This window comes from Candidatus Omnitrophota bacterium (assembly GCA_028716245.1).
Lineage (GTDB): Bacteria > Omnitrophota > Gorgyraeia > Gygaellales > Profunditerraquicolaceae > UBA6249.
Map to the genome: position 1 here is coordinate 1 of JAQUQW010000006.1, position 54,159 is coordinate 54,159.

1 protein-coding gene is annotated in these 54,159 nt (G+C 38.6%); it reads right to left on the reverse strand.

The features are described from left to right. Positions 1-54,159, reverse strand: a 54,159-nt coding sequence (locus PHG87_07270) for a GNAT family N-acetyltransferase (protein ID MDD5477974.1), incomplete at both ends; no start/stop codon positions are given.

The following is a 54,159-nucleotide window of genomic DNA, read 5'->3' on the forward strand; positions in this document are numbered from 1 at the left end:
TTAGATCAGCGGTGCCGTTATCACTAAACTTACTATCCAAATCGGCCCCCTGTGAACTCCCGCCGTCATTCATACCTTTATCTGAATTATCTTGCTTGCCTTCTTCTCGATTCAACTTCCTAAGCAGACCCTGGAGATATTCCTTAGCCGAGTCATTGGTCCAAATACTAGTTTCCTCATTCTCGCCGCCGCCTTTTGAGCTTTTATTCCCTTTTCGCGCGCGGATTAATTCTAGATCCGCCTTCCAATCCTCTTCCAGAACAAACCCGTTTACATGATGTTTGTTAAGATAAAATAATGCCTTGAAAAGTTTTGGGTGGGATTCTAAATACTTTAATTCCCAATTCCGTATCTTTTCTTCGGACAACCTAGGATTAATTAAATGCTTTATTTCGTGGCGGAAAATTACTATAAGGGCGAGGCTTAAGGCGGCGGTTTTGATATTAAGCAAGTAACGGTTAATTTTCAAGTAACCGGTATCGATATCAACCTTGCCAGCCTGCGTAAGCTTATAAGAGATAAACAAAGGTATTTCTCTTTCCGGCGGGGCGTTGGCCAAGCCGATATAAGCTTCTTTTAAACTTTCAATCAATAAATCTCTCTCGCCAGGGTTCAGTTCTCCTTTTTCACATATAATTTTCATATCTCCATTTTTAATAACCGCTTTTGCCAAAACATCGGGAATCCTCAAATAATCCGGGACATTCTCCTTAACAACAGCCATATTCATCTTCGCCGGGTAAGCATACTTAGAATGTTCTTTCTTCAAGTCCGCTTCAGTAAGATTAAATTCCTTCATTAATATCGGAGTCATTACTTCAAAAACTAATAACAACGCGTTAAGTTCAAAATTAGACCTGCTAGGCTCTAATATTTTTATATCCTTAAATTTTCTTATCATATAACGCGTTTCTTTCTTCGGAGACTCACCCTTAATAGGTATACAAAAATCCGCTAAGCCGGCTAATTCCGAATGCGGATCAGCAGTAATCAAAATAACAAATAAATTATCTCCCTTGGCAATTTTTGCCAAATTAATAAGTTCAACCGTATTGCCGCTTCCGCTGACAATCAAAAGTATATCGCGTTGCTTAGGAACCTTTGTCGGGTTGATAATCGGGCTAATATCAAACTCCCTGCCTTCCGGTTTCATCAACTCTAGCCTTATTTTAAGCATCTCCAGGTCTAAATCCGACCTGCCTATCGCTCCTAAAAATACCCTTTTCCCATAATAGTTAACCTTCTTTAATATATCCGCTAACTCCGCAATCTTTGAAGCGGGGAATTCCTGGCTAAGCAGCACGCTTTTTGATCCTTCAATTAACTCTTTCATCGTCAACAATACTTTCTGCGCGTCCTCAATAGTCGCCTCTTGGCGTTTATCCTTTACAATACCGATCAAACTTTGAGCTACCGCTTCAAAATACAGTAAAACAAGCAGCTCAAACGTGCTTCCTAAAGGAAGAATCTGGGAAAGGTGTTCGTTACCTAAATCATCCTTTGATTTCCCGGGAAGGATGACAAATGAGGCTTCCTTTAATAATTCCGAAGACGCATTAGAAGTTACGCTAAACACATCAAATCCCAGTCTTTTCGCTTCCATTGAGTTTGTATTTACCCACCCTGTTCCCATTGAACCGGAAACGGCTAATACCAAATCCCCTTTGTTAACTCCAGGAAGTAATGATTTAAAATCCAAAATATATACCTGAATACCTAAGCGTATCAGCCGGCGCGCCAGTATCTTGCCGGCTATCTGAGACCTGCCGGAAGCATTAATAAATAAATTGAATCCACCCTCTTTCAACCTGATTAAACAATTCAGGAATTCTTGTGTCTGCGCAATAGAGATAGCTGGTATCCCCTTTGCTAAAAACTCAGTTATAAATTCCGCTGAAACTACAACATCATCAGCAACTGTTTTTAAGTATTCGTTTTTGGTTTGAATGGGCTTCTTAGCCGCCTCCAAGATAAGTTCCTTTATTATCTTAACTGCCGTATAAGGTTTAGCCGCGTTAACTACAGATTCTCCAACAATAATATTATTTACGCCGTTATTGACTAAAGTATTGATAAAATCCTTATCAAACTCTTTCTCTAATACCGCGCCCAAGCCCAGGCCTTCTGTTTCTTCACAAACCATGCGCGCCTCGCGCAGGAAAATCTCTTTTCGCTTTGCCTTCTCCGGTTCACTAAGTAATAGTTCCTGCCTTTGCTCAGTCATGGATTTATGTAAATAAACCGCGTCCGCGCCAAACACTTTAGCTATAGCGGCTTTCTTTAAAGGATACTTTGTATCCATAATGTCAACGATAATCTTAATATTATGCTTCTTGGCTTCTTCTATCGCTTCTTTGATAACCTCGCCTGAACTAAACCCGTAAATAACCACCGCGTCAGCTTCTTGTTTTGCCGCCGCCGCTATTTTATCAATACAGAAATTCATTACCTCTAAATCAGCGATAATTTCCTTATCAGGGAATTTAGCTTTAAAATTACCTATAATTTCAATGCCATTATTCATAATTAAACATAACCCCAATTTTACTCCGTCGGCTCCGGCTTTAAATGCCTGTTGGGCAATATACATCGCCTTATTTTCATCCTCCATATCTAAAGCTACTATAAGCTTCGGCGCTTGCGCCATTGCTTTCTTTATATCCTGTGTTGCCTGCCGGGGATTATCCGCATTATAGATTGCACCTCCGACAATAATTACTTTGACTCCGGCCCTGACAACATTATAAGCGGTCTTCTGTTTTACTCCTCCGGCAGCGGCAATTGGCACATTTATAGCTTGAGATATTTTAAAGACATAAGACGGAGGCAATTCCTCGCCTTTTCTTTGGTCGCTTATAGGATTATGGAAACAAATAACTATCAAAGACTCAGATATATTAACCGGCTGCAATGCCGCGATTGCCTTTATCCATTTCAAATAAGTTTCCCAATCGCTATCCGGCTCATCCAATCTAAAGTGGTCTTTTAGTCCGATAAGGTCAAACATGACTATCTTTTTATATTTTCTGGCGATATTGACCGCCTTTTTCATTTCTGCATAGTCTGCTATTGCCAACATCGCGGCAACATCCGCTCCCGCTTCAAACGCCAACTCTATCTCATCCGCGTACACCGCTTTTAAGTCAGCGACTATTTTCTTTTCCGGAAATTCTTTCCTTAATCTTTTAACTATGGAAAGCCCTGCCTCTTTTATCATGTGAGAGGTTATTTTCACGAACGAAGGATTATCTTCAACAATTAATTCCTTATATTTATTAAGTACCTCTTTTAGCTTCTCCTGGGATTTTTGCGGCAATTTCTCGATCTTTCGCTTATCCATAATAATCTTAAACCCCTCTTGTTTTGCTTTAATAAAACACTCTTCCAAAGTCGCGTAAGGAGCAAAACCCGTAAGGATTATTGCTATATTAGTAGGATCGATTCCCAATTCTTTAGCCGCTGAGGCGACAATGTCTATCTCAAGGTCGCCAACATCCATAGTCAAAAACTCTACAGCGAATTTTTTGCCGGAATTGCTTTCTATTGCTTTCTTTAACGCATTCTTTACTCCTATTTTTATTAAAGGGGTTCCGGCCTCAACCCAGTCCGCCCCTCCAGCAACTGCTTCCCGGGCGATTCTTATTGCCATTTCTGGATCTATCAAATCTAAAGCTACCTGAAGCAGGGCTTTTTCATTATTCATCTCTCCGCCATCTTTACTGCCTTGAGACTTAAACACCTCAAATCCCGAAGAAGCCAAAACAATGCGCTGCGGATTACCAAGCAAGGCAAAACCTCCTTCTTTGCCCAAATCTACTAAACTATGGTTTTTAAGTAGAACCAACTTTTTACTTAACTCTTTTTTCAGTATATTCTCTCTTATTTTAATCTTATTGAGATCGGGCAGCGTATAAGAATAATCATAATTGTAATAATCTAAAATGACGGGAACTTCCCAAATTACAACTAAACCATCTGTTTTTAATATACTCTTCATAATTGCATCGATGAATCTTTTTGTCCGCTTGGCGTCTTCCTTTAAAATCCAGCCGATGCCTTTAAATATTATGTAATCTAATTTTTCTTCTTCAAGGATACCTTTTTCTTTAAGCGATCTTATTTTTCTAGCAATAGTATCTATATCCCTGACATCAACGGAAATATTAACAAATTTCTTAAAACCCTGAACATCTTTTAGCGGAATTTCTTTTTTTAATCCTAATAACTCTTTAGGAACAGGAATAATACCATGCATTTCAACCATTGCATTTTGTAGTGCTTCAACGCTTTTTTCTTCACCGGTAAATTCATCCTTATCTACATTCACTCCAATAAGCATCCCATCTTTGCTTTTCTCTTTAGACGCTTCAGCTAAAGCCGCTAGAGGAACGAAATCCGGTCCAATGACCGGGTAAAGCCCAGTCTTCTGCTGTAAATTGAATATCTCAACAGCATATTCCCATAAGATAAGGTATCTCTTCCAATAATCTGTCGAATTTTTAATTTCATCTAAAAATTTATCTTTGATTATCTTGGCCTCTTTCAAAGTCGCAATCTCCCCACCGTCATTCTTTCCTTCGTTGATAAATCCTGCAGTGGGATTATTAATATTAAATTTAGCTTCTGCTAACTGCTTTTCAACATTAGGAATATATTTTTCTATTCCTGCCGAGGAAAGCAACTCTCTCTGCGCCTGAAGCGCAAGGCTTTCAGCCAAACGGAAATTCCTGTTTTTCTGTTCAGCTATTGCTTCTTTTGTAACTCTTGAATATACCTGGGTGTAAAACCTTATTGCCTGAGAAGTCCCTGAAGGCCGTATGGTAATAAAATTCTTGCTGTTATAGAATGGCTCGCCTTCTTTTAAACTTGCATCCTCAAAGAAGAACCTGATGCCTTCGTCCGGAAATCCTGCGTAATGCTGCTCATCGTAACGGCCGGACTTAAACTCTATTGCTCCGATTACTTTTAAACCGCCCAAGACAAATGGCTTAACGCTGCCAACATTCTCATTTGCCAGTTTCATCCATTCCTGTGCTTTCTTAAGCAGGTTTATCTTCTCGGTTATTCCTTCCGCCCCTTCAAAAGAACCTACTCGCGGTAATGGTTTGTTCGCTGTTGCAAAATGGCCAATTTGCAGATAGATATCGTCTAACAATTCAAATACGGTGGTGTTATTTTCTTTCGCGTAACAGGCGATTTCAGCAGCTAATATACCGGCAAAAGTCCCGTCTTTATCGTTAACGTGCGCGTCATCCGCCAAAACCTCTCCTTCACGGATAACTCCGCCTAATATACTGAATCCATTTGATTCTTCAGCGCCTGCTTCGTTAATAAACCCTAATTTTCTTAACTTCTGGCAGAAATCGGCGATATAGGTGAACCCAACCCATGACCGTTTACCATTAAGATATTGTCCTCTTGCTTCTTTTTCATCTTTATCATACATTTCACCTAATGAAGCTACTCCAAATAATGCCGCAACCGCTTCAAGGGCATCGGTTGTTACATGGCTGAAGGTAATGTAGTGCTTTTTAGGTTCTTCTAATAAGCCTAATTGCTGTTTCTTCATCAGGCGATACCAGATAAGCACTGTCCATACATCGTTTGCGGATAATAAACGATATCTCCCAAAAAGATGTTGCTGGTTTTCCGGAACCTTTACTATCCATCCCAACCTATCGGCGTCGGGGTCTGTTCCAATTAGCATATCTAATTCATCAAAAGCTTCCTGCCCATACTCGGCAATAAATTCTTTTACTGCAATATTAGCAGATATCGGGTCGCCCGGGTCAGGCTGCTCGCCCCAGCCGAATGCCGGGAATAAACCATCAAGTACCTGAAGTTTAGTTATAGCCTTGACATCGCTAAATCCCAATTCAGCTAACAATCTCGGCACAGCCTTGTTGCCTGAACCGTTAAATGCGGAAAAACCAATCTTTAAATTTTTAGCCTGTCGCTTGACGAGTTCTCTATCTAAAATAAATTTCTTGACCTGCTCAACGTGTAAAGTGTGCATATCGATAAAGTATTTAGAATTGTTTACATCTACTGTCTTATAGTCTTTACTTTTAAGCGGTTCTCTGCCGCCAAGCCAAATTAACTGTCCTTCTTCCGCCTCCTCCAAAGATTTCAGTTTTATATCCGCGGTAGTCACTTTAGATATGGCAGCCTTGACTTCATTCTTCATCTTTTGAGGCAGCTGCGAACCGGTAAAATCTGTTATTTTATATCCGTTATATTGAGAAGGATTGTGGCTTGCGGAGATAAGAATACCCAAATCAGCGCGCACTGCTTTTGTTGTAACGCCGAACGATAATTCTGGAAATGGGCTTGCTTCATCAAAAAGATAGACAGTAAATTTATGCTCTGGGCTTGATTGAGCGATAAAACATTGCGCGATCATCTCGGCAAACTCTTCACCTGCAATACGACTATCGTACCCGATTGCAACTTTATGCAATCCTCTTTCTTTTGCGTATTTAATAACGCCTGTGGTGTAAAGTAATAAGACTATATCATTTATGGTATTTGGCCCTTTAAGTATTCTGGCTGACGGGCCCTCTTCCTTTAAACGCCGCAGTTCTTCCTCTGTCAATGCAGCCATTCCGCGAATACCGGCTGTGCCAAAGGTAATATCCTGGCGGAACACCTCCACAATATCCTTCCAGCGGCCTTGCTGAATTGCCTCAAAAATGGCTTCCTGTGTCTTTGGCGATAGCTTCTTGATGTGATCATCGGTCGCCCAGAATTCCAAGTTTTTATAGGCAACCTTCATTGCCTTATTGTAAATCTCATCGGTAATCCGCTTGGCATTGTGCTGATCGGTAAGGTATTTCTCTATCTGTTCCTTGGCGAGCCGTAAAAGACCTGCCTCATTCCCACCATCCAATTTTGTTTTGGAAAGCTTAGTTGACTTTAAACAAACAGGCTTATTATTATCGAAAATATAACCGCTTCCGTTCTCTATGATGTATTCAATTGCAATCGCCTCTCCAGTATTGATTCTGACTTTGTAGCCTAAAATACACAAGCGCTCGAGTATTATTTCTTTCAACTGCATTAAATCCATAGCCCTGACTGAACCTAATAGATTCTTAATCATTAGCATATCTCGATGTAATATAGTACCCTCTCTTAGTTCAGAAAAACTTACATTGCCATGCCCACAATGGAATGTTTCATCTTCAGAATCGAAAGCTAGACTAAAAGCGAATTCATATGGCATAACTTTACCATTGACTACCTTGTAGGTAATGTACTCTTCCGTATCTGCCCATCTAGATCTTGAACTACCTACAATAATATATCCACCTTCCTCCACATGTTCTGCGAGGTTCTCTAGTTCTTCAGAATAGGAATCTTGATAATAAGTCATAACATTGAATGCTCGTACTACTCTTGCTTTCTTGGATAATCTAAATTTTCTAAAGTCTCCTTGGATGATAGAGAGATTAGAAGTTTGTCTTACATAATGTTCTATAGGATTAAATTTGATGCAATTACCATTCATATCTTGATAATCTTTACCTTTGGATTCTCTTAATAGATAATCCCTTAAGCTTAAATATCTCTCGATTTCATACTGGGATATCTTAGAAACTTTAGGAACATATTCCATCCAAGTATAGTCTATGTTTATGATCTCACTAGAATTGTCAAAGAGAATTTCGATGTAACCTTTATTTCCCCGAATACGCACCACATATGCAGGAACATAAAGTTCAAGGCCTACAACTTCTATATCGGAATACTTTATGCATAATTTTTGGGCTAATTCAATTATAGTGTATGGCGGATAACCTGGACCAATATCTAACATCAGCATCTCAGATTTAGCTAACTCTTGCACAATATACTCATCAACATAACTCAATCTCCCTTTGGAAGTAACTATTCGGGGTTGAATTTGCCTTGCAACAGAAATATCTGTATTGCATAAATAATTAATATCAAATGCCCCTTTTAATTTCATCTCTTTATAGTTCTTCGACAAATGAACTAACTTTTTCCAATTTTCTTCGTTAATCCATTTTAGTAATTCTCCGTCTACTGCGGGAGTAATTGATACGATGGGCAACTCATTCTTTACTTCGCCAACTAACCTTGTATCTCCGTTTTTATTAAGACCGTATTTATAAATTAATTCCATAGCTGAATCGAAACTGCCAGCTTGTAATAGTAGTTGTTCTGTGTTTACACTAACAAAACCACCTTTTTGCCTAGAGGTCTCTATCTCTATTTGTTTAAATATATGTCTTGCAAACCTGATATTAGCCAACATATAATCAACTACATCTTCTCCACCCCGACTTCTTATTTGTTCCATTTTCTTATTAAATTCTTCTAAGTACTTATCTGAGACGCCTTTCTTTGTTTCATTATCTGTTTGTATAAAATTAATTGTTAGGTCTATACCGAATTCTTTCTTAGTACTTTCTTGGGTTACTTGTAAAACTACAACGTAATACGGGCCTATCTTATTTAATGCGTGTAACCTTTTAATAAACCCATTTGCAGTATAAGGATGAAGTTTTATATTAAATCCTTTGCTGCATAATTTACTTATGACATTATTTAAAATTCCCCCAAGTTTAGCCCTTAATTCCTCTTCTGCAATATCCACGTTGGCAGAAATATCAAAATCAGGGTTATTCCCTATATAAGTTAACCTCGCTGTCGAACCAAGATTTTTTACCCAAAGTAACTTTTTGTCAATGCATTGTTGAATACTAATTCTTATAACATCTATAATAGTTTTTTCGATTTCCTTTATATTAGCGACTTCATTTTTATTCAACTTAAATTTCTCTATTTCCTGTAACAACATGACTTCAAATACATCTCCAACCACTCTATCAATACAGAGTTCTTTTCCACCGTCTCTTAGGAAATTTATAACTTTTTTTGCTTCCTTATAAAAAATATTAAAATCTATATCCGGATTAGTTCTATTTAATATTAAAGATTCTTTACTAATGACTTCAGTTAAACTCCTATGCGCATACAATACAACCCATAACTTATCTATTTTAAACGGGGGCAACTTATCAATTTGTAGTTCATTGAAGAGATTATCTATTTGGGTAATCTGTTCATCGCTTAATGCACCGGTAACTCTGCCTAGACTAATATGTAAACCCTCTCCCTTTGCCTCACTGGGAATACGGGCAAAATCTCGCTTGATTTTAAGAGTTCTCTTACCGTTTTCTTCTTCATATTCACTTACTGGTTCTAAAGTAAAAGATATTTCTCCATCTTTATAATAGTAACCTAGGCCGGTTATTTTAACATCAAAAGGCTTATGGGCCGAAGACAACTGAATTAATCCTTTTGAGAGGTTAACTATAGATCGGTCACCTAGCTTAATATCAGCCATATTTTTTATCTCTTCTATCTTTTTAATATCTATAGTTCCAGATACTGGAATAAGTGTATTTAATTTTTCTTTAAATTCCCCAAATATACCCTCACCAAGATCTTTGGAAGCCGCTTCCCTCAACTTAATCGCCTGCTTGGCTATCTTCTGAGCTTCTTCCAGATTTGCTTTGATATTGTCTGCATCAGAAGACTTTGAAGCTAAATCTAAGAAATCGAATATTCCGGGTAAATGATTTTCTAAGTTTTTCTCAATGACCTCTACTACATCCTTTATTTTTTCAAACGCTTTCTGCATCGATTCCTTATTTCCTGACTCAAAATTTTTGGTACGAGTGATTGCCTGGATGCTCATATGCAGAGCAGAAACACCCTTTTCTTCGTTAAATTTAACTTCATCATTTGTAATTTGCCTAATTCTTTGCCGGATTTTTTCTATTAGTTGGCCAAATTCCTCAAAATGCTTATTACCTTCCCCAAAAGGCAACCCTGCAACCACAGTAATAGCAAGCCCCCTCTTCTCATTCTTTTTCAGATTGCTCCTAATTCTATAGTTTCTGATAATCTCTTTGAACTTAGAAACATCTATTGTTTTTGTTTTGAGATATTCAATAGTTCCATTATTTAAACTAAACTTCTGCCCATTACTCTTTGCGTCTTCAAATAATTCTATATAACCATCTTTAATAACCTTACCGCCACTTGTATTTATTTTTGCCCCATTATTTTCAGCAAATATCTTTCCTATCTCTTCAATCATCAAATATCGTCTTAATCTTAGGATTGCCGGCTTAACATCTCCCCCATTAAGCAACTTAAACATTTCTTCAATATATAACCTACCTAGGAGGGTAAAAATGCCTTTTGTCCCCCCTAACTCAACACCTAAACCATGGTCTTTGGTCCAGAACCAATCGGCTTTGATGCTTTCTTTCTCTTTAGAATTATACAGACATTTTTTATCTCCTTTTTCATTGGAAATTACAGTTATGGGTAATCTAAGAAAATCAAAACCCACTCCATTAGAGGACATTTCATCATCGATAGCCAAAACAAGACAATTTGCATCTGTCACTCCTGCCTCAACAACTAAATTTTCTGCGGCACCCTTTTTATTAGCATCCTCTCTTATGCAATCTATGCTGGTAGAACCACCAAACTTTACCTCTACAGCTACACCTTCCTTACCTTCATTATTATTCTTTATAAATTCTTTCACCTGATTCCCTATTATTTCTCTGGCAGAATCATCACTCGAAAGTAATTTTTTCTGGGCGGGGTAAATTGGTTTTAAAGTAATTTGTATGGTCCTTTCTCCCTTTAGATCTTTTCTCTGTTCAACTTTTAGGCTGATTCCTCCGAATAAATGCTTCATCAGGTCTTCTCTGTATTCAATGTCTTCATTATACGCTTCAGATAATACTTCATGCATTTGTCCAAGTATAATATCTACCTTCTCCAATATTACGGTAGCCACATCAATACCAAAAATTACCCTATCTTCATTATTCAGTTTTGTTAACTCTTCTGTAATCTTTGATTTAATATTATCTTTTTCATTTATTAATTTATTCGTATATTCATATTTATTTCCTTTAGAATTATTATCGGATTGCTTTCTTACAACCCCTGAACTCTGCAACACATTTATAACCCGCTGCCAAATTTCTTTAATCTTATTTAAATTTTCAACTATTGTTCTTTCCTGTTGATCTCTAAAACATTTAGTATATTTTTTATCTTCATAATATTCCGAATTGTTAAATTTTATTTTTAGCCCGGCGCCGTTTACATAGAGCAGAAGATGATTCATTAACTCCCCAGGTATCATCTCTGTCAAGGAGCGGCCAAATTGCTTTTTAAATTCGTTAGCAGAAACTATGGCATAAATAAACCCGAACATCAGCAAGCTATTAACCTGCCTAAGAATATCTTTATCAATATTCTCGTCTTTCTTAGCTTGGGTTAGATCCATATCCACTGCTAATGCGCCCTTAGAGAGGATTTTTATTTTTTCTCTTATTTCAGATGCTATATTCAACCTGCCTTTAATATCAATTTCGATATTCTCTATGGGCCTATTATCTTGAGTAAATATAAACTTGGCTTCTTCCTTCTTAAATTCTAGTTCTATATTTTTACCCATAAAAACTTCTGACAAGAGGAAAGAATGCACTAGAGCCCGCGACTCATCATCTCTTGCATCTAATTCTTTCATCAACAAAATAGCATTATTTAAATCTTTAAAATCCAGAAGTTCCTTATTTTTGTAAATTTGCTTAAGATTTCGCCAAGTTGTCAAAATAATTGCCTTTTGGTATAGGTTATTCGCATCGTTACGAGCCTTTTCTTGCCTTCTTTCTATAAAATCTTTGTCTTTAGATAAAAAATTGTCGATTGGTTCCTTTAACTCATCCCCTTCTCTCCAGTCTTTTCTTAATCCAATAATTTCATTAATTCCATTGTGGAGTTTAAACAGTGCCTCACTATCAATATTGGTGGTTTCCTTCCGGACTATTTCTTCCGCTAATATTGTTTTTAATCCATTATGAATTTCTCGTTTTACAATCTCTTTGTTACCTTCATCAAGGAAAAGTTGCAGTATTGTACTCGCAAAACTAACGGAATTGTTACTAATCTCATCCATTAAATCCTTAAGCGGCATTAAATTCAACCGTAAAACATCTTTTAATATGGATTTCGGGTTAAAAATTTCATTTTCTTCCTTTGGATTAAGGATGTATAAAAAAAATTTGCCCCATTCACAGTTATTAATTTCCTTTGAACTTGAATAGAAAATATCTTCTTTATATTCTGCCTTTACGCCAAAACCTTTTTTGCCTATCTTCTTCTCACCCCTGACCCCCTCTAACCGCATGATGCGATTTAGATTAGGTTTAATTCCTGTCTCATCAAAAATTATTCGTTCAGCTGCCTTGTCATAATTTTCATCAGAAAATAGATGCCCTGCGGCAGAAATGTCTTTTCTTCCATCCTTACGCACCTGAATCAAAACTTGTCCTTTCATCGTTACCATTAGTATCTGAGAATTAGCATGCCATTGACCAGTTTTATGTGCCTCATTCCATTTTATTTTTTCATCTAACAACTTGCCATTTTTTGAATCGACTTTCCGTAAATAAAGTTCAGGGAGGTTCGCTTTAACCTCAGAGATTTTGTTTGCAATATTATTATATAATTCTTCCAGCCCTTTATAATTACGCATATTTTTATAATAACTGCATATACCAAATAGTCTATAAAATAAGCTTAATGCTTCTGCTTCTCTCTTATCATTTAGCAATTTTTCTCCACTACTGAAATCTTTACGGATATTTTCTATAAGTTCGCATAAATCTTCTTTACCGTCTTCGTCAATGCCGCCATCTTTGATAAATTTACCTTTTTCTAATTTTCCTAAGATAGTATCAATAACACTCCCATCTTCTTTTCGTATTTCAATACTAGTAGCAAAAAACAAAACAAATTCCTCTAATTTCTTTAATTTTTCTTCTAAACTTTCTCTCTTATCGTTAATAATAAGAATGTCTGCTTTCTCTTTAATTTCTTCAACTACATTTAACATAGAAGTAACTCTACTATTTAATTCTGATTTACTAATTTTGCTTCGTTTCTCTATACGGCTCCCTAAAATATTCTTTATATCATCTTTCTCTGTCGCTGGTAAAATACCTACTTTTAATAAATTTATCTTACAAGAGATTTCGGATGACTCTTCTATATCTTTCACAGTCTCGTATCCTTCCAACAAAATTACTTTTTCAGAATTTACCACCCGCGCCCATTCGCTTTTTCCATATGCATATCTAAACCCATAATGTTCCTTAATAAAAAGTAGCTCTCCCTGCATAACCTCTTCATCAAACTGCTTCTCTGAAACAAAACGATGTCTCTTATGAATACTATCATCGTCTCTCGGGTTTCGGGTAGTTGTTCGGATCATAGTAATAAAAATATTGGAATATTTCACCAATAAATAATTAGCAAAAGTACTTTTCCCAGATCCGCTTGGCCCCATTATTGCTAATATTTTCACTTTTGCTTCTAACTCTGGCTTCAAAGATCTTCTCTTGATATCATCTTCTTTTAATGCTAGAGGTATTTCTCTATTTAATGAAGTAATTTCTTCTCCGCCATCAGTATCAAAATCTCTTTTTCTCTTCATTTCATATAGCTCATTGGTATCTTGTTGCCACAAGATATCCACAGAATTTAAGATGTCCTTTGCCCCCATCATTTCGAATTGCTCCTCAACAAATTCATTTACTACCTCTTCTACTGAACGGTCTTTACCGCCTTGTTCTATTGCAGAAGTCTCTATTTTTATCTTCCGTTCAAGCCTAGTTTTATCATTTTTAAGGACTATTCCTGTAAGGAAATCTATTTGGTTCCTTATTTCCTCATGCATTACTAAATCGTAAGATCCGGTTATTATTAAAACATCCAAAGGACTCATTATTTTCTTTTCAATTTCTCTCCCCTGTTTATCAAAATCACGAGTGATAATTAACCTATCATTTCTAACATCTTCTATATCTCTGGCTATATTAGACCACGCATATCTTGATGAAACGCTCAAGATATTAAATCTAGTCTTGTCTGGTTTCGTAAAGAAACTAAACCCCTCTTCCGGATAGCGATAACCTTCTGAATTTATGGAATCCGCCTTAAATCCTTTTATTCGCAAGGATTCAATGAGAAATTTAGCAAGAGTTTTCTTCCCTACATACGGAAGGCCTATTATACCTATAACAAAACATTTAGGTGAAGAATCAAAGTACTGTATCATAGATTTTTCGATTATTCTAAGCAATAATTGCGACCCCCCATCTTTATATCTTTCCCTCGCTTCTTCTATTAATCTCTCAAAGATATCAAATCCAGTTTGTGTCCTATAAAGGGTCTTATTCCTAAAACCAAATTCTCTAGCTCTTTCCTCCCCGAAAGCTTCTTCATAGAGCATATATTCTTCTTTGTGCCGTTTAACATTGCCTTCTATTCTTTCCTTAGGAGAAACTCTTACTTCATTCTCATTTAAACCTTTTTCACGCGCCTTGTCTTGAACTTTCTTAAGATCTCGCTGTAAGTCAATTTTAAGTCCTTCTTCTGATAACATCCAAAGCCTGTCTGCTTCGCGATGAAACAAAACTAACTTATCTTTTCCTGTAAAAAGCCATATACCATCATTTGAATCTTCATATTCCTGAATGGAAGGATTATCGTGGACTTCGATAACCGCTTTAATCGTACTGATATCCTCTTCTCCGAAAGCAAAAGAAGGACTGTTAAGATTAAATTCTTTAATGATTTCTTCAGCGTTTATAGCGCCTATTTGCATATGGTCTTTCCTTAATTTTATGGCTTTCTGCCGTAATTCTTCACGCTTAATCAAATCTTCTTCTTTATCAATATCAGCTTTCCTTATTTTACCCTCTGCGCCTGTATCATGAAGGAGAGCAGCAACAATACCATTTTTTAATTCATCATCGGTAGCTCCTTCGCCTAGAGCTATATCTACCATAAACTCAACAACCTGCAAACTATGCTGAACTGGATTCCCTTTCCTTGATTCAATTAAATACGGCAAGGCAAGTTTATAGATTACCTCTAAGATATCGGCAGCCTGCGTTTTATGAGCATCCCTTAATTTCTTCAATGTCCAAGTCAAAATCTGTTCGGATATCAATAGTTCCCCATCTAATCCTCCGTCTTTACTTTCCGCAATAGTTTTCGGGAATTTAATATTATTATCTTCACAGACTTTACGAATAATTTCGTTTACGATATCAAGCGTTATTACTTGGCCAGCCATGGCATACACTCTTAACCAAGAGAATACATCATCAATATTATCTAAAGAGAACTCCCGGAGAATACCATCTCGCACTTTGAAAACTTCTATTGAAGAATCATGCAATTTATATAAACTATGCTCTATAAAACCTGCCAACACACATTTCGCCGCTTCCTCATCGGTTATTTCTACAGACGGGTTATTAATAACCTTAATATATACTGCATCCCTGTAACAGGTATAGTCGGCAAGAAGCTCTGTTTCAACGGTAACGCCGGATGCCCTCAAATGTTCAGCTACTTTTCTATGAGTTGAACCAAGGCTAACTAAAATACATATCTGAGGATTGCTACCTACTACTAATTCCTTAATATTTTTAGCAATAATATTATCCCTTTCTCTTGTCAATGCCGCAAAAGCACGAATGAACTCTTTTTCTTTAACCAATGCTCTTGCCGGCATCAAAATATTATTCATAACTTCAGAATACAATTTATTGATTTTTATCAACTCAATAGAAAGCGCAGACTCAAGCTTCGCGTCAACAAAAGCAAGCTTAGGTTGATATTGATAAATGTAGTCCGCCAGTTGTCTGTAGTAGCCGGGATAGGCTGTGTGGAATCCTCTATATTCAAGGCTACTTGTAGAAATTTTCCGCTGTGAAATAGCTGTAAAAAGAGATACTACTCCCTTGCCATAAAGAGCGAACTCAGGGCAATAGATATCATATTTTCCCATAATTTGACCAACTGGATGCGCGTCTGTTGCCGTGATATGCGGACCTAACAAAATCTTCACATTCGTCTTCTTAATTGAAAAAGGCTTTTCTTTTTTAACAAAGAAATCAAATAACCCGCCGCCGTCCGCCTTGATTTTAACAGTAATACTCTTTTTATGGCTAACCTCAAATATAATACCCCCTCTTGACAATATATTGATTAGTCCCCTATACTCTTTTCTAACATCCAATTCTCTCACTCCCCTGAAAAGTCTATTTAGATTCTCTTCTGGCTTCTTGAACAGATTAATACGACTAATATTGTTGCCTTCCTCGTTAAAACCCAGAGCTACTTTTGAAAGTATAACAAACAGCTTTAACAACACCTCATTGCCATTCTCCTGCCTGGCAAAATATTTAAATACAGCCTTACCGTAATCAAAAACAGTTATTTTCTTTCCCATGTATTCAATAAAAATATTTCTATCATTTTCTGTAATTATATTTTCTTCAATAGCTCTCTTAATTAAAGATTCCGCGGTTTCTTTCTTAATATACCTTCCCAGCCGCACCAAGTGCCAATTTTCATCTTGTTTATTATATTCTCCTCCTAAATCAGCCCATTTCAGATACTCTTCAAACGTTTCCTGGTCCATCTCATCAGCTCTTTCACCGTAACTCCTATCGGCAATGGAAAGTATGGCTAGCATATCCAAAGCAACCTGATTGTTTTCTAATCCTTTCCTCATATACGCCGGGATACGTTCTGTAGTAATTACTGTCGAAATATCCACGTGCTTTTCAATAATCAATTTAGCAAGTCCTATTATCTGGTCTTCAAAACCAAGTTCCTTAAGAATCGGCCCCACAAAACACCTTGCGCCAATCTCAGGGTGAGCTGAAGTCCTAATTATCTTTCCGAGATCATGCAAGAGCGGCAATAAAAAAAATAGTTCTATTAATTTACTATCACTCAAGGCTTTGTCTAAGTTTTCCTTCACTTTCTTTAACCCCTGACTCTTATTCAAATCTATTTCCTTAATATCACTTCTGGTAGTGCTTTCATTTGTTTTCAAAAAAGTATTTACCCGTTCCCGATTATAATTCTCTGTATCTAAACGTATAATACGGTCAAAAGCATCAAATACTTCTAAGGTATGCGTCAAAGCAGTCGTGCCATGATCATCTATTTCCATACTGGACATAAAAGGAAACACTTCTTTAAATCTGGATAAATTATCCTTAAGCGTGCTTCTTTCCTCGGATACCAATAAAGCATTCAGCCACCTTTCATATTCGTTTTTGTTTATTTTATTAATTAGTTCTAAGGTTTCATAAACTTTAGCTTTCTGTTTATCATTAAAATCCAATTCAAAAACATCAGATGTATCACTATCAACGCCACCGTCAAAGAGAGCCAACCTCGTCCCATCTTCATCTCTTACCACACTGTATTTTTTTACCTCTTTTTTCAAATTCTCAAAATTTTCCTCCACTCCCACGGCTTTTAGCTCTTCCTCAATTTGGCCTGCGGTTGCATCTTCATAGTTATTCTTTACTGCTGCATTAAACTTAGGATCTTTCAACTGATCATTTCTATCTTTCTTAACAGATAGTATTTCACCGCCAACTTCAAAAAAAGCCACACCTGTGCCAAATGAACTCGCAGGACTAAATTTACCTTTGGGCATAAGATATACTCGCAAAGTTTCATCTGCTTTTTTGGTAAATATACAATTGAAGGACATCCCTTCCTTTATGACGTCACCATTAGCATGTTTTAAAACATTGCCTTGCGTGTCTTTTCTCTCGTTTCCTTGGTTACGCAAAACTTCTTCGACGATTGTCTCAATAACTTCAGCGATGTTCTGCTCATTTGTTCCCGTGATTACAAAACCTTGCACGGGATAACCCTTCAATACCTCCACTGCCACATCTTTATACAATGCGTTGGGAATAAACTTTTCCGTCTCAAACAATTCAATGGGCATTGGCGCAGGTTGCATTTTGTCGTCTTCATAAAATATGCCCTGCAGGTGTTGATGGTTTACTGATCCCCAAGCGCCCCAGCTGTTAAATCCGATTTTCAAATGGTCATTATACGGAGTATTTTTCACCAACGTTAACGCAACAACCGCCGCATCTTTGTCCAAGAATTGGTTTTTTAATTCTTCAAAATGCGGCAATATCATAATGTGCCCCTTGGCAAGAGGTTTTTCCTGAGAAAAGATCTCAACAGGGATGCCAGCTACGACCTGTTCCCGGAAAAAAGAATCCAATATTCTCAAACAATCCACCCTCGCAAAATTAAAGCCGTTCTTGACATCATTACTCGGAACCAAAAAGCAATTCTGTGGATCCTCGGGCATACTTTTTCCGATTCTATCGAGGTTATATTGCAGAATAAACCGCCCGACCATTTTTCTTTCAAATCTAAAATACGCATCATAATCCTTACCGTATTCGTATGGCCAAACTTTTCTCAATTCATCTTCTATCATTTTTTTAGAAATGTTGTTTTCCAAATAGTTGCTGGGTACCTTAGGAGATACGCCTAGAACAGTCTGTCTCAACTGTAATCTATTCAAAGATTCTTCCGCGGATTTACGAATGCTATCCCTCAAATTATCAGCTTTTCTGATTGATTCTAACTCATCATTTGCTTTAAATCTTTCCAGATATCTAATGGCATTTCCTATTTCCATGTCATTTAGCTTACGTTTAGGTTTACCATTAATAAAATCTACAGCCCATTGAATGGTAAAATCCTTAAAGTCATTATTGGTGTTCCGGTCAAAAAAACCGCCATCCAGCTGTTCGGCTGTGGCGCCATCTTTTCTTATTTCTTCAATCTTAAATTGCGGAAGGGTTATCATTTTTAAAGAAGCCTGAATATCTACCAAAAGATTATTTTTTATTTCATTTAAATTTCCTGATCTTTTTTCATTTTTAACCCAGTTGGCTATATTCTCTTTTCCTTTCTCTTCAGCCTGTTCATAAGCTCTCTTCTGGTCTTGCGTTAGTTGATAGAATAGAATCGGAGCATCTATAACCGGAACTCTGCCAAATTCTGAAGATGCCCATTCGTTGTTAAATAAAGGTGCCGGGGTACCCAATGTCCGCGTGGCAATATAAACTCTTAATTTATTACCATAAGGAGCAACTAAAATATTAAAAGAATATCCTTGATCAGTTATCTTTTTAAGCACGTTTGAAGTTACTTTTGTCATTTTTTCGAGATTCTTTGTTTCTGTTTCTAAAACTATACCTGTTCCCCAAAGATTGTAATCCTGTAAAGTATAAATTTGTATTCCGTTGACAACTCCATCTTCGCGTAGAGACGCATTCTCAACAGGGAATAAAAACCTAACAATTTGAGCATGGCTATGGGCTTGAGAAGCGCCTGCTTTGGGCGCATTATCAGAATCTGAGTAATACCAACCATTCACAATCAATCTAAATTTCCATTCATCATTTAATAGGCTGGGTGAATTATTAAGCTGAGCAGATAATGTAAGCATATCAAATATATTTTCATACTTAGACATTTCCCTTTGATGCACAAATTGATCAATTTTATCTTCATCCCCTCTCGATACCGTCATATGATAGAATTGAAATTGATCCTCTCCTTCCTGTGTCTCACTAAATGGCCAAATCGGACTCGTATTAAAACTCAACCACCAAATCTTTCTATTCTTCCACCAAACGCTTCTATTCTCCCAGGAAATCCAAACTATCCCTAATTCCATATTTCCCTTTATAGATGAAGGTACCAACCTACGCATCTTAGGATTCGTATCTTCAATACGGCCAGCTCCTTCTCCCGGCCTAGCCGGCCTGTTAGCCCTATTTGCATTTTGTATCACAATAAGATAAGCGTTTTGGATATTCTTTCTCACATCCTCCGAATTAAACACTCCCAACAATTCTCTTTTAGTATTAAATACCGCATAATCAACAGACTTTTCTTCTATTTTCTCCGGAGGATAGGTAAAATATTTGCTTTCTTTTATAACACCATTTTGATCTTTTATGAAATACTTGGCTTTAAGTTGTAACTCAAACAAGCTAGAGATTAAACTAAATAAGTCATTCCCCTTCTCAAATATAATTTCTTGAGGTATGACTTCATACCCATCTTTTGTTTTAAGCAAAACCTTATTTTGCGAATGAAGCTCATTACTAACCAAAACCAGTTCTTCTTTATTAAGCCCCTCAAATATGCCACCATCTTTTGCTCTTTGGCGCAGGCCATCATAATTTATCTTATCTGTGATGTATTTGAAGGACACTTTATGAGCTTTGATATATTCTGCAGGAGGAGACCTGTCTTTTAAAGCCATCCAACTGACAAGGGAGAAGTTCAGCTCTTCATTTTCCTGTAAAGGCCAGATCTCTAACTTCATAAAGTCATCTTTATCAGTAAAGTTGATGGCGGATATTTTTTGCAGCCTTTCAAGCTCACTATACAGTAATGGATCCGTCTTCTTTATTTCTGTCACGCTTGCTTTCAACCTTTCAAGCACACTGTAGAGGAAAGAGCCTGTTGTCTTGATATCTTCAACGATTGCTTTCAATTTGTCGTCTCGAGAGGTGTAAAGCACTGCCCAGTTTAGTTTATTTTCTTTAGTGGTAACCGGGCAGACATTGATAAGGGTATCAGGCTCTGGGTTCAACCTTCCTTTTAGGCTATAGACAACTACACCGTTGGGTATATTGCTTCCAGAATAAATATGGGAGCCTACGATAACTGTATTTTCTGCTACGCTTACTCCCTCTTCTATTCTGCTTCTATATATCTTGGCAGAAGAACTTACACTTGCTTCTCTTGAGATTACAGCGTTTATCCTGTCCATAAAGCCGGCGATTCTTTCTTCAGCCCGGGACTGGGTTATGCCTCTATACCAGGTTGGGATATCACCATAGTCAATGTAATAGGAGTTTGCTGCAACGGTTGCGGTAGCGTATAAAGGCAGGAATTCATTTACGACAATATCATAGACGGTCAAGTAAAAACCTATCTTGTCTTTTAAACCGGATGCGTCGAATTCCTTTTTAATCAGAGAATTGTCTTGCTCCTTTACGGTTAGGATTATCTTTTTGCCTTCTTTAAGGGCATTTAGTTCTGCGAAGGTAAGTTTTACTTCTGTGTTTTTGGGCAATATGTTTTTAATAACCAGGTAACTGGTCTCATCAACGGTTAGAGGTATAAAGTAATCGCTTGAGGTATCTATCTCATAAACAGACAGCTTGTTATCTATCTTATCCTTCACCATTTGGTTAATCTTTAAGAAGGCGTTAAGGAATTTAGAGTAAAGCTGGCGGTCTGTATGGGTAATGATAAAGCTGGCGGTATTGGTCTGGAGTTGGCGGGAATCTTCGTCGTTTAGATTTATTCCTTCCAGTATACCTGCCTCTACCGCGGCAATAAATTTATTCTCTTCGGGTTTTTCAAGGAAGACTTTAATTCCTTTGGTTTTGATGTCAAAGGCGACTATGCCGAGCTTCTTGATGGAGTTTTTGATTGATTCGGGATTGGTAATCAAGGCTATACCGTCATAAATAACCGGTTCAGTAATTAAAAGACCATCTCCGTTTAAAACCACCAGGCCCGGCTGATTCTTTTCTTTTAAGGCTTGGGTAAATTTATAGGAATGCATAATCACGAAATCCATCATTGTCGCTTGTTTACCATTGGGTAACACTACGGGTATGGGCATTAAGGTCTTTGAGCCATCAGAAGAGCCCGGGGTATACCTTGTGCCAAAGCCGCCCGCCTGAATCAGAATTACCCTTAAATCTTCTATAGACTTACCTTTAAGCTGAGGATAGTTTTCTTGTAATTCAGGAAGCTTATCCTGAAGTGCTAAAAGGGTGTTGCCGATTGCCCCGCCGTTACCTACGCGTACGCCTTCGGGGTCAGGTATAGAGACAAGCGGAATATCGTTCCTGTAGATTACTCCTCTTAGGGAAGCAAAATGCTCATCATAATAACCAGACATGGCCTTGTTTCCGGCTGAAATAAGGATTACATCCGCAGAAAGCTCTGTAAATTCTCTCTGGAATGCTTCTAGGGATGATTCGTATAGACGCTTGATCTGGGTGCCGCCGTCTTGAGTTAACTCTTCCTGTTTATTTTCCTCTAACCTCGCAAACGTTATGTCTTTTATATCTATTTTTACGCCTTTGTATAGCGTCAAAGATAAAATAGATTTTTTATTATCTTTTTCTGCAGCTTCTACAACCAAATTAACTTGATATAATTCATTATCGGAAATATCTACCCTTAATGGAAGCTCACCTTTTTTAATAATACCTATTATTTGACTAATCTGCTCAGAAGTAAATAATTCGTCGACCCTTTTTCTTTCGGCATTAAACATATTCACACCAAGCATGGCTATATTAAGAGGAGCAGGCAGACGGCCAAGAGGAATACTGGCGACTTTGATTGATTCTTTAATTAGGTTTTCCGTGATAGAAATTAGATTTTCTTTTCTATTAGGATCGGGACGGAATAAGGCTTCTTTAGTTACTTCATCTTGATCATAAACAATAAGCATCCCTGACATTTCACAAATTCCAAATTTTGTGCCTATAAGTTTTTTATCAACTGTACCCGGATTCTCCGCGGCTCTCGGGAAAATAAATACTCTAATCTTACCTTCACGAATATTAAACAATATGTTGTAAGGAGTAAAGCCTGCCGCACTGCTATTCAAAATACTAAGGATATCCCAAACTTTGTTTACCAACTTTTCTCTATCCGCATAATCCCCTTCAATTAAAATGGTTGTTGCTGGATATATAGACAAATCTTTTACATCAATTATCGGAAGCCGCACTTCAAATAATTGATAATGGAAATGCCCTGATGAAGCGGCTGAATTTAAGCTATTGAAGGTAAGATTAAAATCTTCTCTTCCTTCTATCACCGCTAATTTATATAAAAATTTCAGCGCGGTGCGGATATACGATTTACGATTAACCATCTGGCAAGGATGTTCATCTTCGGTCGCGTTGCGCACCAAAACAACATGGTTTTTTTCATAAGGATTTGGATTAGGATAAATTGTCCAGTCTTTATCCAAAACTATGCCGTGTTCTTTTTTAGGCATATTTTCAGGGCACAAGAAACATCCGTATTTGCCTTGCTCCAATTTACCCCTTTTTCCCTGCTCTCTATTGGGATTGATTTGAACTTGAAAAATTCCTCTGTCATGTTCCGTATCGTATCTTACCGCGAGGCCACCGGGCTCAACTAGGGGAGAAGCTACTTTAACTATTATTTGTTCAGAAATTAAATTTTCAATTTGTTTGGAAATAAAAACATTTAAAAGCTTAATGGCCCTTTCATCTCCCAGTCCTGCAAGCTTTTTAACAATACCCCTTATCTCTTTTAACTTTTCTTGATTTTCTTCGGCTATCCAGCCATCAGCAAGATATGTAATTATTTTTTCCAGTTCCTCAAAAATCAACTTTTCCTGCTCTTCTGTTAATCTTGGGAATTGCGCGTAATTAATAACTTTTATACTAAAATTATCTTCTGGTTTAACGAAATTTTTAAGGAACCCTAAATAAGCCCTCCTCTGCTGTAAAGGTTTCTGCATTAATATAACGGTAAACTCTCCGCCTTTAGGTAATGAATCTTTCAGAATCTCTCTGGCAAATTTTATATTGTCATTAGTATTTTGTGATCTTAATTCAAGCCTAATTCGCTCTTTCGGCACGCCTTGTTTGATTAAAATATTCGCCATAATTAAAGCTTCACCAGTAACAATCTCCTGTATCTTATTCCATTGATTTGCGTTATGAAGCGGTTCTAAAATTTTCTTGACCTCTTCAAAGTTATCACTATTTAACGTTTTTTCATTTGAAATCACAACGTGGCCGTACTTTGCGTAAACACTCTTTATCAAAGGGAATGTCAATCTCGCGACTCCACCACAGCAGATTATTTCACTTATTTTTCTTTCCTTAAAAATCCTTGCCGCTTCTTCTGTAACTCCTAAATCATCATTACCTAGCAACATCAATAAATCTGTTCTTTCAGGTAAACCCAATTCAGCCTGCTCATCTTTCATGGTAAGATAAAAAGCTAATTGTTCTAATAACTTATTTTTCTCTTCCCCATACTCCAAATTATTCCCCACCAACTCTTTAATCTGGTTCCTTCTGGCCACGAAGCTTTCTGGGGACTGATTCTTGTAGATGTCTTCAATGGAGGCGACTCTTCCTTTCTTTAAGGCTTCTTTGTAGGAGGAAGGAGGCGATTTAATCTTTTGCTGCAAGTATTCCAGTATTTCTGGTAATTGCTGGTAAAGCTGGGCGTCTAACTTATCGATTGCTTCGCCTCCTGATAACTGCTGGATGCTGATTACCGGGAAGATCTTGGATTTGAAAAGGTTACTGGTTAACGGCCTGTTGGCGTAGAAGTTCTCCTTGACATCATCGATTACCTGTTCCCAAATCAAAAATGCCGTGAAGTCTTTGCCGTCAATCTTAACCGCGCCTTCATTTAAGACATAGTCTTTATAAAGCTTTAAGTAGGTGATATTGTTTAAGAGGACATTGTAGATCTGGCTACCTTCTTCTAAGATAATCTCACCTGCTTTGATAAAAGTATTGGTAATCAGCGTCTTAGGATGGATATCGCCTTGTTCTGCTTCTACATAGGAATTATAGGCATAGGATTTAACTGCTTCTCCTCCTACCTTTACCGCACTGGCGATTGTTTCCTGTAACTGGTAGGTTTCTGCGATCTCTTGGTATGCTTTTTCCTGTAAGGAAGTATCTCTTTCCAGCAGGATTGCCCCGGTGTCATACCAGACGCCTTTAACCGGTAAGGCGTAAAGCAGGCCGCGGTAATCTTTAAGTAAATCGGCTATTGCTTCGGATTTGGCTTCCTGGGCAAAAGCCGGCACGATTTTACCAAAGTAATCTATGTCTACCTCTTTACCGATCTCTCCTTTTAAGGCCTTATCTAAGTAATTACCTTGCTGATACTGGACTTTGCCTTCTTTTACTTCCATCAGGCCTTCTTTATTGACTATCCCGGCTAAATAGGCATAGGCTATGAAGGCTTTTATCCCTAAGACTGAAAATGCCGGGTTCATCAGGATGTATTCATCTTCTACCAAGTATTCTCTACTCTTAAGCCAGGCTTTCATGAATCCATCATCACTCAACCCTTGGCTGCCGATTTCCTTCTTTATTTCTTCTTCTTCGACCTTGCTGTATTTCTCCTGGAATTTAACTACATTGATTCCTTTTTGTTTAGCCATGCCATATTTGGTGGCTTCCTTGTAGCTTATCTTCAAGAGTAAACAGGCAAGGCCGTCTTTGATTTCGGGATTAGTGGTGTAATATCTGGCTAATTCTTCAGGATTAAAGGTCATTAAGGCATCACCATAGATAACGGCAAACATGAAGCTGTCTTTGTAGTTAGCTTCCATATTTACCGCTAGGTCTAATAATGATTCCATGATCGGTGAGGCGGTATCTGCAGTTTTGCTGGTAATCGGGGTAATGGCCAGGCATTTGCCTATCTGGGTGTATTTGGCGTTCCTCTGGGCTTGGCCGCCGGCGGTGATGACTACGGTGTGGTCTTTGGTTTGGGTTAGGATCTCTTCGAGGCTGTAGATGCCGTCGTTAAGCTTTAGCCTGGCGATATAGGCTCGGATGACGCTTAAGATGCCTAAGCCATTACCTTTTAAGACTATTCCTTGTCCTGCTTTAAGGTCAGAGACTACCATATCATTGTCAAAAGTAGCGTTTGCCGGCCAGTTGTATCCTTCAAAGTATTGGTGGAAGGCTGCTTTTTGCTCTGAGCTGAATACGGATAGGTATATGGCTGTAGGTTGAGTAAAACCTTCCTTGCCTAAGACCCTGATCGTAGACCAGTCTTGGCGGGTGCCGCCGTCAAATCTAATCTGCCCTTTAAACTCACTCATCGCTTCTTTTATCACGCTCTCGACATACACTAAATCCTCGGCATTCTTGACTTCAAAAATAATACTGGGTGAACCGCCAAATGCCATTCTCACCACATTGCCGTCTCCATACACATAAGTCGCGTCATCAACTGTAATACCTGCTTCTATTTCTTTATTATCTAAACCTTTTCCATAGGTATTGGTATAGATGATCGCAATGTTAAAGACGCTTAAAGGATGTGACATAATCGCTTCAATTCCGGTATGCGCGACACCGGGCAATGCCAGAAGCGGCACGGTAATATTCCAATCCGCAAACAACTTGGTTAAATATAATGCTAACTCTTTAATCTTAGGATTATTTATATCCACTTCCATGAATGTCAACGGCATATAGATCAGGCTGTCTTTTCTTGCCTCAAACATCATCTTCTGGTATCTAACCAAGTCTTTATTCAAATCACCGGTTGGTGTAAATTCACTGTTTTTCTCAATCGCCACAGAAATCTTTACCCGGTCATTCTGGAATAACACTACCTGTTTCTCTAAAGGAATACTCTTCGCGGTTGTTGATGACAGTCCTAAGTATTCTCCTATTTCTGAGAGTCTAAATGCCTCATCTATTTCCTGGACTTTACTACCGCCTGCTTCTCCCACATCAGCCTTTGCCGCTTCTTTGGAGATTGATTTAACAAATCCCATAGTTACCTTTGTATTGGAGATGCTCAATCCTTTAGCCAAATCATTTAACGCGTTATTAAACACGTCAAATTCTTTATTGTAAGCCTGTCTCTGGATGTTCTTTGCCTTGAACGCTTCACTAATTGCAACTTCCGCAAGCGCCTGCTCCGTTTCAATCTTGGTGATGACATCTTCAAAACTCATGCGGATATCTTGTTTTTTGGCTTTCTTTTCTTTTACTTTATCGAACCCGGCTGCGGTTAACTCTCTTACCAGTTTTACCGCAGGATTAGAATTAGCATCCTGATTGGTTATGTAGGTAAAATAAACCACCATATCTTGCAATAGCGCGCTTGTCCTGGCTAAAACCTTTAAATTATTCTTTAAATCATCAGTTAACTCTATCGAGATTACAGTACAAGGTATCCCTCTATCCTTTAACCCCCCTATATATTCTAAGGTTTCATTATAATTATCTGTGTTCTTGTTCAATAAGAATAACAGCGTTTGTGATTGTGGAGCTTTCTCAAATACAGTTTCATATATTTTTCTGTCATCTTTAAGCGAATAGCTAACCAAAATATTATTGTTTGATCCTCCGGCAATATTCTTATTCCCGCCTTCATTTAAGAGCTGTAACAACTCTTTGGTGGTAAACTTAAGGCTGTTATCGAATATCACCGAGAACTTATTCCTGCCTGATTCACGATACCTCAGCAAGGCTTCAGCTAACTGCACACCAACGCTATCCAATCCATTCTTGTAGGCTAAATCGTTATTAGCAGCATTGAGTTCCTCAACGTAATATTTTAAATACTCTTTGGCGACTTCTGTTGATTTTAATCCTACTGCCAATGCCATAAATAATGGCACATAAGTCATTAGGGTCTTTCTGTTCATCTGCCTGCCGCCGATGTCTCCTCTAATATCCTTGATAATCAACACCTTAGCGGTAGAATCCTTTGCTAATTCTTCCGCTAATTTCATTAGCTGGCCTTTGGCGGCCGCAACTATTCTCTTTTTAAACATATCTTTGGTCGCGTTGAAGAAATCAAGCGTCTCTTTGGTACTACCAGACCTGGACATCTCAAACACTATGGCGTTGACGTCATTGGCGTCCGCGGGTAAAACCTTTAAATGCGCTGGATTATTCACTACTATCCATTTCACATCTATCCCCATCAATTTGAAATACTCATTCAATGCCCTAGCTAACTGATGTGAATACATCTCATTTGCGCCAATACCGGAGGTAATTACATATTTAATGTTGTTTAAGTCAATGCCCTTAAAGAATCCTTCGACCATGCCTAAGGTATCCAACAAATCCGTTGCGTCTCTCTGTCCATCTATAAGCGTAAAACCTAAGAATCTACCTACGAATTTATCCATATCATCTCTGAAGACAAAAGGAACTTCTTTTGCCAAATCCCTAAATAAACTTAAGAAATCAGATAAAGGCTCCCCGTTAATATCCTGCTGTTTACCCTCTACTTGATAACTCTGCGCTTTCACATCTACCGCAACTTTACGGGTTTGGAATTCTCTCGGATCAAATAATTTTTCTTCTCTTGCCTTGTTCAAACGGTAATTCGCGGCAACCGGTTTAAAGAATTCTACTCTTCTTAACACCGCCAACACATCTGCCTCAGATTTACCGCTAACCCTACTTAACTCTTTAACAAACGCCACTGAATCAAGTGATGTCCTGAATATCTGAATTACCCTCTTATAATCCTTAATTCCCAGCATTGCCATGATGTAGGCGATCTTCATCATCAGATCAACCGAAGAGACCTGCTTGCTGCCACCGTCAGAATTTAGGTTAAATATCTTTTGAGTATCTCCTAAGATATTGGTTTTCCGGGCGGCTACTGTCATATTCTGTATTGATCTTCCTTTTGAACCATAGAAAATACCGCTCGGTTTTATACTAATCACATTAAATCCAACCGTACTTAATAAGATCCTCATAGATGTTTCTGAGAAATGGCTTATATGGTCTCCTAAATGAAGAACCGGTCCAGTTTCGAGAGTCTCTGGATATCTAATAATAACTATCCCCTCTGGTTTTAATATACGTTTTACCTCTTGCATAAATTCTTTTGGTGAAGGAATATGCTCTAAAGTGTCATATAATAAAACAACATCAAAAGAGTCAGAAGCATAGTTCATCTCTTTTAATTCTGCGGCATATACTCTTCCTTTCAGACCGCGCCCAATAGCTATCTCGACCATTGCTTCTGATATGTCAACACCTTCTACATTCCAACCCCTTGATTCTAATTCTTCCAATAGATAGCCACTGGCAAATCCTACTTCTAAAACTTTACCTTTCTGCTTAACTATTTCTTCTAATTCATCGGCTCTAATACGCGCTATATTCTTCCTCTCTTCCTCTACTTCTTTTGAACCTACCTCCATAATCCCAACCTGTTCAGATAAATCTTCACCCCTATTGTCTTTCACAAAATATTGCATATTATATAAATCTTTATAAAATTTATCTACGGGTTGCGGATTAAGCCACATAAATCCATCATTATGGCATTTAACGATATTCATCTCTTGATTATTAATGATAATCTTTCCTATTGCCTTATGACTATTGGATCCACAAATTGCGCAACGAACAGTTTTAGTTTTAAATGTACCTATCCAATTTATATTCCCTTGCCAAAACAGAGGTAATCTATTTTCTTCTTTACCGCCATCGAATTTACCCGCAAATAGGAATATCTTATCTTTTGCTGCTCCAGGATACGGCCCTTGTTTTATTTCCAACAATCTTGCATCAATACCTATATATCCTAAACTGTGACCTTCAACAAAATAGATAATATCTCCTTCATTTAAAATTTTTGAATTAATAAATCTCCCTTCTTTAGTATAAATACTTGTTTTAATGCTACCGGAAAGAACAATCATAATTTCGTGTCTCGGCGATTCAAATGGCGTATGGACATGAGGCAGAGAAAGTTTCGAATCTTTATGTATAATATTAATACACAATTGCATAGCAAGCTCATAAACAGAAAATGCCATAAATCTTTGAATATTTAAATTATTTCTAATTATCATACCTGCATCTCTACCATTATCTGTGATTATTTCAACAAGGCCTCTAAATTCTGCCTGGAATAACTTATAAATATCAGCAGCAGATATCTCCCGTGAACTTATTTCAATTATCTTTGCGTCCCCAAAAAATTTGAGCCCATATCTTCCTATAATGCTAATTGTATCTTTTTCATTTAAAGTCGCTCTCTTAATTTCTCTTCCAATTTTGTCGTATAGGCCTACTTCCACCTGCTTACCTTTAATACTTATAATATTATATGTCTTCTGAGTGTTAGTATTGATACTAACTATTTCGCCGTTAAGAATATTTTTAATTTCGATTTGCATTGGTAATTCTTCCGGAGTTATTTTCCCCATCGCATTTCTGCTTACTAAGGCTATAATTCTATCTTTATAACTCACCTTGCTAAGCCTTCTGCCGAATTGTCTTTTCTCCGATTCCGGCTTAGTTTGTTTACCGCCATCGTAGATTTGGCCAACAGTGATGTATTTCGGTTGGATATCAAGATTGCCTCTTAAGAAGTATAAAACTTTTCTAAATATGTCTGCATGGCTAAATAAGAAAGTTACACTTTTGTCTAAAGCAGAGCTTTCATCTAGTTCTTTATAGGCATGCAAGATAAATTCATGGTGGGCCACAAAATAGAGATATTCGAGGGGAATAAAATTTGTTAAAAGAATTGCCTGAATATGAACGGTATTACTTAGGGGATTATACCACATGGACGGCTTACCTATTTTCACAGGCTCAACAATAACATTTATCTTAAGAGGCGGGCCATTAATATAATGGGAGACAAAACCAAAGATTTGCTGAAGCCTCTCATAATAAACCCCTTGAATAAAAACATCAGTGCGTTTTAAGTTTAAATTATTGTCGCTATGAATAATTATCCTGCCTAAATTAACTTGCTTAAAAGTATTGAGCTCAGGGGGAATAGAAAGTACGCAATCAGGAGCCATAAAATTAGCGGCTTCGCCTAATTCTTTTAATTCAGCATCAAAAAGTTTCATCTTTTTTTGTATAGTTTCTTTGGTTAGTTGCATGCCTATATCTGGGCTGGACTGCATCTTAGCGATATTTGCGAAAGTCTTATCATATTCGAAAAGCAGGCATACTGGCGGACAAATAGTGGATAATCCTTTATTATTGATCATTTCAATTACATCTTTACGCTTTTGGCTATTCCATATTTCAGCTAAAGTTTGTTCTTTTAAATTTCCGTAGGCAACACGTTTGTCTATGGCTAATTCTACGCAATGGTAAACCGTACCATCTGAACCGATGAAACTTACCCAAGGACAAGCCAAACATTTACTAAATGACTTCTGCGCCTGGTATACTCCATCCATTCGTTCTTTCGGAATTAATACAGAAATCGGATTTTTTCCGCTTTCTAAATAAGGTTTTACTTCTTTTTCTAAATTAATTAAAGCTTCTTGAACTAGGGACGCCGGGAACTGCTTACCTTTGTAGATGAAATCATAATATGCCTGATAATACCTGTTTAGTTCCGGATTAGTGCGGACAAATTCCAATGAATCTATTGTCTCCTGTGTAATTTGACAGCCTCTTTCATATCTTACGGTGGGCCGGTAGGCAATAGAATCTATAGTCCCAAAGTCATCGTTTATCTCTTTCATAATCACGGCGATATTCAATAAATCTTTTATGTTCAGTGGAGTAATAATCACTCCTATCCCAAAGCTCATCTTACTACCGGTTATTTTCTTGGCTTTAGCTAAATTTCTAATATTCTCTATTGCTTTAAAGAAAGCGTCTTCCGTTGTCCCGTGGAAATGTTTGTACGTCTCTTTGGTTCCGGCATTAAAACTTATCCGCAAGAAAGACAAGCCGATGCGTAGAATTCGCTCCGACTTTTCCGGTGAAAGAAGATACCCATCGGTAAAAAGCGCTACGCTCATTCCTTTACGCTTGGCGTATTCCATCCCTTCTATTGTGTGTGGGTTGAGTAACGGCTCTCCGCCGCCGGTAAAAACAACTGCCTTTACCCCAGATTCTGCCAATCTGTCTATATATAATTTCATATCTTCTAATTTCATGAAGAAATCGCTTGTTTTAGCTTCGCCTTTTGCTATCGCCGCTCTTATCTCTTCCTTAGAAACGCCATAGCTGCATGTCGGACAATGATATTGGCATATATGTGTAGGAGCTATTTGCGCGGTCACTGGTAAAATATCATAAAATTTACCCTCGATTACCTGACTTACTCTTTCAGAATGGGCCAGCCATTTGATAATGGTCATAGCGCCATAACCGCGGATATTTATAATAGAATTTTCTGCTTCCAAAGATAGTGCGGTATCTTTTTCTATCTTTCCGCCATCTTTCTTATTTGTTATGTCTTCCTTATCGAGCCTAATAAGTTTTTTGACTACGTCGCTGCCTATCGGCATTGTGACAGGATACTGTCGATTGCCTCCTTGATTTCTTGATTCCTCACAGCGCAAAATCTCAACCAAATCATTAAAACGCGCAACGGCCTGCTCTAAATCCATCTTTCTGCCGACGCATTCCACCGTTGCTGATTGAAAAGCAAGCGCGTCCTGTAAAGCCCAAAACAATTCTTTAAACTCACGGGCATTTTTTGATTGAGCCAATTCTGGATGAGAATCCCAATAATAATTAAAACATCCCCTCATAAATTGCATTAATGCCACTCCGGTTAGAGAGCATCCTGATATCTCTAACCCATGTTCATCACAAAACTTAAACGACCAATAAAATCGTTCGAAAACTCGGATTACCCCTGATTCTTTGAGATTAGTCGATAAATACCTCCGGGAGGAACATCTATTGTTAATTTCTGCTAAAATTCCGGACAGACTTAAATCAGTAACTTCAATCCAGTAATTCACCATCTCCGAACCGGAATAACCGTCGGAGTCGGTTTCGCTGAATCTTTCCTGCCTCAATTGAAATATCGCAGGGTCAGGAAAACTTAACGCTAATCCCCCGTATTGAGCGCTGTCCGGGTCAAGACAGCTGACGCCGTTTAAATAAGCCGCCAGGAGCCGGGGGTCGCCGGCCTCCCGTTCGGTTAAGAGTTCTTTCTCCTTAAAATCGCGCACCAGCCGGGCCATAAAATGCAACAGGTAAGCTCTGGCGAAATTCGCTGTGCCGGGACCGTCAACATATTCGCCTAAATCGGCGAAATCACCGTTGAAACAATAGTTGTTTAAAATCATATTATATGCCGGTTCAGCACTCATCAGGCTGCCGACCCCCCGGCCGTAAATGTTCCTAACTACGGCGCCGTAATTATCGGTATCGGTAGTTTCATCAATTCTCTTATTGCCGTTGGGAAAAAGGTAAAGCTCGCTCTTATTCATTCCGGCAAGGTTTAGCCCCACGCGGTAAAGAAAATCTTTCAGCATATTAAATACCCGGCCTTCAGCTTTCCACCTGCCCAAGTGGCTGTCTTGCCCGAATTGCTCGTATTCGTATAAGAGCTCGCGCAAACGCAAAGCGCGGCTGTCGGACTTAGCTAAACGCAAGGTTACCCCATAACTGCGGCCATCTCCAGACAAACTGTCCTTAAACCACCAGTGAAATAACGGATGGTTCGGCAAAGTTACGCCGTTTAGACATACCCGTGGCTCATTACTGCCGTCGCGCTGAGACTGGTCGGCTTCTTCCATACCGGGCGGAGAATTAAAATGCGGTTGGTAGTTAGTCCCGCTTAAGGAACCGGACAGGCTTAAAAAGTAATTTATGTCTTCACTAATAACCTTGTCCTCTTCATCAAGCAAGCGGAATTTAATCCGAGAATTAGGACGGGAGGACTGATTTTCCATAATTTGTACCGGTCGGCCTTTTCTGTCAAAAACGTTATGGATAGACTTAATGACTGGTGTACCTAACCCTTTTACTTCCAGCCTGGCTGGCTGGAAAACAAGTTTTTCTCCGGTGAGAACCGGAATAAATAAATCTGCCGGGCAGCGCAAAGGCTCCTCGCCTCTTTGTCTTGAAACTATCTGCACCCAGCCAAAAGCACCGGGAAACATAGATAAGCGGCCGACTACCTCGCGCAGTGAAGAAAATTCAAGTTCATAAGGTTCTCCGTCAGCTTTTCTTAACTTGACTAAGCCGTAACGCTGTTTAACTTCCTCATCACTTAGACGCCGGATATTCAGGTATATTTTATCATCGGCTTCTTCGGCTCGGATAACCAAGTAAAAATCGCCGATTACAGGGACAACCACTCCTTCTTTTTGAGTAGCCAATAACGGACCGGTTTTAGCATAAGATTTACGCCATAAATCTTCTGCCTTGGCTTGTTCAATCCGGTAAAAGAAAACTCTATGCCTACGCAAAAGTTTATTTCCACTAATCGCGGCAGTAGGTTCTCCGGCAGAACCGGCTGTGTTTAATTCTTTGATAAGCGCGCTCATATCCGCTGATATTGAAGGTATACCTGAATATTCGCCTCCGCGGCTGATTGCTGACTTAATTTTCTCTAACCAGTAACTATCTCCCATTATTTCTATTATAGCCCTGGCTGCAGAGGAGCGAACATAATCATCGCTCTCTTTTAAATCTAAAATATATCTTTCTATTTTAAGCTCAATAGTTAAAGCTCCGAGTTTTTCTAAAGCCCTGGCTGCGCATGAGCGGAGGACATAATAATCGCTATCTTTTAATATTTCGATTAAGACGGAGATAGCCGCTTTAGCGGCTGGGCCGATTTCACCTAAGGCCTGGGCTGCGGATGAGCTGACATCTGGATCATATAAAGCATTAATCAAAGGCTCAACTGCCTGTTTATCGCCAAGTTTACCTAAAGCACTGGCTGCGAAGGAGCGGAAATTGCTCCCGATTAAAGCCGTTTTGCTGTCTTCTAATGCCTCGATTAAGGCAGGAATAGCCGCTTTAGCGGCTGGGCCGATTTCACCTAAGACCTCGGCTGCCAATGAGCGGACATGATTATCGCTATCTTTTAAATCTAAAATATATCTTTCTATTTTAAGCTCAGTAGTTAAAACTCCAAGTTTTTCTAAAGCACTGGCTGCGGATGAGCGAACATATGAATTTAGATCATATAAAGCATTAATTAAAGGCTCAACTGCTCGTTTATCACCCAGTTCACCTAAGGCACCACTGGCTACGGAGCGGACAGTCTCATCTGAACTTACTAAGACTCTAATATAACCATTCACCAGTTGTTCTTGGGTAACACCTAATTTCTTTAAGTCTTCTGGGTATAATGTACCCAACCAAATATACCAACTCATTGGAGACACATAACGCCAAATCGTAAAGAATAACCCAACCCCTAACACTAATACCATAATAACGCTGATGATTGGATTAGCAGAAACAAAAGAAATTAACAGATTCAATGCAGATTCAAAACTTGGAGAATATACGGCAGTGGAAAGGAAGGCGGGGAAAACGGAAAGGCTGAATAGTTTTAATTGAAAATCTGTATTTACTTTTCCACCATCTTTTAATACCACGCTCTGCCTCACAATATTAGTAAGCAATGTCCTCCTTAAGAATAAAATTTCCTTGACATATATTTGAACCTGGTCTTGATTACGCTTATTAGCATCGAGCAAAGCCTGCTTCTCCAATTCCACTTTTTCTTCCAATAAAAGTAAAATTTCCTTGTTATCTATTTGAACCTGGTCTTGATTACGCTTATTAGCATCGAGCAAAGCCTGCTTCTCCAATTCCACTTTTTCTTCCAATAATAGCGCATCTAATAATCTTTTCCATAAAATCGAGGCTATTTCTTTTTCCTTATCTTTAAAAAGCAACGTTTTTGCTTTTTGCTCAAACATATAATCGTTCAATGTTTTTTGCGATGAGACCGGTTGCCTTCCCCGGAATTCATTAACGGCTCTCTGTATATAATTTTCCTTGGTTTCCTGAGCAGCTTCAGCCCATAAAATATCGTTGCCTTTTGCCGAGAATTCATCAATTAATTGCGCAATCTCATGGTTCTCAAGCGTCTCTTCTGTTGTCCAACTGTAGGATACCGCAGTCATAGTTGATTTTTCGACTAATTTATTTTTAAGTTTATTGAATAATAATTCCTTTGCTTTCGCTTCATTTCTATCATTGATATCCAAGAGGGCATCCTTAAGGGCGCCAATAACTTCAACCCTCCAGATGTTATCCACCATAGCGGTTATCGAATTTGCTTGATCCAAAACAGACCGAACCTTAGTGTCCATACCTTTCTGTGTTAATAATTCTTGCGCTTTACCCTCAAGATTGCCATCCACTATTTTTTGCTGAGCCTCTTTATTCTTTTGCACCATTTTATCAAATAATGTTTTCTTAGCCTCTAATTCCTTTTCCTTGTTGCCGTTAGTGTCTAAGAGCGCTTGCTTAAAATTTTCTCCCAAAATATCCGTATTCCAAATTCTATCATTAATTACTAAGTCAGGACCTTTCTGTTCTATTGCTCTACGAAGATTGGTAATGTTATTTTCATCTGCCAATAGTTCTTTTATCTTATCCTCAATCTGCTCATCTACAATTTTCTGCTGCGCCTGCTTATTTATCTGGCTCATTTTATCGAACAACAATTTCTTCACATTAGTTACATTGCCATCATTTACTTCTAAAAGCGCATTACGTAAACCTGCTTCTATCGAATCCCAAAGAGTAATGGTTATAACCAAACCAAAATTACCGTTTTGAGCCCTTGCCTGCCGTAAATTACTAAGCGTACTGGCATCATCTAATATTTTTTTTGCTTCTCGGCTAATCTTTTCATTAATAGTACGGTTTTCATATTCATTGTTAAGCATGCCCCAGAAATTTTCTTTGGCCTTATCTATATCATTGTTATTCCAGTTTAAAAGGAATTGTTTTAATTGTCCGGGTAAATCATCCCAAATAACATTCATATTATTTAAAATTATAGAACTTCTGGCTTCTTTATAACTTAGCTCTTTAGCAAGTTTTAACATTTCTTCTCCCATAAAGAAAGATAAAGGTAGTTGTTCCCTCTTCTTGATTTCTCTCTTTACTTTTTCTAAATAATCTTGCTGATTTTTATTTTCCAAATCTTGCCAAAGAGCTTCTGCGCCTTGAGTTTCTAAAGCATCGAGCTTAAGCCTGATTTGATATATTTTATTGAAATACTGACCAGCCTTACCTTTAATTACTTCTCCAAGATAAACGTAAGTCCCCTTCTTAAAACGATTAATGAGCCAAACAATTGGCCTTAATGTAACTAAAGCTATGATAATGCCTACAACAAGAACTGTAGCTAAAATGAAGATGCCGAAGACACCCATCTCTATTTTCTGTATTAGGTTATAATTACTTTTCTTTGACGTCACATTGAACCGCCAAATCTTACAATCTGCCTTAAAGAATCCCCACCATAGCCTGGTCCCCACACTTAAAGGTGTTGACCCGGGATTTGCCAGGAATGGAACAGCAAAAGCAGAAACTACCATTAATACATAACTCCATGACCAGATTAACGTCAGATTCCAATAAAAAGATATGGCAATAATTGAAATAACCGTGAGAGTTAACCCATAACGAATATGGCTTCTCCTGTAATCATTATATAATGACGCGTTTTCTTCTTGTAATCGCCCTTTCGAATCAAATGGCTTAACCGCGAAGATAGGAATATGATGCAACATAAAGCCTCTTCCTGTTCCCACATACATCGCAATTCCATCCATTGCTTTTCGCACTCCAAAAGCATAAGTAAATACCTGGGCCATAAAATAAGGCACCATACCTTCGATAAGCATCTTTGAGAAACTGCCTGTAGCTCTCACAAACCCTTTCTTCAGCATCATTTGAAAATAGCCTCCCAATGCGATAGCTTGCATAAGGAGTATCGCCAGCAGCCCGAAGATTATTTCTGAAGGAAATGAAGCAAATCCGCTTATACCCAATAACAATAAAAGAATAATATACGAAGTAACACCCAATCTAACTATGGGTTTTCTCAAAAAGAACCCTATGGCACCGATGAAATGCGACATTACCTGATCAAGCGAGAAATTAGAAGAAGTATTCAGTAAATACAAGTATCGGGATCTACCCTGTTCGCCGCCGCCCATGCCTAATTTTTCAAAAAATCCCGCGGTTTTCGAGAAAGCAACTTCTCTTGCTTTGCCTGCAAGAATAAATTCAAAAAAATCCACCGTATATCCTTTTAATACCAATAAGTATCCTCCGAAGATATCTTCATTAACATAAGAAGGCAAAGATGAACCTCGCTGGCGAACATAAGTCTCATCCCAAATATCAGGATGTCCATAATGGAACCTGACTTTTAGTAGAGTAAGAACTCTGTTCGTCAAAGAGTTAAATGTTCCATCTGCAAGAGCGTTAAATTTAGCTATTGTGTTAAATGTTTCAGTAACTATATGTTCCGGGAAACCTATAAGCTTAACTTGATCATCATATTTGAACTTTTCCATTAAATTAGGCATAAAAAACCATTGTTCGAGGTAGAAATCCTGATTAACATCAATGCTCATCATCTTTTCTCCCCGAACATATCTTATGCCATTAGTTTGCCCTTCGGGTTTACCTTCGGCCAATAATTCCTTACCCGGCAAAGTGATACTCTGCGAGTGAACAATCGTTCCAGAACTACATTTCGCTAGGCCGCTAGTAGCATTAAAGAAATAAGCTATTTGTAAAATCTCAGGATATTCTTTCAACAGCCAATCCAAATCCTTAAATTTTTGTATTTCATCTGGCTTTGTTGAAACAGAGAAATTCCGGTATTGGTCAAAAGCTATTACATACTGAAATTTCTCAAGTAATTTCTTATTTATCTGCTCCTCAGTATTGCGAACAAAGAATCCCGGGTCCTCAATCCCCAATTTCCACTTTAGGATATCCCGATAATACATCATTCCCCTAATCGTTCTTGATAAAGGCTGGAATGAATACGATGCCCAAAGCCTTACCTCCATTATCAAATCATCATTACCTATAACAAGTGGGGTACCATAAACCAGATTCTTCATCTTGTCAATTTCCTCTGGAGGATATTTCTTAGTGCTTTCTAAATATTCAATAAGGTTTTTCCATTCATCCGGGAAAAGTTTAATTAAATACGTCAGCGCCGTTAAACCGGTATTAAGAACTTTATTCAAATCCTTAAACTCATAAATGACTTCTTCGTTACCAACCGGAGTCATGATGCTGAGTGAAAAAAGCTGTTCCCATGTTGGAGCGATATCCATATCCATATGCAGCTGATCCGCAAACCAGATGATTCTTTCTTCTGCTGATTTGTTAAGCGGTTTTTTGCCCAAATTAGGTTCTGCGTTTATTTTACCTTTAAGATAGTCAGACGAGTTCTCTTCTATTTTGAACTCATATGCTTCAAGTTCTTGTTTGGACAACCTCTTTTGTAGATACAAAGCTGTTACAATCAAATTCCAGGCTTTTGCCCAAGCCATTCTTTTCTGCTCATCACTAAGACTTAAACTGGAAGGAATCATTTTATCCTTAAACAGCTTCTCAATTTGTTTTTCATTAAATTTTTTATTTACTTGTTTCCAGGACTTTATAGTGCCAATACCGATGTATTTACCTTTCACATAACCTACAATTGCTTCTGATAAATAAAAGAAGGTAAAAGTATCCAGGAAAAAGAAAATAATAAACGGCAACCAAAGGGCAACTATTACCAATGGGATCATGTTAAACCCTAAAATCAATAGCGCCCCTCCCCATAACTCATTTGTTACTATGCCTAAATTAAAGAATACAAAATAATTCCAAAGTACTTTTGGAATAAACACGCCTAAAATCCAAAATGCCCATCTTGATACTTTTGACCAGATAGTAACTTTGGGAGATTTATATCCTTCGTCCGGCCTCACGGATGCTGAATGATTCTTTACTTCTAGCCATCTATCCAATAATCTTTTACAGATTTGTAAACCTACTGCCAAGAGAATCAATCCGGCTGAATAATAAACCACCAAACCCGTGATTCCTATTCCCACTGACAGAAGCGCAAATCCTGAAGCAATATAAAGCATAGCTAAAAGAATAGATAAGGGTTTGATGAAGTTCCTAAATGTACGCAGCCATCCCCTTATGCTAGAATTGATAACTAAATATAACTTTCTGCCAAATATCTTAGTATCGATTATTATGCCCCCGCTTTTCTCCAGATATGTTTTCCAAATTACCGCACCCTCATCACCTTTATCCCATTCTTGACGAATAAACTTCCAATACTCTTTAAATTCCTCAGATTTTAGGGTTTCCTGTTGTATTTTCTCTTTATTCGTAACCCCGTATTTTTCAATCAATCCATCACTTCCATTGATCTTATTAAACAATTTCTCTACTAAAGGTTTTAATCCAGCGATGAATTTGTCGTAATCGCCATTTTTAACCTTACTCCGATAGCTATTTACGAAATTCTTGTTCCTGAATAAATCATCCATATCATCGTAGGTGATAAAATACTCTGGCGGCACCGAACCCGAAACATCGCGAAATTTTCCGGGAACAGCTCCTTTAAACTGGCCAATTTGTAATTCGAGTATTTTATGCCACCGAGTAATTTCCTCTCTTATAAATAAAGCAACGACTGCTTTGGGTATTCTTTTTGCTTCCCGGAATAAATAGCTATGGAAAGCAGGAGTATAATAAGCAAAATTAGCAGCAGATCTATTGATTAATTGCCATAAATACAGATCTTCCAAATTCAATTCTCCGACTAAACCTTCCCCTTTTACCGTCTTTAACCACACTCTATACTCTTCAAAGTGCTCATCAATAACAGTTTGCATTTTCCGCTTGTTAACTGCCAGCCGTATCTCATCATTTAAATATCCTTTAGCCTCATCGACAACCCCTTGTTCAAATCCATAGTCTAGGGGATTATTTAACAAGTCATCAATTTCTTGTATCTCACTTTGGCGGTTTGTGTTTCTCCAAAGCAGGAAATTGGGTATCTTCCTCTTTTGCCTGCCTATAAAGCTAGCGATAATCCCTGTGATATAAGTTACGATTATTACCGCTAAGGGAACAATAATCCACTGTAATAAAGACCAAGAACGTAAATCCTGTACCCATTGTTCAAGTGTGCCAATTCTGTGTTTACCGTTGTCTTCGAGATTACCGTATACATCATATTTATATTCTTGCTCGTAAATTTTACTAGGAGCTGTCCCTTCCCTCTCATAAACCATCTGAATTGTTTTATCTGAAAAATAATTTATCTGGCTCCAATTCTTCAGCCAAATTTTCTCTGTAGGGTCGAAACTAATTACCGGCCTTTCGTCGGAAGCTGAAACATTGAAATCAACGATTTCTGTGCCTTTAGTTATGGGTTGTGGTATAAAAGTATCTGACTTGGGGCGGTCATTTAAGTCTTGAATTAATTTCCCGGTGGGAATATAAATTTTATTCTTCAAAAGAATGGTTGAATCAGTATTATGAATATCATATATAAATACATGTTCATACGTTCCGTTCGTTAAATCTTTTACATTAACTTTTTCTACTTTGTTCGTTGTTAGATTATACCAATCAATATAAGAAATCTTTTCTTTGTATAACACGCTCTGGATATCGTATCCCCCAAAGATCCCATCTTTTTCTTTAAATTCGACGCTTCCCGGCAACACGCCAAACGGCGCGGAGGTTTTATTTTGCTCAAATAGCCACAATCTATTTACAACGGTTTTGTTAGTGCTTTTAGAGGCAGGACTTACAGCTATAAGTTCTTTTCCTAAAAAGTCATTGGTAAAAGAATAGCTCTGGCTTGTAATCTTAGGATTATCCGAATATTTTGCATCGTCTTGTTTGGCTGAAATCTCACCCTCGAGGTTTAATTCAGTGTACTGAGTTTCGATTAGAGAAGCTGACTCATTAAAATTCTTGCCGAATTGCTTTGTATATGAATTTAAATCCGAAATGAGCCCGCTGCCTGTATAGCCTAAATATTCCTTTTCAGCACCAGAATCAACTATCGCCTTGTATTCTTTTGTAATACGGTTTCCTTTTTCATCATATGGATGCCAATAGAATCCAACTACCCCCTTACCTTGCTTATCAACTACTAATGTCTTATCAAAGAATGGCCCATAGGCATCAACTCGCCATCCGAGATTAATATTAATCGTAGGGCTGCCTATAGTATCTACGACTGTCGCGTCTTTTAAAGGATGCCCGGGAGAAGTATAGCGGTCTTCTATAGCCCCTGAAGCATATTCTCTCTGGTTTTTTGATAATGCAATACCGTGTTTTAACAATAAATCTAATTCCTGTTGCTCCGGTTGAGTTAAATTTATATTAGAGAAACTAAGATTATAATGCGAGAGGTTCTCTACGGAATTTTGTTCGCCTTCGTAAGAACCTTTATAATATGGTACTTGCTCTCCATCGCGGATATGGTAGGCGCTTACATTCTGAGGAGTATCTTTTAGATTGCTCCATTCTCCATCAGCCCAAATCCGCTGTGTAGGAATCCAGGTTTGAGTTACATTGACCGTATTACCCAATTTATCCACATAAGAATAAGGCTTATCTAACGGTTTAAAATACCCCTGCTCCTCGTAAGCCCAGCCGCCCCAGACCTGATAAGGATAATGCCAGCGATACCAAACAATATCCGTACCGGGAATTGAATAACGTACGCGAAAATATCTGGTCTCTTCATCGGGGCCTAAACCGTATTTGGCATCTTTGGCATCAGCATTTTCCACTTCTAAAATAATATTGCCGCTGGCTTTATCGATAAAATAGCCATACAAAGGAATCCTCTCCAACCCGATAAATTGCGGAGCCACGAATATCGCGCCGTCGCGGTCAATAATAATGGTTCGCCCGATTTCATCTCCGGGAACATTATATTCAAAGAAAATTTCATTTCCGATTTTAGAGATCGTTTGAACGAGGCGCAAATCTTCCGCGGTTAAATTCTCCGGTGTCTTTTGTTTTATTTGGGCAATTATAGTTTTAATATCATCTTTCTGAGATTCGCTAAAATTATAGATATTATTAAGGTCGACGAGTGCTTCTTGTGAATACATCGTTTTAAGTATCTCATATCTTGCCTTCGCGTCATTCCACTTAATGAGCATTGCTTCTTCGGGTTGATAGAAATTCTTATCCTGATATTTAGCGACATAATAAATATCTTTGAGGTCTAAAGAGGCGATCATTCTTGACCTGCCAAAAGCATCCACCTGGGGTTCGCTGTAAATATAGTTTAACGGCTGGCCTGCGCTGGTGCTAGCGGCAAACTTAGTAAGCCTAAACTCGCTAAGCGGGAAAGTTTTATTTTTACCGGTTTGAGGATCATAAACGCTTAATTCTTTAAATTCGGAGGCCTCTCCCACCATACGCGTAACCGTTCCGATTGTGGGTTGAGATTCTGATTGAGCCAGTGGATTCTTAAAATACTTAAATACCGCGGGGAAATTCGAAGGTACAGTCTGATTCGCTTGTGGTTGCGGATGTTCTTCGGGAACAGGAGGAGCACGGGCGGTAAGAGTTTCATTTATTGCCGAAACAGGAACTTTGGTTTCATTCTGCCAAAGCCCGCGCATCTGAGACACAACTTCTTTTTCGGTTCCATTTATCGTAACCCAGCCAAAAAACGCTTCGTTACCGAAGAAATCATAAGGAACATCAAAAGCAGCCCCTGAAGTAGCCTGGCTAGTAGCATTTCCTGCTTTCCAATACTCATCCTGCCAGGTCATAAAGGTAACGCCAAGAATATTCTTAGCCTTTAAAGAATTCCAGATATTCACATCTGCCGCGGCTTGTTCAGTTTGATTTTCTTTACCTTCCCGCATATTATAAGAATCCGCGCCGGTTTCAGAAATATAAATTGATTTATTACCCGCGGCTTGCTTAACTTCATCGATTGTGTTGGCAAGGCTATCCCACTGATACGCGTTTAAACCGAAAACATCCACTGAAGGAACTTGAGCAATTACACTCTTTAGCGCGTCTTTAGCAGAAGGAGTGCCGTCATAACCGTAAGCAGTAGAAACCGGATGGTTGGGATCTATCGCCTTTGTGGCATTGGCGGCTTTTTCCAAAGCCTCATACCAAACACTAATATTACCGTTAGACCATTCCGGATGATAATTGTTTTCATTGCCAAACTCCCACATCAAAACTGCCGGATGATTTTTATAGGTCTTAATATAGTTTAGATAAGTGCCAGTCTTTATATCCGGACCTGGATTATAGCGGTCATCAAAATAAGGGAATCCTACGATTACCCGGATATTATTTTTAGCGGCTAAATCCAACACATCCGGCATCGGCGGATAATAGGTTCTTATTGTATTTATCCCGGTTTCATTCATCTTCTGAAAATAGGTTTCATTTACTGAATTGAGATTAAAAACAAAATCGCGCTGCCCCTTACCTTGAGGAACCGTAGAAAAGGTAACCCCGCGGATTTTATAGCTGCTATTGCCGACACTGAGCTGATTATCTTTTACAGTTACAGGCGTAATCTCCGGGTAAGTTTTTACCTCCGCGGGGAAATATGACTTATCCAGCGTAAATTCAATCGCCTTTGGCGCGGAGTAAATTCCTTTTGGATAAACCATTTCGATATTAAGGTCGGTTAAAGTTAAACGCGGCTCACTATAAACGCCATCATAAACAACATAGACCGTTTTATTTAATTCACCGAGGTAAAGAGTTCTCTTATAAACGGTAAACTGTGACTGATTCTTAAAGCTATTGATAAATTTATTAAATTCATTCTCAAAGTCATCGCTTCTATTGGTAAACCTTACTCCCTTTTGTTCTAAAAATCCGCGTGAATCTTTAACGCCAACAGTGCCTATACGAACATCCTGCTTCTTAATATCTCCTGCCAAGGAATGAGTAGTTTTAATCACTTGCCCCTTATCATTTACTTCATTAAAGAATTTACCTGTGCTTTGCTCCAACTCAATCAAATTGCCTCTGGCATCTAATTTCTGAAACTTAGTTTTTCCTTCGGCTAAATTTATTTCCAGCATATTCACTACTATCCCGCCTTTATTGGCTTTAAGCGGGATGAAAATGCGGGAAAGCTTTCCGGTTAAAGAATCATAAGCGCTAGCGGGAATATTATCTTTATAAACTATTTTCTCTTCGGGAGTAAGCTGATAAAGATGTTCGGCCTGACTGTAAGCGTCTATAATTATCTGGTCATTTAAAACATCTACTTTCTTAATAATATTGATGTAGTCCTGATTCTCGACCTCATAAACATAAAGGACATTATTCTTGGTCTCATATACCGGTTCGCCATGCTGATCAACACCTATCTGCACGGATATCGTTATACCTCTCTCTTTAGAAGTATCTACGGTATAATAGGGATGCTTCAATCCATTCATCCGGTCATAATAAGTCAATTCCTCAAGTGAAACATCCCAATTCGCCAGAAGCGTGGCCCCTTGATAGACCTTATAGAAAACCTTATTTATATCTTCCCATGTTTCTTTAACTACCACGCCTTCATTTATGCCGGTAACTCGGCTTACCATCCCCTGCGTATCCTCTTCTCCTGAATAGTGGCTTTGAAGTTGCTGCGCTGCAGTGGGTGCCTTCCCAACGCTGGACTTTATCAATGTATTCGGCTGCTGCTCATAACTTGTGCCATTTTTAATGATTATATCTGCCCCCGTAGAAAAGACGGGATTACCGAAAGAATTCTTTTGTGAAGGAGTAAGAGAATTATAAGTTTCGGGGGTAAAATATCTGATTTTATCCTGCTGCGTCTGGTTATTTTTCCACCATATAGCCATTCCGCTCTCGCTGCTTTCAACCAGATTTACAAACTTCCAGGTATCTGTTTCATTAAGAGTAATATTCCATTTCGAGCCCGCAGCCTTTTCTTTTGCCGCTTCAAAAGGAGTCAATTCGTTAGACGAGATGTTAGGAACTATTTCCGTAGTATTTTCTGCTATATCTTGCTGGTGCATTTCATTAGATATTACATCATTTCCTGCGTTCGAGTTTTGATCGATAGCGTTATAAGAATCCAGGTTAACCGCATCATCTTGATGTACATCGGCTGGATGGGCAAGAACTGGGGTGACAAACCAAGCGGCAGAGACAGATAAAATAGTAAACATGGCAAATTTCGCATTTAGGTTATTTTGATTATTTTTTTCTTTTCTCTTTCTCTTGTACTCATCATGCTCATGTCTTATATCCCATACCTCTTCTCTATATAAAATATTTCTTATTTCTTTTTCAGATTTAATTAAAAGGCTCACGTAGAATTTGTCTGATACAGTGATTTCGGGCGGGATCTTATATTCTTCTTCCATAAACTTGACTTTTGAAACCATCGTTTTAGGCAAAGATTCATATATCTGCTTGCGATATGCATTGATTAATTTCCTGATGTTTTCCGGGCGTTTTAAAACAAGTATCGATACATCAGATAAACCGGTATCTTCTAATATCTGCCGAGCGGCCTTTTCTGTCTTAATCCGCAGTAAATCTTTGGTGAATTCCATCTTCACCTGTTCCGAATCTGCGAATAATTTCCATTCGCCATTTTGCAGCCGAATGATAATTACCATAATCATAATTACGGCTGTAATCACAAAGAAACTCCAAACATCATTCATCGCCACCCCTTCTGCCGCCAGGGCTGGGGTGGCCGTAAGCAGCAGACCGAAGATAACTATGCCCGCGGTTTTCATCATGGGATAGAAAATAACAAAAATATTGCCATTGACAAATTTAATGGTATATGCTAATTTATTTTTGATGGAAGAAGATGTGTTTTGGACAGATTCACGCAGACAGTTAATTGCAAAAGCGTTAATAAATTTATTCCAGGCATTAGTAATTGCCTTATTTATTTCAGAAGCTTTTGCTAAAGCAACCGCTCTGTGGAAATTATTTTTTCTTTCTGCAATGCTTTCTTCTTTAATAGCGGCTATTTTTGTATGTCCAACAAAAGATCCTAAGGAGGATTGAAATGACTGCTTTAATAACTTTAACCATAATCTGCCTGGTAATCTTAATTTGGTTTGGAATTGATCAATATCGCCACAAGCACGTTCACTAGACACCGGCCCCGCCCTAAGCAACCCGCCGTCCTTAATCATAATATCTCTATATATTGATCCGCCATCGCGCTTTAAGAAAGCATCTTCTCCCGCCTTAATTTCTTTCGATTCCATCTTCCCTGAATTATTCTCTTCGGGATTGCCAAATAATGACTTATAAAGATTAATTCGAGGCCCAAATACTCCTGAAAGCTTCCAGCTAATAAATATAATTATTATTACCGATGGAATTGTAAGTAATCCCCAATAAGGATCCGAGATATCATATGGTATAACTTTTAATATCGAACTCCAGAAGATCGTTGTTCCCACAGAAAAATCAGCGACGATAGGTCTTTCAAGAAACAAAAGCCCAAGGATATCCTTTAGCATATACACAAGGGTAAATATGAAACTGCCGATTCCGATCCCCGCAAGAAACATTCTTTTCATATTAAATTTTTTAATTACTAAACGTATTAAATAAAAACTTATTGTTAAATCTAATATATTGGGCACAAAATTACTCAATAATTCACTAATCTCCCGCGGAAGATAGACCTGGTGTCTTTGGATACTATAATTCGGGACAGCTAAAGGCGCTGCAAGTCCGGAAGCAAACTGTTCAGGGGCCCCGGTTTCAACAAAAGGCAAAATCTTACCTATCAATCCATACGGATCCATAGAAGGATTCAATATTAAACCATTAAATTTATGCGCATCATATGTTAACGGTTCAAATATGGCATAATGGAGAAGTTCATGTGGCAAATGCATTATTGCAATCACTATGGGCAGAGCTGTTAAAGCCGATCCTGACAAAAGAATAATGACGCTAATTAAATCAGATACGCCTTCCTGTCTGCTGAACTTTCTGATAGAATCTCGAATTCCAGCAAAATTGAGGACGGTTCTATTTTTTCTTGCTCCCAATCTCCAATAAGAAATAATACCAATTAAAACAATGATCCCTGTAATTCCTGCCATGATAGGAGACATAACAACTATCCCCGCCCCCCCCGCCGCCAGGGCCGGGGCAGCTAGAGCACCTTTTACCGTAGGCGCAGTGAATAATAAAAGTGAAGCAAGCGCGAGGATCCAAAGCCAGACTTTCGCGGGAACTTTCTTTATAAAATCTACTACCCTATTGCCGCCATCATTGGACTTGGTTTCTCCTCTTTCCTGCGCTAAAGGTTCTAAACGTTCTTTGAAGAATTGTGTCAATAAAACATACTTACCTTCCTCAACGGATTTTTCATCGGCAGCCTCCAATGCTTTAAGCAACTGCACTAAATCCTTCATTTTTCTATATCGTCCCACAATGCTCAAACCGTCTAACTTATATTGATTAATTGTAGTTTTAAGATTAAGCGGATAATATCCTTTAGATATAAGAATTATATCTACCAGCTTACTCGCTGTGCGGCCGTTTCCATTATTATAAGGATGTATAATAATAAACTTATAAAAAGTTTCTACCAGAAGATTTTCTAATTTAGTATTGCCTTTTATCCACATCGTATTAAGCCAATCTATATATTCTTCCATACTGCGAGGAATATCTTTTGGATCAACGAGTTTTAAATTTTCTCTGGTACCTATAACCACCTTCTCTGTTCTTAAACCTAAGTAAGAAGGAGAATTTGGATTGCCTGTTTCATCTAGCTCTCTCCCGCGAGCAACGATAACTTCTTTGTGCAATTTGTTTATAATCTCTTGGCTGATTATTCTTGGGGCATCTTTACTTAGCAGGCCGCCGTCCAAAGCGCGGTTAATCTTTTCAGCGGATCTTTCTTCCTTTAACCTTTGAAGTTCTTTTAATATCCTGCCTCTGCCGATTTTCTTAATAATCGCGCCCCTGATATCTTCCATTGAAATCTGAAGCGGGAGCATTCGCGCATTTATCGCTTTCAGGTTAAATTCTATATCCACCGCCGCGGAAAGCAGGTTTTCTTCCGGCCCGCAAAGCATTAAACGCGCGTCAACAATCTCTGCTCCCGCGTTTAATGCCGCCTTTAATGCGCTAAAACCTCCTGTTTCCGTATTTGTCGATGGCACGCGAGATTCAGCAGAAAAACTATTTTTATCTAACCGATCTAACGTAAATTGCATGGGCTTAGCTATCTTGCCTTTTACATATAGAATACCTCTCCCTTTACGGCTCTTCAGGTTGTTAATTAAACCAATAAATAATAAATTTGATATTCTGTGCCCTTGATAATCGGGAGCAACAAATAGGAATGATACTTCAAGCGCCAAAGGATTACCCCTGTCTTCATCCACATCGACAAAACCAACGGCCTGTCCTTGTTTATTGCATACAACAACAGAATTACCGCTTAGAGATATTCCTCGCTTGCGCATAAAATCAATTACCTGAGGGTGATAGTTTAATTTACTGCCGATATCTTTAAATGCTTTTATCTCAACCTGTCTTGCCATCACGCGCAGCAGGGCTTTCTTATGGGCTTCACGATAAGCGGGAACATCAGGATAGATATTTGCCAAAAGCGGACCGAGATGTCTATTTAATACAATGAATTTCTCTAAAGACAGGCTTTCATTTTTACCGCAAAAGATCTCTATTAACCCGGCATAGTAATCTTCGATTACGCCTTCTGCTTTGGTCATAGCATTAAGCCCTTTTATTTTTTCATTTTCAGTTTGGGCGTCAAACACCTTCCAATGCCCTTCTAAAATCCTGCCTATAATTTCAGCGTTATTAACCTGTTTAACTATATCGGCTATATTTTTCCCGCTTAATTGCGGCCATTCGCCGGTATTAATTATCCGGGTAACGGCGGATTTGAGTTCAGTTGAGACATCTTTGGATTCGTAAAAATATTTCTTCATCACTGCTTTATATATATCTTTATTGCCGGCGTTAATGCTAAAACTTTCCTTTATTATCCCATACGCTTTTTCTTTAATCCCCATCGCAGTTGCTATCAATATCAATTGTAGATAGAAACCAAAATCTATTTTCTTGGCTTCTTTTATTGATAAAGGTTTTGCGATTATGCTTTTCAGGATATAAAGGTAAGTTTCTCTGATATTGGAGGTTGGGAGAGCGTATTCGGAAACCTTCCCCGCCGGCGTAGCTACGACAAACTTCTTGCCCTCTATTATGAGGTTATTGAAAACCTCATCCCGAAGCTTAAGCTGTTCAGAAACCTCCTGTAATAACATCGAGTTACTTTCTTTACCCACAAAATATTTAAATAACATATTCGATTCTCTCGATATCTCTGTAGTAACTTCTGGGGGATAAATCTCTTTGCGCCTATTAGCTTCCGCGATTACTTTTTCATATAAAATATATTGTTTACGGATGGCGTTCCTGAATTCCCTTACCTTTTTTGCCCTTGCGAAATCTTTTAATGAATATTTCAATGTCATTACTGTGTCTTGAAATGTCCCAACGGCGGCTGCTGCGCCCTGCACATTTTCGGATTTTTTGAGATGCCCCAACTTTTCCTCCAGCCCCCGGATCTCTTCCGCGTTAATGATTACTCTTAATGAATCTATTCCTCGTGATATTATGTTAAAAGTTTCTTGGGGATAAGCCCTCCCCTCTTCTCCGGCTTCCTCAAGCGCTTCTTTGAATAAATCATATTTTTCAGAAAATCCTTTTTCAATATTTTCATATCTTCCGTCATTGAACCAGATTGACTCCCCGGTTAATTTCTTGGATGCTTGTATAAGCCTCTTTATCGGATAAAGCCTGTTTTCTTGATTCGCTTTATTTATTTCTGTTAATGCTGCATTGAAGTCAAATTTATCTTCTAGCACTCCGCCGTCGGCGATAATCAGCTCACCTTTTGCTTCTAAATCAAAACGTACCCTAAACCTCTCTACTCCGCCAACTAGAGCTTTATCTGCTTCTTTTAGCATTACCCTTACTTTTAAACTATCTGCTGCCTTCTCTTCAAATTTTTTATAGAACCGAACTGCTTTTTTATTGTCTTCTCTAACCCACAACAATGCCCATTTTTTCTTCTCAACATTTTTAATATGCCTTAAACCTGCTTCTAATAATTTAGTCCCGATCCCCCCATTTTTGAGTGAAACTGCTATGTAAGGAATAAGAGAAACATTACTCAAGGCCTCTAAATCTACATCCTCTACAATTACATACCCTACATAGGCATTGTCTTTGATGGCAAACCATACTCTACTCTGTTGCGCAAAACCTTTATCTGGCTGGCCGGTAATTAATTTCTTAATCAGTAAGTTATGATCTACGCCGTCTTCTTCGGGTAATCCTGCCAAAGCGTTGATCTGTCTAATGATTGCGACCACTTCCGCGCTATCCAGGCCTAGCTCTTTAGTCGTCTTAATAGCAATGTTACCGCCGTCAAGAGAAACTTCTCTTGTTATCAGTTGTTCCGGAGACCCCTTGAGGTTCTTGCTCTGGAGGAGGGAATTTCTCAAGAGGCCTCCAGGAACAACAATAGCCGGCTCGATTAAGGAGATACCTGCCACGGTAAGTATCCCTAATGTAAGCAGCGGCTGGGTAACAAATAAAATAGCCCCGACCAACGCTAACACAAACCAACCTGCCACGGTAGGTTGAATAGACCTGGTTGAGCCAGGGCTAAATCTTGCTGAATTAGTTAGTTTCGACTGTATTGACCCTATAGACTGGAACGTTCTGGCGGGCGCGGCTGATACAATACCTGATATGGTCGGCGACCGAACCGACAAGCTCTTTCCATGCATCTGCCTGGGCATTATGGGCATAGACGGAGCCTGAATCTTTAACCAGGAAGATCCTAATCTTGTTACTGCCGTGCTCACGGGCTGCGGCAAAGGTTGAGTAGTCGCTTGTGGAATCGATGATGTGGTGAATCTTAATGGCTTCGAGCTTAATGGGAGACATAGCACACCTCCTTTTAAGGTAGTGGTTAAGGTTGAAATAATAATAGCCGCGAATGCTATTCCTGTTAAATAAAGAATAGCCTGCGGCTTAGTTAAGGTGTTATGTATGGAATTTATTAGGGTTTGAGGAGCTAAAGCGGAAAGGCCAAATAGCACTGCGGCAGCTATTAAGGCATTGATAAGCTGCGCAGGCGGGCCGCGCACAAGGCGTGCGCCAAGCTTGGCCGGATAATTAACTAATCTTGTATAAAAACGGTTTAATTTACCGGCTTCTCTGCCAACATGCTCTTTAGATTCAACATCTCCAATTGAACTATCTGTCTCATCTCCTGCAACCGGCGAATTCTGTACTGATTGTCTAACTCTGCCATTGTTTCCCTCATTTCCTGAATTTTTATTGGACTTAACATTTTTTCCTCCCGTGGCTAATTGGTTAATTGCATTTACCACAAAACGCACAATCTTAACCAATGGAGGAGCCAATGAGAAAATCGACTTATCAATGTTTGTCTGGGATATCGGCAGTGATTTAGCTTCTTTTACTTCGGACTTGGAAATACCGCCTAAGGCTTTTCTTACGGAAGCGATTAAACTGCGGCCTGAACCAAATAGGCACCCTGCCAATTCAGCTAAAGCATCCTTTAAGTTGGCATCTTGAACCGGCAAGAAGAAAGCGTTTTCATGGCCATTTCTATATGGGAACCTGCCAGAATCCGGTAAGGCGTTATTGGCCCTGCGCTGCACACCCGGTAATGACAATCCGCTAATCACCCTAAATACGCTTGCCGCCATCTCAACTATACTGCTTAGGCCCGCTCGAATTGCCCCAAGCTCAATCTTTATCGCGTTTATCGCTAACCCACCGTCTGATGCGTATCTGCCTACAGAATTATTTAAGATATCGAATACGTTATTCAATATGTCAAAGGTATTCTTGGCCTTGTCTTTATTCTCTGCTACAACCGTCTGATCGCTGATGGATTCAGCTGTTTCAACAGCATCTGCCGCTGCTCTTGCTTCCAATTCGCCTCTTACATAGGCATATTCTCTTAACGCCTCAAATGTATTGGTTAACTGAATAAGTAATACAAACACAGCTTCAAACTGTGACACAGAAAGCCCAAATCTATTCATAAGACGATGGGCAAAGCGAAGCTCGCTTCCGCGTAAACGTCCTAATCCGCGTAATGCGATAGCGTTCATAAGCTTTTTAACAAGAGGCGCAACGATATCATCTTCGCGGCGGACAGCTTTATCACTTGAACCAAGCTGAATAAGATAATTCAGCAAATTTATAGCCGCTTTCTGATTTTTCGTGAGGTTCTCTAAGGCGCTGGCGGAATTATTAAGGACATCTATTGCATTACGGAGATCGGTGTCATTGCGAGCGGAGCGAAGCAATCTTAATTCTAACTGATTGGCTAAACTGCGGAAGGTATTGGCAAGTTCGGCGAATATAGCTTCCGGAGGGCTAAGGCCATTGCTTATTTTGAGAACAGAAGAAAGACCTTCCACATCCCCTATTTTTACTGTCCCGGTTGCGTCGCAAGGAGCCGCGGACGAAGCGGCAACCCCAGCAGCTGCTCCACCATGGCCCATGTCATCACCGGCTGCCTGAATACCGGTGTTTGCCGGAGCATTTGCTCCTGTTGCATCTGCATCGCTAGCCCCTGAATTGGTACTTCCCGGATTATTTCCTGCGACTGAACCTGCGCCGCCATTGCCGCCGTTATTATTATTTGCATTGCCATTGTCACCATTGTTGTTACCATTATTTGTATTACTATTGCTATTTGTATTATCGGTATTGCTATTTGCGCTATTGCTTGCACTGCTGCTTGTGCCGCTGTTGCTATTATTGTTAGCATCTATACCAGTTCCACCAACATTCTTAATTGCTTTCTGCTCTGTTTCACTTAATAAGTTACCTTCTAATTTTTCACTCTTAATTACCCCTTCTTCTACAATCAATATAAATCCACCATTAATTATAAATGATTCATCAAGCTTAATCTCGCCATAACCAGCAACATGGTTATCTCCATTATCTTCTGCATATCTAATTGTTGTCCCCTTAATACCATATATTTGTAAAATGTGATACTCATCTTTCCCAGAAGGCCGCACTATACTTACTTTATCAAGATTTCTCTTAATTATACCAATGGCCTGATCCATTTTTCCCACTTTTATCGCGCTAGGCTTTTCTTGCCTTATAGATTCTGCCTCTTTGTACTCTCCTGCATTTTCGTGTTCTGTAGCAACCTCATCATAAACCTGTCTAATAGTCTGTAAACCAGTATACAAATCCTTAACTACATATGAGCCAAACTTAGCGGCACCTACCAATTCACGAAGAAGTTTATCCGCTCTCTCCCTAACCCTAAAATTCTTAGCTATGCCAATCAAGCAATCCACCACATCCACTACCCCTGTACGCCGACGTAGCTCATCTGTACGCGCATGTGCATCAATTGCTATTTCTTTAACCTTAGTTACCTCTGTAGCTGTTCTTATTGCTTCTTGTTTTGCTGCTCCTGCTTCTTGTTTTGCTGCTCCTGCTTCTTGTTTTGCTGCTCCTGCTTCTTGTTTTGCTGCTCCTGCTTCTTGTTTTGCTGCTCCTGCTTCTTGTTTTGCTGCTCCTGCTTCTTGTT